Raw genomic sequence first — 53,503 nt, forward strand, 5'->3', positions numbered from 1 at the left:
GGTATAACAAACTGTTTAAGAGTGATTCGCAACGCGTGGCATTTTCTCTATGCGTTGTGTTTAGTGTTTAAGGTGGTGTGCGGAGGCTTTTGTATTGCGTTGCTCACACCTTAACAGGGCGTTATGTAGCCGCGAGAGGACGGTAAGTTAAAAGGATTTATATATGTTAAATATTCGGCAAGCTCGCATTGAAGATATCAGTGTTATCAAGAAACTACAGTTTCAGCTTAATGAGTATCATCAAGCAAATTTACCTGATGATTTTTTATCACCGGAAGAAATTGAACAAAAAATAGACCTACACAAGATAATCAAAAGTGAAAGCTCGATTTTTCTGGTAGCCGAAAGTAATGGGCAGTTAGTAGGTTTTGTTTTTGGTGAGCTATGGGTTCGTAAGTCTTGGACACTCAAACAGCGAAAGATCGCAAGCGTTGAACAGATTGTTGTGGATTCATGCTTTAGGAGTCAGGGTGTTGGACGGGCGCTAATAGAGGCATTTGAGGAAAGGGCTATTTCTAACGGCGGAGAAGAGCTGTGGTTAGAAGTATATTCTTTCAATGAATCTGCTCTAGCTTTGTATCGCAAAGCTGGTATTACGCCCAAAATCCAAATTGGACAGAAAGCACTACCCTGAAAGTCGGCTACATAACAAATTGTTCAAGAGTGATTCGGCACGCGTGGCATTTTTACTATGCGTTGGTTTTAGTGTTTAAGGTGGTATGCGGAAGCTTCGGTATTGCGTGCCTCACACCTTAACAAGGCGTTAAATTACAAGAGGAAAATAATGAACTTAACGGATAGTTGTTTTTCTAGTGGTACTGATGGGCAGAAAAATCTACGTGTTCATCTTATCAACCCTCCAATCAATGAACCTTGGCGTACCAAAAAAGACTATATCGAAGATCGAGATGCTTTTTCTGAGTTACAGAAACAAGCCCTCGAAGCGCATGAAAGAAGTGTTGAGGCTCATGAAATACTAAAGAAAAGTTATAGAAATCAAACAATTTCTCTGGCCGTCGTAACTCTCACTCTTGTGGCAACAATAATTGCGACTGCTATTGGAGTTATAGAATTTGTGGTATCACAGAAATAACTGTATTGAGTACGTGGTGGAATTGTAATTTAACAAACTGTTCAAGAGGGATTCGCAACGCGTGGCATTTTTACTTTGCGTTGGTTTAAGTGATTAAGGTGGTATGCAGCGGCTTCGGTATTGCGTTGCTCACCCCTTAACAGGGCGTTATGCCCCTACAAGTCTAGATTTTTACTATCATTTGTGGTGAATGTTAGTAATAGGAAACAAAAATGAAAAAAAGAATACTCTTGTTGTCTGCCGTTCTATCAGCAATCGTTGGCTGTGCTGATTCTCATTCATTGAATGTAATTAAAACGGATAGCAATGTTCAGTTGAACGCTAGTAATGCAGTCTATATCGCCTTATCGCAAGATGGGCAGTATGGAAGTCATTATTACCCAGGTTCTGGGCAAATGGTTAGCCAAACCATAAAAGGTGAGCTTGTAGCAACGCTAAATAACGTTGTTATTGCTAAAAAACCAGAAGACTACAACACTGCGTTAAACTTTGCGTCTTCACGAAAATTTGACTATTTGGTGTATCCAACAATTCTGCACTGGGAAGATCGAGCGACAGAATGGTCGGCAAAGTCTGACAAGGTAAAAGTAAAAATGGTTGTTGTGGATGTAAAAACTGGTTCTGTAGTTAAATCTGGAATTATCGAAGGTAAGAGTGGTTTAGCTACTTTTGGTGGGGATAAGCCGCAAGATTTACTACCTGAACCGACGAAAGAGTTCCTGTCCAGCATGCTTTAAGAGCACGGGCATAACAAAGCATTTAAGAGTGATTCGCAACGCTTGGCAGTTTCGCTTCGCTCAAGTTTAGCCAAGCGCCGCTCACACCTTAATGCGGCGTTATAAGCTGCTATCCAAGTCCAGCGAACTAGGTCGTTTATATGAAGCTGAACCAATACAAACTCTCTAATTTTTAGTATATTAAACACAGTTTAAATTTCTCAATAAATTTAGGAGCATGACTTGATTCCCGCTTTCGAACAGTCCGGTGTTCTACCCCCTTTTGTTGGCGATAGCCCTACTGTCCCAGCAAATCAAGCGCCGTATAAGGTGTCTTTGGCTGAGTTTGTCGATCATTTTTCTACCAGCCCTGAACGTATCGAGATCTTGATTGGTTTACTCAATTACCGTATTGAGCTTAAATCTAAAGGAATCGTGAGTGGTTTTCAGTGGGTAGATGGTAGTTTTGTTGAGGACGTAGAGACAATTAGAGGTCGTGCGCCCAATGATGTGGATCTCGTAACATTTGCAGAGCGACCTGCTGGCTTTAGCGAAATGGATTGGAGAGGTTTTGTTGCTCTAAATCAGGAACTATTTTCTACTCAACTTCTTAAATCCCAGTATAAATGTGATGCATACTACGTAGATCTAGCTATGCAACCTAAACTTCTAGTATCGAGAACTGCTTACTGGTTTGGATTGTTTTCGCATCAACGAGAAACGAGTTTATGGAAAGGTATGCTTCAAATTGACCTTTCATGTGACGAAGAACCATTATTGTCAGCGTTAATTCAAGGAGGTAACGATGCCTCGTAAGCTAAGATTAAATAGTTTAACTGCAGATAAATTTGCTGTTGAAAAGTTGCTACAAGAGTCTATCGAATATGGTGACTTCGTTGGAGAGCTTCAATACAAAGAGCGCTTAGACGAGTTAAATAAAGCAATCGAAGAGCTATCTACAGATGCGGCAACAAACGCTAGTGTAGCGTTATTCTTTGGTGGTGAGCCAGTTTTAGGTTCACATGGAATCTCTGCGAGCTTTGCAGGTAATGCATTAGAGAAATTTCAAAAACTTATAAATAAAACGTTCGCAAATAAAGAGAGTGGTTCTTTGGGTGAACGAGGTAAAGTTCCGTTGAAACGTAACTCTAATCTTATGGTTACTCAAGTTGTAAAAGGTTCCTTTGGTTTTGTACTTGATGAAGTTTCCGATCAAATCGAAATTACCGAGACAGCATTAAAAAGTACAGTTGAAGATGTGTTAGAAATGATTAATACGTCTGCTCAAAGCGATGAATCATTATTTGAAAGCATGATAGATAACCTTGATAAAAGAGTGCTTCAGTCTTTAAAAGAGTTCTTTGAGGTTTTAGATAAAGCAAAATCAACAATAAGAATAGTTGGTGATAGTAAAGAATATTGTTTGGATAAAAATCTAATTCATAGAGCTAGAAAAAGAGTTGAATCTACGGACATTACGGAACAAGATGAAGTTCTAACGATTATTTTATCTGGCTTTCTACCTGAGCATTGTAAGTTCGAAGCAAAATTAGAAGATGGCACTTTTATTTACGGAACAGTTTCTAAGTTTGCAGCCAAACAGTTCGTGCAAGATTATTACGGTGAAAAATTAGATGTATTAGTTCAACGAAAAACAATCAGACCTTTGAATGGGAGCGAAAGAGAACTACTTAAAATTAAGGAGTTTAAAGCAGCTCATAACAAAGCATTTAAGAGTGATTCGTAACGCGTGGCATTTTTGTTATGCGGTAGTTTTCGTGGTTAAGGCGCAATGCCGAAATGTCGGTATTGCGTTACTCACACCTTAATGCGGCGTTATACCACTACTGTTCAAAAAGCTTGCGTTCATACAAAATTTTATATATTCTTTACCTCAAAGTAAGAGAGGTAAAGAACATGACAAGCATTTCATTCGACACAATGATCGCCGAGAATTTCTCGCCTTTTGAAATTGTAGAAATGGACGTAAAAGGCAAACTTTTTACAATCATCAACTCCAAAATCCACCAGAAAGGCTGGAGCCAAAAAGAAGCCGCTGTGGCTCTTGAAATCACTCAGCCAAGGATTAGTAATCTTAAAAACCTTCATCACGATAAATTTTCAATCGAGGCTTTAATGAAGCTTGCAGATAAATTGGGTTGTGAAATTGAGGTTAGTACAAAGTCTGGGTTGACTATCGCAATTTCAGAATAAGTAAAAAAGAGGGAGCGTGCTCCCTCTTAAGATTAATGGATCCCTTGAGCCGATTTGAAATCTTTAAACCGTTGTTCAACGGTAGCTTTGATTTTGGGATCTTGACCATTTCTGGATTTAGTGGCAAAAGCCAAAACTTCGATGTGACCATCGACCAATGTTGTGTAGAACATACGACCCGCAGGACGACCTTTAACTTTGACCTCTACAACCGAAGTATGAACTGACTTGAACTTTTCGGTATCGAGGCTCGAATACTCACCTTTTTTAAGAGTTTCTTCAACATAAGTTCTGAAGGCTTTCTGGGCATCTTTTGGAAGCTTTGCGAACTCACGAGTCGCAGGTTTTGAAACATCAACATTAATTTTTGACATAAATTCTCCTTTATAGAATTAGTTTTTTGCCATAGGCACTCCTATGACGTGATTTGAAAGTTACAAAAAATTGCATAAGCTATTTCCTGTTTGTTAATGTGCAAAGTGCACGTTTAGGCATTAAGCCATCTGTTGCCTATATAGGCGCGGTGAATATAAACTATTTAAGTAAAGAATTCATCTACTTAATGAGTAAAAGTGGTATAACAATCTGTTTAAGAGTGATTCGCAACGCTTGGCATTTTTACCATGCGTTGGCTCTAGTGGTTAAGGTGGTATGCGGGAGCTTCGGTATTGCGTTGCTCACACCTTAACAGGGTGTTATATGTACGATGAGGATCGTCATTTGAAATTAGAAAAATATTTAGAAGATTTTGATAAATCTCATAAGCTTAGTGTTGATTGGGATATGGTACATCCGGATCTAATGACAATTAATCCTAATGGCAAACTTGAAAGCGAACAACTAGAAGATTTGGTGAATTCTGCATATTTGTATGCTGTTGATCATTTAGAAAAATCTGGAGTTACGCGTGAACGTATCCGCCTTTCATGTGCAACAATAAGCTATATTATTCATAAAAAACTAGAATTAGTGGGAATCAAATCAACTTTAACTACGGGCGACTATTATTTTGTAGACTCATATATGTATGAGACAACAGAAAAGTATTTAAGTGAAATGCTAAAAGACCCTTCTGGACATTGGCGTTTTCATGTTTGGCTCACATTAGAAAATGGTGTTTTGATAGATGCAACTAGAATGATCTATCACGAGAAAGAGCTATTTTTGCGTAAGCAAATAAATGGTGAGCCCTTAATTTGTCATTTATCTGAATTGCCCCCAGCTCTTTCGTATAAGCCAATGATTCTAGGGGATAAATATTTAAAAAAAGTAGAAGCTCTTACTATGAATAGAAACAGTTTTTGCTATTGTTTGTCCGAAAAGCGTTTCAAGCACTGTTGTGGTAGGGTTTAACTGTACATATAACAAACAATTTAAGAGTGATTCAGCACGCTTGGCATTTTTGGTTTGGATTGAGTTCAGTGTTTACGGTGGTCAAATTGAGTGTCGTGGTTGCGTGCTTCACACCTTAATTGGGCGTTAGGCTTATTCCGGAGGGATAGTGGAATATTCATTGAGACAAGCTGTAGATTCAGATGTCGACTTTCTTCTTAATCTGCGTGATATAACAATGGGTAAGTCCCTTAAAGATTGTGGTATGCCCAGAACGAAAGATGCGTATTTAAGTCGAATATTATACGAGTTTGAACATGCGAAAATTATTGAAGTTGAGGGCTCTTCGGCTGGTTTGTTCAAAGCAAAATTTAACGAAGGTTCCAACGAATGGTATCTTGTCCAAATTCAAATCCATCCAAACTACCAAAATCAAAAGATAGCAAGTTCTCTTATTTCAAGGTTAATCGATAAAGCCAACCTTACGGGCAGTACGGTTGGGCTTAGTGTATTAAAAACAAATCCCGCTAAACACTTGTATTCAAGGCTAGGTTTTGTAACGGTTGGTGAAAATGAGCTGGAGTATCTCATGCAGCATAAGCCTAACAAAGCGTTTAAGAGGGACTCCTAACGCTTGGCGGTTCTGGCTCAAAGTTCCGCTTAAGTGTATATGGCACAATGTTTAAGTTTAGGTGGTATCGCGTTATCGCCCCTTAACGCGGCGTTAAGCTGCTAATATTCAACAAATAAGTAAGGAATTAAATTGTTACTATATCACTTTACAGAAAAAAGGCTGATAGATCAGATTTTAAAAGACGGGATTAAAACTGGCGTAGTCCCGTACAACGATGGTACTGGCTTTAGCTTTGTATCCTTGACAGGGAGACTATCTCCTGAGGGGCATGGATTGCTCCAGGGTGAAAAGGTTACCGAATGTCATCCAGAGTTTAATTATGTGTCGAGTAAATTTCCTGATTTTGTTCAAAATGATGAAACTGTAAAATACATCCAACTTCCGGATAAAACGGAAGCAGTAATTGAGGTAAATATCCCTGATACGGACCCTAAGTTAATCACGCTTGAACAATTCATAGTTAATACCCTGAAGAAGCTTGGTTTAAACTCTAATATCGAAATCGTAACAAAGTTAAAAGCTGATTGTATCGTTACTGGTCGATTCCCTTTAGGGCAAGAGCACCTTACAAAAGAGGAAATTGCTGATTATACGCGGGAGGAGTTATCCAACCCCAGTGATGAAAGTCTTCAATGGTACTTCTACGAATCATGTATATCACCTAAGCAAATTAGTAGCGTTCGTTATAAAAATTCGTTGGGTCAATACGTATATACAGCTTAACAAAGCATTTAAGAGGGATTCTTAATCTTTATATAAGTTGTTGTTTTATAATGTGGTTTTTCTTTTTCTATTACTCTTGGGGGTACATTGAGGGGAACTGCAAAAAATAACTTTAAAACGAGACCTGAATCACGTGTTGTGTCAATAAGTTCGCAGTTGAATTCGGGTGTTATCTGAATACAGATCAATTTTCTGTATCATAGGTAATTTGTTAGCTCAGATAAATTACCTAATACAATTTGTTGGCCTTGAGGATTAGACTTCTGCGTGTGTATATCGATGCTATAAGCATCTAGCACATATCGTATTAATGATGCATTTGTAGCGATGCTAAGAACGCCGTCACTCATGGCATAGTCTTTTTCAATTACCTTTTTCTGTTTCTCGTTCAAACGCGGGTCAGGCACAATATCAACATTCACTTTAGTGATCCAAAGCTCGTCAGCGTGTTTGTCGTAAGTGGCTTGCTCGTTAATATCCGGTATCCCATGAATACGGCTTAACACAAAGTCGCGGAAGCCACCAGCATGTTCACAATAAGCGCGAACATGCCAGCGTAGTGGGGTACAAACTAAGGTATGAGGGGAAATTATGCGCCCCGAGCACTCACCATCTTTTAACGATGTGTAGCAAATATCGACACGTTTTTTCTCTCTGATGGCTTGAACTAACGGACGCAAAATTTCTGGTGATATGCTGCGTGTGACTGGGCGCACCATGGTTGTATTTTCAAAGCCCATATTGAGATCAGCAAATGTTACGGCCATATCTTCACTACGAGAAAGAATGTGCAGATACTCATCCGCATGACCGCTTGTTAACTTGGGAACAAAGCTATCGCTCGGCTTGTAGCCTTTAAGCCGTTTGTCGTAAATGAGGTTGCCAGGTGCGACATCAACTAAGTAAGTATTGATGTCTTTGGAGGCTTGCTGCCGACCAATGCCAAAGCTCTGTATTAAGTGGTTGGTATTTAATCTTCCTTCCCACAAAGCAATAATCTCAATCATTCTGTATCGAAACAGTAGATCCCAACGGATTGGCCACGCACTCATTCTAAGATTCCTGCCTAGTTACTCGACATGTTTATGTATTCAGTATTTACCTGTAGCTAATGACGTCATACTATGATCTGGTTAATAAAACATCAAGATCTGCGGGGGTAATAGTGTATGAACGTGTCGATAGAAGAGTTTACTCATTTTGATTTTCAGCTTGTTCCCGATCCTTCGCCCCTTGAGCTGGTAATTACAGAGTCGCTCAAAAGTCACATTGAAGTAAATGGCGTTAAATCTGGTGCTTTGCTCCCATTACCGTTTCAGACAGGAATCGGTAAAACTTACACGGCACTAAATTTCTTACTCCAGCAGATGTTAGAGCAAATACGAAGCGAGCTGAAAGAAGAAAATACCAGCAACAAATCCAAACGCTTACTGTATTACGTTACTGATTCAGTAGATAACGTGGTAAGCGCGAAAGCAGACTTGTTGAAGTTAATTGAAAAGCAGACTTGTTGAAGTTAATTGAAAAGCAGACAGTCAAGGGTGAGCCTCGCTTCACTTTAGAACAACAAGAGTACCTTAAAGCGCAAATAGTACACCTGCCCAACCAGTCAGAGCAGCTATTGCAATGTTCTGATACGGTATTGAATGAAGTGTTAACCGGATTTAACTTGGACGCTGAGCGTGATGTTCAAGCAGAGTGGAGTGCCATATCAGGTCTAAGACGCCATGCGAGTAATCCTGAAGTTAAAGTCTCTTTAAATAGGCAAGCTGGTTACTTCTACCGTAATTTAGTCGACCGCTTGCAAAAGAAACAAAAAGGGACCGATAGAGTATTGTTGAGCGGTTCGTTGCTAACATCCGTTGAAACACTATTACCGGGTGAAAAAATTCGTAATGGAAGTGCTCATGTTGTTTTCTTAACGACTAGCAAGTTTCTGAAAGGCTTCCACAATACTCGTTCGCGTTATAGCCCATTGCGCGATCTAAGTGGTGCTGTACTTATCATTGATGAAATTGACAAGCAGAATCAGGTCATCCTTTCTGAGTTGTGTAAGCAACAAGCGCAGGACTTAATTTGGGCGATCAGAACATTAAGAGCAAACTTTAGAGATCATCAACTTGAGAGCTCGCCTCGCTACGACAAAATTGAAAACTTATTTGAACCACTCCGTGAGCGACTTGAAGAGTTTGGCACCAAGTGGAATCTAGCGTTCGCGTTTAATACGGAAGGAGCTAACTTGAATGAGCGGCCTGTTAGCTTGTTTTCGGATAGAAGCTTCACGCATGTAAGTAGTGCCACTCATAAGCTGTCATTAAAATCAGATTTATTGAGACAGAAAAATCTCATATTCAGCGATGAGAAAGTAGAAGGCTCTCTCATTGAAAAAAACGGCCTTTTAACCCGCTTTGTCAATGAAGCCGATGTTATATATCAGTGGTTTCTTGGCACAATGCGTAAAGCCGTGTTTCAGTACTGGGAGAACGTTCGTGGCCTAGAAATCGAAGTACGCGAAAATAGAAGTCTAGAAGGAACGTTTCAAGAAGCTGTTCAATCCCTGCTTACTCACTTCAACTTACAAGAATTTGAGTCTGCAGTTTACGAGTCTTTCGATACGCGGGGGTTACGGCAATCTGCAGGTGGTAAAGCGAACAAGTTAAGTTCTAGCAAGAGTTACCATCATACCGGACTAAAACTTGTAGAGGTGGCTCATAATCAGGGGACTCGCGATACCGTAAATTGTAAAGCGTCATTCCTAAACACTTCACCATCGGGTGTCTTAGCGGATATGGTTGATGCAGGTGCCGTCATCCTCGGGATAAGTGCAACGGCGAGAGCAGACACCGTAATACATAACTTTGATTTTAAATACTTGAATGAGCGTTTGGGTAAAAAGCTTCTATCTTTGTCGAGAGAGCAAAAACAGCGGGTAAATGATTATTACCATAGTAGACGCAACTATAAAGATAACGGCGTGGTTTTAACGGTCAAATATCTCAATAGCCGAGATGCATTTCTTGATGCTTTGTTGGAAGAATATAAGCCGGAAGCTCGGTCAAGTCACTTTATCCTAAATCACTATCTGGGTATTGCTGGGTCAGAGCAGGCATTTGTTCGGAGCTGGCTGTCTAAGCTCTTAGCGAGTATTAAAGCGTTTATTTCAGTTCCTGATAATCGTTATATGCTGTCGCTGTTAAACCGTACTCTTGATACATCACGTCAGGATATTAATGATTTCATCCAGTTTTGCTGTGATAAATGGGCGATAGAATTTAATGTTCCAACCAAGACATTTTTTGGCGTGAACGCTGATTGGATGAGGTTAGTTGGCTATGATGAAATTTCCAATCACCTAAACACAGAAGCAGGGAAAGTCGTTGTATTCAGTACATATGCTTCAATGGGGGCTGGTAAAAACCCTGATTATGCAGTTAATTTAGCGTTGGAAGGTGGAAGCCTAATATCCGTTGCCGATGTCACTTATAGCACCCAGCAGCGAAGCGATATAGACAGTATATATCTTGAAAAACCTACTCAGCTAATGTTGTCAGATGATTATTCGCATACTGCTAACCAGCTTTGTCAGTTCCACCAAATCTTATCTTTGCAAGAGAACGGAGAGTTGTCGCCGAAAAGTGCTGAAAGCTGGTGTCGCCAGCAACTTATGGGCATGAGCAGAGAACGCTCTTTACAGCAATATTACCAAACAAGTGACTACCAAAGCGCGGTAAGGAAATACATTGAGCAAGCGGTAGGAAGAGCAGGGAGAACATCTCTGAAACGAAAACAAATTCTCTTGTTTGCTGATTCTGGTTTGAAAGAAATTCTGGCAGCAGAGAGTCGAGACCCAAGCTTGTTTTCGCACGAATATGTTGCTTTGGTTAATAAAGCGAAATCTACTGATAAGTCTATTGTTGATGATCGAGTTGTTCGTCGTTTATTTAATCTTGCGCAACGGAACAACAAAGACGGTATGCAATCAATCAAGGCTCTAGTTCGTCGTCTACATAATCAACCTGCATCTAAGAGTGATATCCAAGAGTGGCAAGACATTAGAACTCAGTTGCTTCGCTATCCGACGGTGGCCTATCAACCAGAGCGATTCAATCGATTGTACTTACAGTCGATGACCAAAGGGTATTACCGCTATCAAGGTAATTTAGATGGTGATCCGAATGCCTTCGAGTTCTTTAATAGAGTACCTTCTGGCGATATGGTCTCAGAGGAAGCGTGTAGCCTGGCTACGTTAGTACAGAACCAATACGTGAGGCCGTGGTTTGAACACAAAGGCTTTGCCTGTTCGTGGCAAAAAGAAGGTTACGTGATGACGCCAGTTATGTTCACCAACATTTATAAGGGAGCGTTGGGGGAACAAGCGGTAGAGGCAGTTTTAACAGCATTCAATTTTACCTTTGAAGAAGTTCCAAATTCTATTTACGAGCGATTTGACAACAGAGTCATATTTGCAGGGATTGAGCAACCGATCTGGCTAGACAGCAAATATTGGAAGCATGAAGGAAATGAAAGCAGCGAAGGCTACAGTTCGAAAATTTCATTGGTAGAAGAAGAGTTTGGACCTTCGAAGTTTATTTACGTGAATGCGTTGGGGGATGCCTCAAAGCCGATTAGATATTTGGACTCGTGCTTCGTAGAAACCTCACCACAGTTAGCTAAAGTTATTGAAATTCCGGCACTAATTGATGATAGCAATGCCGACACCAACCTAACCGCAGTACAGGAGTTGATAAAATGGTTACACAACAGCTAGAACCTTCCTCACACGGTCCTTTATCAACCTTAGTGGAACAAATATCCATTGACACTGATTGGGTTGATAGAAGCTTCGCGATTTACTGTGTCAGTTATAAAGGAATAGACTTCTCAGAACGACCTAAGCGTTTAGTAACATTAGCGTCTGAAATCTATAAGTCAGGAAGTGTTTATTGCTTAGTCAAAGGTGCCAATAAAGAAGCGTGTTATTGGGTGCTGTTACCACAGGACGCCAAATTAGACCTCAAAGACACGTCTTTGGCTATCAAACCAGTTAACGCTGCCGAGCTACCTACATGGCAATTGGCCCGTTTACTGATTAAAGCGATACCAAAAGTATTGAGTGGCACTACGCCAGAGATAAAGCGCTTTGAAAGTGAAGGTTTGTACTATCACGTTAAAAGTAAAAAGCTACCAAAAGGGCACTCTGGTTACGAATTAACGACTGTTGAAATCGACTTAGTGCCATGCGCAGCACTTGGATTCAAACAAGCACTGTCAATGAGTACCAAAACGTTTTCCCCTTTGTCTTGGTTTACGTTAGAGAACGGAGAGATACAAAAAAAGGCAAAGTTTGCTACACGTTATCAACTTGATGATGTGGGGATGTTGGTGAGCAAATCCATAAAAGGCGACTACATTAAGAAGCCTCTTTACTCTAATGCGAAGAATCGAGTTCAGGCGATTGATATTACCAAAGAGTCTTATAGCGGTTTTCAATTATCTAAGGTCGGTATTCTTGAACAGTTCATGCAAGACCTTAAGCAAGCTTATGGCGATTCAGTATCGATGAAGTTGCAGCGGATTCCCGGAGAAAAGCACAGATTTGTTTCAGATACAGTTGTCAAAAAACACTATGTAGGGTTGTTTGATGCGTTGAAAGAGCATCGTTTGGTGATTTGTGATTTAACAGAAAACCAAAACACTGATGCAGCATTGACATTGCTTCACGGTATCGAGCATTTGGACATAAATGCCGAGATAGCTGAAGTTCCGATTCGTGGTGCATTGAATATCCTAATTGTTGGTAATAAAGAGGCTTATAAGTCAGCAGAAGAAGACCCGTATCAGGTTTATCGCAAAAAATACCAAGACACGGTATTCCAAGCATGTTATCCCGAACGATTATGGGATCGCAGAGGACAACCAAATCGGCATGTGATGGAAGTATTGTTAAAAGAACTGCTTATCAAGTTAGAAGTCCATACAAGAAAGCATTTGATTGAATACCCAAGCAGCCCTGAAGGATGTGTATATTACATGCCTCAGCGACCGCAAGGCGAATTTTCAGAGGTTCGAGACGGGCCGTGGCCAGTGTATGCGTCTAAGTTAGTGGTTGATGAATGGCAATATACACAAGCGACTCAAGAGGAGCTTGAAGATATTGAACTCGATTTAGGTAATGATAAATGGCAAGTATTTCAAGGATTCCAACGTTACCCTTTTATTTATTGGCCGGAGACGGGGAACTATGCCATTTTTATTGACACTGGCATTCAAATGCTGCCGGAATTTGAAGCTGTTGCCGAGCGATTGCGTGAACTTAAAGAAGGCCGTTCACAAGATGTTCCTATTGCATTGTTGACTCAGTTCATTGAAGAAAACCCCGAGAGTAAAGTTGTAACCAAACTGAGAGTGATATTGTCAGAGTGGGATGATACGGCCCCTCTACCGTTTGATGAGTTTTCGACAATCGCATACAAAAGCAATGATGAAAAACAATTCTATGATTGGCTGCGCGAACAAGGATTCTTTTTTAAAACATCGATGAGAGGGCAAAGTGAGGGATTCTTTAATGCATCTTTAGGTTTCTTCTATAACCGAGAGCAGGGGATGTACTTTGCTGGTGGCAAAGGCAGCCCACAGAGCAAAATAGAAACTTTTAGCCATTTATACTTGATAAAGCATTCGTTTGATGAACTATCTGAAGAGGTAGAAAACTTGTTTGATGTTTATCACTTAAGGCATCGTCTACCAACCGTAACACCTTATCCATTTAAGCATCTACGTGAGTATGTTGAGATGCAGCGTTTTAAATCTTTATAGCAGATCAAACCAAGGAGCTAGTAGCGAGCAGAAACCAATGTTTTATTCGCTACTAGCGTCAAAAGCCAGTAAAATCTTGCCCAATTACCCCTATTGTTATTGTTTGAATTTCAAGCAACTATCGTTTTAAGAAGAATATTATGGACCACTCAGTACATAACAAACTCGTTTCATTTATTTGGTCGATTGCCGACGATTGTCTTCGTGATGTCTATGTTCGTGGTAAATACCGCGACGTTATCTTACCTATGGTGGTGCTGCGCCGTCTGGATACGCTTTTAGAACCATCAAAAGAAGCGGTATTGGAAGAGGTTCGATTCCAAAAAGAAGAGATGAATGAAACTGAGCTTGATGATGCCCCATTGTGCGCTGCATCAGGTTATGTGTTCTACAACACTTCCAAGTGGACTCTGCAAACGCTGTTTAACACTGCGACCAACAACCAACAGATTCTGCTGGCTAACTTCGAAGATTACTTAAACGGTTTTAGCGACAACGTAAAAGAGATTGTTGAGTGTTTTAACCTGAAAGCTCAAATCCGTCACATGGCGGGTAAAGACGTCCTGCTAGATGTAGTAGAGAAATTCGTATCGCCGTACATCAACCTAACACCAGAGGTTAAAGAAGATCCTGAGGGCAACAAACTGCCAGCGCTCAGCAACCTTGGTATGGGTTATGTATTTGAAGAATTGATCCGTAAATTTAACGAAGAGAACAACGAAGAGGCGGGTGAGCACTTTACTCCGCGTGAAGTAATCGAGCTGATGACACACCTAGTTTTCGATCCAATCAAAGATAACTTGCCACTTTCAATCACAGTCTACGACCCTGCTTGTGGTAGTGGCGGTATGCTGACAGAAACACAGAACTTTGTTGAAGAAAAATACCCTGCATCAAACCGTGATATCTACCTTTACGGTAAAGAAATCAACGATGAGACTTACGCTATCTGTAAGTCAGATATGATGATCAAAGGTAACAACCCAGAAAACATCCGTGTTGGCTCAACCCTCTCTACCGATGAGTTCTCATCTGAACGTTTCGATTTTATGCTATCTAACCCACCTTATGGTAAGAGTTGGGCGAGTGAACAAAAGCACATCAAAGACGGTAAAGAAGTCGTTGATAGTCGCTTTAAAGTGAAGCTAAAAGACTACTGGGGTGTTGAGTCAGAACAAGATGCGATTCCTCGTTCAAGTGACGGTCAGTTACTGTTCCTGATGGAAATGGTTACCAAAATGAAGTCGCCGCAAATTAGCCCATTAGGTTCACGCATTGCGTCTGTTCACAATGGATCAAGCTTGTTTACTGGTGATGCGGGTAGTGGTGAAAGCAACATTCGTCGCTTCATTATTGAAAATGACATGCTGGATGCGATAGTTCAGTTGCCAAATAACCTGTTCTACAACACGGGTATTACCACGTATATCTGGCTTCTAAATAACAACAAGCCTGAAACCCGCCAAGGTAAGGTTCAGTTGATTGATGCTAGCTTACTGTTCCGCAAACTGCGTAAGAACTTGGGTAATAAAAACTGCGAATTTTCGCCAGAGCACATTGCGGAAATTGTCTCGACTTATCTAGATAACCAATCTGTTGAACGTGCTATTGATGAGAAAGGCGATTCGGTGGGTATTGCTGCACAAGTCTTCAAGAACCAAGATTTTGGTTACTACAAAGTGAATATTGAGCGCCCAGATCGCCGCAGTGCTCAATTCCGCGCTGACCTGATTGAGCCATTACGTTTTGAAAAATCACTACGTGAAGTGATGGAGTACTTGTACGCCGAACATGGCGAAAATGTCTATGAAGCAGGTTTTGTTAAAGGGATTGAAAAAGAGATCACCAAGTGGTGTGAAGAAAACGATATCAGCCTAAACAAAGCAGCGAAAACCAAATTGCTGGATACGAAAAACTGGATTAAACAGCGCACACTGGTTAATGCAGCGAGTCAATTACATAGCAAGATTGGTGATGAAGTTTACAACGACTTTAATCAGTTCAAACAATTAGTAGATGCAGAGCTTAAATCACTAGGGCTTAAACTCGCGGCAACTGAGAAAAAAGCCATTGTTGATGCGGTAAGCTGGTATGACGAAAACGCAGAAAAAGTCATCAAGAAAATCGCCAAGTTTAAGCAAGACAAGTTAGATGACTTGCTAGAAAACTACGAATGCGAGCCGCAAGACCTGCCCGATTTTGGTTACTACCCAACGGGCAACCACAACGAGTTCGTGACTTATGAATCAAGCTCAGATCTGCGTGACAGCGAATCTGTGCCGCTTGAACAAAGTATTTATCAATACTTCCTTGATGAAGTAAAGCCACATGTCGATGAAGCTTGGGTAAACCTTGAATCCGTCAAGATTGGTTATGAGATCAGCTTTAACAAATACTTCTACCGCCACAAGCCACTGCGTTCAATGGATGAAGTGGCGAACGACATCATTGCGCTAGAGCAAAAAGCGGAAGGCTTAATTGCTGACATTTTGGGCATCTCTGTGGCTAAGGTTAATGGGTGAGCGAATGACCGATACTATGATCACCCAGATGCCAAAGTATGAGTCAATGCAGGACTCAGGTTTCGAGTGGATTGGAGACATTCCGTCTAGCTGGAATCTTCTTTCAGTAAAGCAAATTTACCGTTTGGTTATGGAAGAGTCGGGTAAGAACCATAATTTGGAATTACTATCTGTATATTCTGATATAGGTGTTCGGCCGAGGGCTGAACTGGAAGAGAAAGGGAACAAAGCATCAAGTACAGATGGATATTGGTTAGTTAGGAAAGGCGATTTCGTCGTTAATAAGCTTTTGGCTTGGATGGGGGGATTGGGTTTATCGGAATACGATGGTGTTACAAGCCCCGCTTATGACGTTTTAAGACCAAGAAAGGAAATATGTGGAAGTTACTTCAACTATTTGTTTCGTAGTCCAGCATGTACCTCTGAACTGAAAAAACATTCAAGAGGCATAATGGATATGCGACTTCGATTGTATTTTGATAAGTTCGGTGTGGTAAAAGTCCCTTTCCCGTCTCTGAAAGAGCAAAAGGCTATTTCTAACTTTCTTGATAAAAGAACATCGCAAATCGATGAAGCGATCGCTATCAAACAAAAGCAAATTGAGCTGCTAAAAGAACGTAAGCAAATCATCATCCAGCAAGCGGTGACGCAAGGCTTGAACCCTGATGCACCGATGAAAGACTCTGGGGTGGATTGGATTGGTGAAGTCCCTGAGCACTGGGAAGTTAAGAAGCTAAAAAATATATGTAGAACTTTCGGAAGAATTGGATTTAGAGGATATAGCACATCAGACTTGGTTGATAAAGATGAAGGGGCTATCACGATAAGCCCCTCCAACATTAACGAAGATACAATGAGCTTTCAAAAGTGCAGCTTCCTGTCATGGGAGAAATATCATGAATCTCCTGAAATAAAAGTTAACAATGAAGATATTCTTATAGTTAAAACGGGTTCAAGCTTTGGAAAAGTTGGTTATGTAGAAAGTTTGCCTAATGAAGCAACAATAAACCCACAGCTGTTGGTATTTAAGGATATATCAATAAACAATAAGTATTTATATTTTACGATGAAATCTTCATTAATTACTGTGCCAATCAATCAAGAAATTATCGGGAGTACAATTCCTACAATATCTGAAAGCAAAATCCTGAACTTTAAAATCTTACTTCCTGATGAAGCTGAGCAAAGGGAGATCGTATCGCATATTGAAAGCGAGCATGACAACCTAAACTCTCTTATACAAGCGCAAGTTCAACAGATTGAAACCCTAAAAGAATACAAAACGACCCTCATCAACAGCGCAGTAACCGGCAAAATCAAAGTGACGGAGCTGGCATAAATGGCGGTGGTTGTTGCCAGTTGCACACTGGATACGTTGTTCTCTGGTGTGCCGATTTTAGCTTCTGACGGTAAGGTTGAAAAAGACGTTCATGGGATGCTTGCCATCCCTGAATATCAGCGCCCTTATCGCTGGAATGAAGAGCAAATCACCCGCCTGTTGAAGGACTTTAAGCTTCATCAGCGAGATCTAGGTGGTAAGCCTGAAGCAGAACATTGCCCATTCTATTTGGGTAGTGTCATTTTGCATCAATACGGCGGCAAGCTGAATATTATCGATGGCCAGCAACGCCTGACCACAATGGCGTTGATTTCTCATTTAGCGGACAAACACTCCGACCTAAAGTTGGTTTATGAATCCCCAGAGAGCCAACAGCAAATCAAACACAACCTTGGTTGGTTGTATAAGCATGAAGCTTCTTTGGCTGATATCGATTTTGCGCAAATCAACATCACCTTGGTGGTAACAGACAGCGAAGATGAAGCCTATCGATTTTTTGAAACCCAAAACACCGGCGGGGTGCGTTTAGCTGGGCCAGATATTATTAAAGCGCACCATCTTCGAGCGGTTGATGAGAAAGACAAATCTGCGGTAAACACTTTTGCCACTCGTTGGGAAGCGCTGGGGGATTTAAACCCCGTGGTCGATATTTTGCTACGTGGTCGCTATTGGCAATATCTGAACTTCCGAGACTACCCGCTGCACAACCAAACTCAGCAAGTGCGAAATAGTATTGTCACCGAACTGGCAGAGCACACAGGCAAAGGCGACGATATTGCCTTTGGTAGAATTGCTCGTACTTATATGCCCAACGGTGGAGAGAGCTTGGCACAGCCTCAAGTTGGCTATGAGTTGCGCCAGCCGCTAAACAGTGGCGCTAATACCATTCACTATCTGAAATATTTTGAGCAACTGCGCCAAACCTATTTATTGCATAACACAACGCAAGGTGAGCTTGCAGGCTTTTACGAGTTCTATCAAAAGCTGGTGTGTAAACTTGATGGCTGCGGTTACCTTAAACAGCTCTACGACGCTTGCCTGTTGCTCTACATCAGTCAGCATGGGCAGCAAAGCCTAGAGATAGCAGCGAAAAAGCTATTCCGCGTGGTTTACTCTCGACGTGTAGAGAACCAGAAAGCAGTAAAGGAGAAATCGGTTCCTGCTTTCGTAAAAGAAACTCCAGTGCTGGATTGGATTGCGATGAGCTATACCCCAGAGCAGTGTTTCGCACAGCTAGATGGTTTTAAGCTGTCGGTCGACAAAAGTGGCTTTGATAAAAACAGCGTTAAAAAACGTTTCGTCGAAAAAGTATCTCAATACTTTGGCCTTGATATAGATAAGCAAGATTATGCCAATCAATTTGGTCCTGCATTTAGCCAACACATCTTCGCGTTAGGAGCAAAACATGGGTGATCATTTATCAGTGCAAACTGAGCTTCTGACGCTCGAGAAAATCTACACCGACAACTACCAGTTTTCTATTCCTAGCTATCAGCGTCCTTATGTCTGGTCAGATGATGATGTCTTGCTGCTGTTTAGAGATATTAAAGAAGCGTGTCGGCTAAACGAGCCAAACTACTTTATCGGCACCATTCTGTCGTCTCGCATTGAACAGGATGGAGAGCGGATCTATGAGTTGATCGATGGTCAGCAACGCACCACCACATTAATGCTAATGACCATTGCTTTCAAATACGCTGGCATTAAATCCGATCTTGCAGGGCTTGCTGTTTATACATCGAGTGATGGTGAAGATAAGCCACGTCTCCAATTTTCAATTCGTGAGCAAGTTCAGCAGCTTTTAGGTGGCCTAGCGGGGCTTAAGGACTATCAAGTGCCGTCTAAGGAAACGATCGCCGACAACGCTTATTTGAAACAGATGGGCGTGGCGTTAGATGTATTGACCAAAGAGGTAGAGAAGCTCAAATCAGACGATGTGGTGAGCGCTGAAGCCATGGGGGAATATCTCTATCGCCAAGTTCAATGGGTGAACAATATTGTCCCAACACAAATGGACTTAAACCGATTGTTCGCCACCATGAACACCGCCGGTATTCAGTTAGAACAAGCGGATATTTTAAAGGCGAAGCTGTTCAAGCATATTCATACTAACAAAGCACAGTATGATGCAATGTGGGTGGCGTGTGAGCATCTGGAAAACTATTTTGAACGCAATGTGCGCAAAGTGTTTCCTAATGCGGATTGGTACCATATTGAACCCGAACATTTGGCGTCTTTTGATGCTGAACGCTTCGCTGCAAAAGATGAAACGTCAGAGACGTTGTCTGGATTGTCGATTGCTCAGTTAGCGTCACAAGTTAACGTCAGTTCAATTCCTGATAACACCGAGCAAGAGAAGTTTGAAATCTACGATTTGGACGTTGAAACAGTTTACTGCCGCCCAATCATCAAGTTCCCGCTGTTGTTGATTCACGCTTACCGAGTCTACTTAGCGCTTAATGGTCATAATGATATTGAGCCACGTCTGCATAGCGATCGCTTGTTGGAGATATTCGACCCACTTATCAACGGTGATGAGCAATCGGTAAAGCTGTTTATTGAAACGCTATGGCAGGTTCGCTACCAGTTTGACCGTTGGGTTGTAAAATGGGTTGAACGTGATGATGCGACAGATGCGCAGCTCGGCTTAACGTATCAATCTCGCAGCAAGTCGAATGACACTTACTACATCAACCGAACGCAGAAAGAGCTGACGGATATTGTGCTTTTGCAAAGTGTTCGCAACTTTACCGGTGAGCGCAGCGCCCAGTATTGGTTAACACCATTTCTTTCAGGCTTGATCCGTTCGAGTATCAAGCAAGACTCTGACGCGCTAGAGCTACTAGAAAACATTGACAACAAAATGTCATTGTCTGTTGATATTCAAAAAGAGGCCAGCTTTGCACTCGCTGAAGGCATAGAGCCAAACTGCCAGAGTTGGCAATCTCAATCGACATATTTTGCAAAGTCGTTAGGAACGAGTTTCGAGCACTACTGGTTTCAGAAGCTTGAATACTTAATTTGGAAGCAAATGAAGGCTTCAGAATCTTCGTTGTCTTCTGAAGAATTGAATAAGTTCAAAAAGTACCGAATCACATCCAAAAATTCAGTAGAACATGTTCATCCTCAAAATGATGAGTATAAGAGTGAATTAGCATATGAAACTTTAAACTCATTTGGTAATTTAGTACTACTTAGTCCCGGTGAAAACTCTTCTTACAGCAATCAAGATGTTGACAAAAAGCGTATTGATTTCGATAGGAAGTCCCATTTCGACGCACTCAAATTGAGAGAGATGTTTGCTGTAAAAGGTCAGGGGCTGTGGGGCAAACAGCAGATAGATAACCATCTAGAAGACATGATGGCAGTATTTGCTCAGCACTATAAACATCAATAAAAACTTCGAGTAATCAAACCAAACAACGTGGTATTTATGGTTAGTAAAACAAATGAACAGGCGCTAGAGGCCGCAATTGAAAAAGGTTTAGTAGGTATTTGTAAAGAAGAGTTAGCGCTGGGTGAAGCGCCTCTTAATTACAATAATGATCTTTATCTTATTGGCTCTCCAAGTGACTTTGACAAACAGTACGCTTTAGATACCCGTTTGTTTTGGCAGTTCCTCGAAGATACTCAAGCGAGTGAGTTAGAAAAACTTAAGCGCACCAGCCCTCACGATTGGCAGAGAAAAATCCTTGAGCGTTTTGATCGTATGATCAAGCGTCATGGTGTCTTGCGTTTGTTGAAAAAGGGGCTAGACGTTGATGATGCGTTTCTAACGTTAATGTATCCAGCGCCACTTGCCAGTAGTTCTGAGAAGGTAAAAAAAGATTTTTCTGCCAACCTGTTCAGTGTGACTCGCCAAGTTTGTTATTCCAATGCAAATCCATTGGAAGAGATCGATATGGTGCTTTTCATCAATGGTATTCCGCTGATTACTCTTGAGTTGAAAAACCAATGGACGGGACAAAATGCAGCTTATCATGGTCAGAAACAGTACCGAGATGATAGAGATGCGAATCAACCTTTGTTGAACTTTGCACGTTGCTTGGTTCATATGGCGGTTGATACTGATGAAGTCTATATGACGACCAAACTGGCAGGTAAAAAGACATTCTTCTTACCGTTCAATAAAGGCTTCAATCTAGGTAAAGGAAACCCCACTAACCCGCACGGCCACAAGACGGCTTACTTGTGGCAAGAGGTGTTCCGCAAAGAAAGCATCGCTAATATTATTCAGCACTTTGTTCGTCTTGATGGCAGCAGTAAAAAGCAGTTGGATAAACGAACTTTGTTCTTCCCTCGATACCACCAAATGGATGTCGTACGTCGCTTGGTTGATCATTGCTCAGTTAATGGTGTTGGGCAAACGTATTTGATACAGCACTCAGCGGGTTCAGGTAAGTCTAACTCAATTACATGGGCTGCGTATCAGCTCATCGAAACTTATCCTATTAGCGATGATCTACCAGGAAGTAGAGGGAAAGAAGTGCCTCTATTCGATTCGGTTATCGTCGTTACCGACCGCCGATTGCTTGATAAGCAGCTACGCGACAATATTAAAGAGTTCTCCGAAGTGAAGAACATTGTTGCACCAGCGTTCAAATCGTCTGAGCTAAAGTCTGCATTAGAGAGTGGCAAGAAAATTATCATTACCACCATTCAGAAGTTTCCGTTCATTATTGATGGTATTGCAGATTTAAGTGACAAGCGCTTTGCCGTCATTATTGATGAGGCTCACAGCTCTCAGTCAGGCTCCGCTCATGACAATATGAACCGTGCAATGGGCAAGAAGGAAGTGGAAGAGCTGGAAGATGCTCAGGACAAAATCCTACAGGCAATGCGCTCTCGTAAGATGCGTGGAAATGCCTCTTATTTTGCGTTCACCGCAACGCCTAAAAACACCACTCTAGAAAAGTTTGGTCAGCGACAAGCGGACGGAACTTACGCTCCTTTCCATTTGTATTCGATGAAACAAGCGATCGAAGAAGGCTTCATTCTCGATGTTATTGCCAACTACACGACTTATAAGAGTTATTACGAGATTGAAAAATCAATCCAAGATAACCCTGAGTTCGATAGTAAAAAAGCGCAGAAGCGTTTGCGAGCGTATGTAGAGGCAAGCCAAGAAACGATAGATACCAAAGCCGAGATTATGCTTGAACATTTTATCAAACATGTGATTAACGGTAAGAAGCTTAAAGGTAAAGGCAAAGGCATGGTGGTTACTCAAAATATTGAGTCAGCTATCCGCTACTATCGAGCGTTAACAAGGCAACTCGATAAGATGGGTAACCCATTTAAAGTCGCGATTGCCTTCTCTGGCACCAAAGAAGTTGATGGTATTGAATACACTGAAGCAGATCTTAATGGGTTCCCAGAAGGTGATACCAAAGATTACTTTGATGTGAACTACAAGCGTAAGGAGTCGGACTCCCCAATTCCTAAGCATGTAGATCAGGATGCTTTTCGTTTGTTGGTCGTGGCGAATAAGTATTTGACAGGTTTTGATCAACCGAAGCTTTGTGCCATGTATGTGGACAAGAAACTGGCGAGTGTACTGTGTGTGCAAGCGCTGTCTCGCTTGAACCGTTCAGCGCCAAAGTACGGTAAGAAAACGGAAGATCTGTTTGTGTTGGATTTCTTCAACTCAGTGGATGATATCAAAACCGCATTCGACCCTTTCTATACATCGACAACGCTTTCTGAAGCCACTGATGTCAATGTTCTTCATGAGCTAAAAGATGATATGGATGACACTGGTGTTTATGAGTGGTTTGAAGTTGAGGAGTTCAACAAGCGTTTCTTTGAAGGAAGAGATGCTCAGGACCTAAGCCCAATCATTGACATAGCAGCTGCGCGTTTTAACCACGAGTTAGAACTTGAGAACGAATTTAAAATTGATTTCAAAGTGAAAGCCAAGCAGTTTGTGAAAATCTACGGCCAGATGGCATCTATCATGCCTTATGAGGTCGTTCAGTGGGAAAAACTGTTCTGGTTCTTGAAATTTTTGATTCCCAAACTATGCGTCGAAGACCCAGATAAAGAAGCACTAGACTCGTTACTAGATTCAGTTGATTTGAGCTCTTATGGATTACAAAGGGTTAAGCTTAACCATTCCATCGAGCTAGATGACTCTGAAACTGAGTTAGATCCCCAAAACCCGAACCCTCGCGGAGCTCATGGTCCTGAAAGTGAAAAAGACCCGTTAGATGAGATCATCCAAATCTTTAACGAACGTTGGTTTCAAGGTTGGAGCGCAACCCCAGAAGAGCAGCGCGTTAAGTTTGTGAATATTGCTGAGAGCATCCGAAATCACCCAGATTTCGAAGCGAAATACCAAAACAACGCAGACCCTCATACGCGAGAGCTAGCGTTTGAGAAGATGTTGAAAGAAATCATGCTTCAACGCCGTAAAGACGAATTAGAGCTGTACAAGCTGTTTGCACAAGACCCTGCTTTTAAAGCATCTTGGACGCAAAGCATGCAGCGTATGGTTGGGATGTAAAAGTCCCAACACTAAAGAACATTTTTATTAAACAACTAATCTTGGAAATAATTTGAATGACCAATAGCCTTAATCTCTCCAGTTTATGGCCAGAGTTGAGCAGTCTAAATGTAATGCCACCTCAAACTCCTGAGCAATTGAGTGCTTTGTTTGTGGTTATTTTATGGGGTGTGGCTCTATTTTTTTTGATTTGGACAGTATCTGCTTTTGCTCGTGCGTGGCAACGAGTTGCTTGGTTGCATAAATCTTTGGGCGAGGCTGAGAAGTCGAGCCCTTCAGGTGTTCGAAGCGATTTGATTTCTAGAGCTGAAAAAAAGAAAAATTCCGTAGGGCATTTATGGCTAGAGTTTGACGAAACACTGCTCGAAGTAAAAGGTGCTGATGACGTTGTTCGATTGCATAACACATTTGATGCCGACTACTTCTTTAATAGTTCTAGTTTAGCTGGTGGTAGCACTGAAAACCGAATGATTGCGGCGGTTCCAGGTTTTTTAACGGCTCTGGGTGTTATTGGCACCTTTGTCGGTTTACAGCTAGGACTTTCAGATCTAAATATTGCGGGCAACGTTGATGTCAATGAGATGAAAAACGGCGTTGCTGGAGTTATAAATGGTGCAAAAATCGCATTTATGACATCGGTTTGGGGCGTCTTACTCAGTGTTGCATTCAACTTCATTGAGAAAATTCTTGAGCAAGTAATTAGAAAGAGAATTAAGTCTTTGCAAAACCGTATTGACAGGATGTTCCCTCGATTAAGTGCGGAATATCAACTGCAATCTATTGCAAATAACAGCCAGCAATCTCGAGAAAGCCTACAAGGACTTGCTGAGAAAATTGGCGAGAAAATGCAGGAGTCATTAGTTCAAGCAACGCAGGGTATTCAACAAGGTCTCGAGAGTAGTCTGGAAAAAATCATGGCTCCAGCTATCAATAAGCTTGTTGATGAGACGTCAGATGGTAACCAAAAAGCGCTTGAAAGCGTTCTTCAATCTTTCATGGACGGTTTTGGTCAACAAGGCGAGCAACAACGTGTCGCGATGGACTCTGCGTCTCAAAACGTAAATAAGACGCTAGAATCAATGAGCACTTCGATGGCTGCTTTCGTCAATAAGTTGGAAGTTCAGCAAAACGCATCTTCAGAAAGAGAGAAAGAACTTATCTCAACTATTTCAGTTCAAGTTTCTGAGCTAGTTACTCAGGGTAATGAGCAGAAGCGTGTTCTAACAGGGTTTGTAGAAAAACAAGTCTCTGAGTTAGGTGAGCAGCTTACTAAAAGAGAATCAGCTGCTTCTGAACGTGAACAGAAATTGGCTTCCTCAATGGAAAGTACGATTAAAGATTTAGTAGAAAATGTTTCAGCACAAAGCCAAGTGTTGACCGATTTTGTTCAGAATCAAGTTGGCCAACTTACCCAAACGTTCTCTGAACGAGATGGGATGGCAAGTCAGATGGAAAAAGAGCGTAATGATATATTTGTGAATCAAACGCAGGCGATGAAAGCTGGAACGGATGAGCTTCTTGCTCAAGTGAAAGCGGCGACTGAATCACAACAAATCACATCTAATAATATTATTGAGCAAGGTAAACAATTACAAAATAGTATCGATTCATCTGTTTCGGCATCTGCTCGAGCTACTGAGAGTATGCAGCAGTCGGCGAGTGAGTTACGAGTTGCCGCTGATAGTATGAATGTGTTCGGTTCCAACATCAAAGAGGCGGGCAACAAACTATCTGGTGCTGTTACTGAAGCGGTTAACAGCACGAAGGATTTAGCGGAGCAAAACCAGCTAGGCGCAGTGAAAATTCAAGCGTTGAGGGAGCAGTTGCTGGAAGATACAAGTAAGTTTAGCGCGATTACAGATCAGATAAACAATATGCTGATTAGTGCAGAGCAGTCGTTTAGCACGCTTCGCACTACCCAAAATGAGTTCCTTGCAGAACAAAAAGGTAATCTAAACGAACTCACTTCAGAAATGAAGCGTAATGTAAAAGAGTTGACGGAGCAAATGGCTCAACTGCTTGAAGATTATGCAGAGCAAGCCAACGGACAAACCGCCGAGCACCTCAAAGTTTGGGCCAATAGTAGTACACAGTATGCAGAGAGCATGAATACAGCAGTTAGAGCTATTTCTAGTGTTGTCGATGAAATTCAAGATAAAGTGAGCCAACATGCGTAGAGGTATTCGTTCGCATACACAAAACTCAGTAGATGAAGAAAATCCCTACTGGGTTTCATTTTCCGATCTAATGTCTGCTTTGCTTGTTATATTTATACTTGCAGCTGTTGCTCTGATTATTGAATTAACTCAAAAGACCAATGATGTCGAAGCTGGTATCGAAGAGCTTAAGCAAGCTGAGTTAGCAAGAAAGAATATAATTTATGATGTTCGAGACGAACTGGCTAAAAGAAACGTAATTGTTGAAATTGCTGATAACGATACGGTAATTCGGATCCCAGAAAGCACACTTACGTTTGCATCAGGTAAATCATCAATTCCGAACGATGCAACCATACAGCAAGCAGTTAAGGACATAGGTGTTGTTCTTCATTCTGCAATTCAGAAGAAAGACCGTTTTCAATATCTCGATACCGTTTTTATTGAGGGGCATACCGATAGCGATAGTATCCATTACAGAGGAAAAGGGAACTGGGGGTTATCTACTGATCGAGCAATATCTGTATGGAATGTCTGGCAAAATGAACTGAGCTTAACGCCTAAACTCGGTGACTTAGAAAACGCTTATCATGCAAAGCTGTTCTCTGTTAGTGGTTATGCAGCGACAAGACGTGCCAATCTACAAGAGTCGAATCAGCAAGAAAAGAGCCAGAATAGGCGTATTGATATTCGATTTACAGTTAAGAAACCATCTATTGCTGAGCTCGAGAGGATTGTTGCACAGTGAGTTTAAATATAAAAAAGCTCAAAGTTAGTTTGCCAGCCAATCCTTTTGGTCAAGCCATCAAGGACTTTGCACATCTATCGAATCAGCTAGAGGTGCTTTCTAAGAGTGCCGGTATTGAAAACAATAAGTTCCGAACTGCGTATGGAGAAGTATGTAATGCGCTTGCCTCTAAGAAAAGAGTTGAGGACGTTATAGATAGCTCTGTACACGTTCGCGCCTTAGCTCTCTCGCTACATACGGATGCGAAGAAAAATGTCAGCTTTACGCGTAGATTGCTTAATAAAATTACAGAAATTGTAAAAAAACCAAGCTCTTTAGTCATAGAGTCGTTTTATCAGCATTTCTTATCAGAGTATGACCGACTGGCAGACTTGGAAGCTACAGCAGACTGGTTGTTGGAGGCTAAAAGGCTGCGAGGCAATGATGAGCAGTTTGATGAAAATATATTGTCAACCAATGGCCCCAAGTGGCTTGCGGAAAGGGCGATTCAAAATAATGTCGATTTTGATCATTTACTTGCGGAGATGAAGCTGAAACGTTATGCAAATGGCAGATATTTAACGGCGGCTAAAGGCATCTACTATATTGAGCAGTTAAACACTATACCATTAGGCCAAGATCATCCTCTCCTAGAGGAGGTTCAAAAAACGGCGGTTTTTGATTCTCGATATGACTCTGAAAGTTTGTTAGGGCATCAAATTCTTAGAATTTTGATTGGCCGATCGATAGGTTCTCACATCAGTGAGCCTTGGATGAATGTGATCTTAGCGATTGGCGGTGACCCACGAGTACCAAGTTCAAATCCAAGATACATTAAGTGGTGGAAGGGTTTAGAACCAATTCTGATTCAAGCTGTTCGCGGATGGTTATCAAAACTGGATTTGAAGTTGTTTCTGGAAGCGTTGGAAGATTATTCCTACTCTTCAGCTAATTACGAGCTACAGAGAATGTACCCATCTAGGAAATGTTTCTTAGAGGGGATGTTCGATGCGGGGGTTATTTCAAATACACGACTTTATTTGAGTCAGGATGCTGCAAGGTATTTGAAGAGAAATTATGACCCTAAGCACTTGCCCAATTTCTCGACTGTTAAAGATGGTGATAAATCCATAATTTATGTGCAAATGAATGGTGCGCACATGGTAGAGGGAAGCCACAGTTGTTACTTGTGGCTGTACAAGCATTTAGATTCGTCAGTATGCGTATTTAATTATGACATTGTTAGGCCAACGTATTCTCAGCTAACCAGTGGGATCAATAATCAGATGACACGACTATCATCGGGAGCCGTAGCAAAAATAACGCATTCACCAATTGGCTACTCATGGCAGCGAAAAGCACTTACAGCACTTAGAGGTCTGGGAATTAAATTGACGCCTAAAGATGTGCTTTCAAATGAAGATTATATTGACTTTAAACAACGTTATGGGGTGAGAGAGTGGAGTTAACCTCTTTAATCAGTAAGTTCTTTTCTGGTCTAGATAAGACGTCTCAATTTGAGTTAGTCTGTGATGATAGTCTTGATTTCACAACCTCCAAGAAAACCCTAGAGAAAATTAAAGCTGGTAAAGCTGATGAGTGGATAACGGCGCAGTATGTTGCACTTAGAATGCTTGAAGAACAGGGGGATGTAAGCTCATTTCCAGATGGCTTTATTATGCCTGCCGATACAGCGGTAAGGCTCGACTCTGATTTGAGAATCTTGTTTGGTTTTCCTTCGGTTTGGCAAGGAACTATTGATGCAGATATTCAAGGAAAAGCTAGCACACCTACCTTTAAAGTTGACCTTTCGGTAACAACCAAACAGGGTCGAACAACGCTAAATTACACTGTGGATGGACCTTTCATTCGGTTTAGTCAAAATGAGCAGTACCTGTTAACGCCCGAGCAGTTTATGGCCTTTAACGCACATAAAGCCCATGGAAATTCTGCTCGGTCTGAATACGATAACTTACTTTACCTACACTCTTTACAAGAGGCTCAAAAGAGTGGTTGTAAGTTGAATCTAAAGCACTTTGAAAAGCTAAGAATTCTGACACCAAATAAAATCACAGTAGAAGCAGAACTGAATTCTCAAGGCGAGCTGATATTGACGCCAAACATGGGGCAAAGTGCGAGCCATGAGTCGATTCAAAAGGTTTTGGGGCAGTTGCAAAGCGACAACGCAGTTACTCTGAAAGTGGGTGATGAAATAGTCTTGTTTTCTGAAGAAAAGCTAATGGCTGTAAAAGAAGTTATTAGCAACAGGGTAATTCCCCAACAGCAAGTTAAAGCGTTCTTGGAAAACCCTACAGCCTATATTGATGCGAGCTTAGTCGATCTTGATTTAGGTTTTTCTATCAGAGTTCATGGTGCGACAGTTTTTAAACACGCTTATTTTGGAGAAACGGACGAGTCAGGCATAGATTGGTTCGGAGCCTCCTCTTCATCTGATGTGATTAATCCAATATCTAAGCTGGCTGATAGAATTCGCGATAAAACAACTCTTGAGGACGTAACTAAGAAGATTGAAGATGCTCAACAAACCGGAGCAACGGTTTTAGATTATGAAGGAAAATCATACGATATCAGTGAGCCTGTAGCTGTCGAGAAAGTTCTAAAAGAAATAGGTCACAAGATATCTAACCCTGATACAGATCTTTCTAGCCACGGAGAGGAAGAAGACGCCGAGACTGAATCAGAAAGCGCAGAAATACATGTTGTCGATATTGATCTAAATGATGAAGAGTTGTCTGAAAATTCTCCTAAAGTTGAACAACTGATTTCTGATATTTCCTGGGATGGTGAGTTAAATTGGGAAAACCACAAGCGGACACCTTTTCCACATCAGGATATTGGTGTTCGTTGGATTTTAGGCGTTGAGCAAAAAACCTTATCAGACTCGAAAATTAGTGGAGCTTTGCTTGCTGATGACATGGGGTTAGGTAAGACTTTTATGGCCCTCTCTGCGATCGAACATATTTATCAACGACAGAAAATTAGTGGTGAAACGAAGAAACCTGCGCTGATAGTCGCTCCTTTGAGTTTATTGGAAAACTGGCAGGATGAGGTAGATAAAACCTTTAAACACTTACCATTCAAAGATGTGGTTATTTTGCAATCAGCCGCTGAGTTAAATGACTATCGCATGGGTGGCGTGGAGATTCGAAGCCAGAGCACATCTGATGATTGTTTAGAACCCAAGTATTCTTTGAAAGTAGGGAAACACTTTGGTCCAGGCCGTTTAGATCTACCAGAGCGATTGGTTATCACTACTTATCAAACCTTGCGCGATTACCAGTTCTCCATGTGTTTGATTGATTGGGGGATTGTGGTTTTCGATGAAGCCCAGAATGTTAAAAACCCAAATGCACTTCAAACTCGTGCAGCGAAGGGTCTAAAAGCTGATTTCAAACTAGTGGCTACGGGGACGCCTGTAGAAAACAGCTTAGCCGATTTTTGGTGTTTAATGGATACAGCTTGCCCAGGCCATCTGGGTAGCTATCAAGAGTTTCGTGCTCGGTATATCTCACCAATTCTTAAAGCTGCCGGTGATGAAGTTGAAGAAATAAGAGCTAGGCTTGGAAGAGAACTTCGCATAGCGGTCGGGGCATTGATGTTGAGACGCGTTAAAGAGGACAACCTTAAAGGGTTACCTATAAAACATATGTATGCTGGCGGAGATTTTGAAAACTGGAAGTACTTAGAAGAACTTAAGTCGATAATGGTTGGCTACCAGAGAGATGTTTACGAAGGGACTATTAGTAATCAACTCGAGAATAAAGAGAGCCACGCACTTACCACTTTGATGAGGCTAAGAGATAGTTCGTTACATCCTAGGTTAAGTGATGGAGGTCGCCTTGATATTCCAAAAAATGCAAAATCAGCTAGGGCTTTATACGGAGAATCAGGAAAACTAGTTTCCTTACTTGAGACTTTAGATCGAGTACGAAGTAAACATGAAAAGTGCATTATTTTTGCGGTTAACAAACGACTGCAAAGCTTCTTAAGCGTGACTTTGGGACAGATCTATAACTTAGGTCCGCTTTCAGTAATTAATGGTGATGCGAAAGCCGTAGCAAAGCGTAAATCTGCCCCAACTCGAAAATCAATGATTTCAGACTTTGAAGCAAAAGAAGGCTTTAATTTAATTGTAATGTCTCCAGTCGCGGCTGGTGTCGGTTTAACTGTGGTCGGTGCGAATCATGTGGTTCATTTAGAGCGGCACTGGAACCCGGCTAAAGAAGCTCAAGCGACGGATAGGGTTTATCGTATCGGGCAAGAAAAAGATGTACATATCTATATCCCGCTTTTACATCATCCCGAATTTGAATCGTTTGACGTAAATCTACATAGGCTACTTACCCAAAAAACGTTGCTGAAGGATGCTGTTGTTACACCAGAAGATGTGGTTCCACAGCCAGCAGGTGTTGGGGGAGTAGTTTCTGGTGATTTGATTGATAAACGTATTACAGCGGCAGAACTTGATAAGTTAAGTTGGCAGCAATTTGAAGCGTTATGTGTAGAATTGCTGGCAAAGATTACGGATAGTGAAAGTGCGTGGCTTACGAATAGTGGTGCTGATCATGGTGCTGACGGTGTGTTACTCAGTAATCGTGGCAACATTCTAGTGCAAGCTAAGTTTACGCAACGACAATATGATGGCTATAAAGGAATTCAGGAGATTCACTCTGCGAAACCTATTTATGAAGCAGCAATGAGAAGTTCTTTTGAGCGTTTGATTTTTGTTACCAATTCACCTTCGTTAGCTAAGCGAACTCATGAAATTGCTGCCACATGTGGTGTTGAAATTTTGGGCAGAACACAATTGTTGACTTACCTTGAAGAATATGAAATTACTCTGAAAGAAATATTATCGAGACTGGGCAAAGAAAGACTGAAAGTTTAGCCATTTTTGCCCATTGTCGTCTTTGGCGGATTTCTCTGTTTATAGACATCCAGTATGGTTGAAAGGATATCTATGGATCACACACTTAAATTGAGTTTAGCCCTGCTTAGCTGGGTGTTGTTACACGGTTAAAGTTGATTGAAGGTTTAACTCATTTTGTTTCTCGTGACTGTCCGCCATTTTCTGAATTATAGGCGTAACTGTCAGATTAGTGTCTTGATTAAATGCTTGTTCCAATATAGTGATTAAAAGGTGGTAGAATAGTGTGCTCATTGTCCCAGCAGCACTGTAAATCCCCCGTTCACACTCATAAATAGCTCTAACGATAGCTTTGTCACGAGTTGAACGAATACGCTTTGCATACTCAAACCAGTATTCCACTTCAGCTTCCATTGCCGCTTCTTGGCTTCGAGCAAATGAAAAGAGGAGGGAACGGTATTGCTGATGCTCGTATGCTTCAATGTCCACTTTGAGTTTGTCTGCGTGCTTAATCGCCATGCTACGAATTTCGTTAAAATGAGCCTTAGCTTGTGCAATCTTTGCTTGGTGCCTATTGTAATTCTCGATGAGTAGGGCATCGGCATACACCACACCATTTTTGATTAGCTTACCTAGTGTATATTTATTGCCACTGCGTAGAGACGAGCCTGTAAAACGATACTGATGGAATCGATAAGCGATGCCTTTGAATCGAGTATTTGTGTCGTCAGAAATTAGCTCAATTTCAATGCCTTGTTTGAGCAATACCATTTCAAACTGAGCCAACGAACAAGCAGAAGGGAGAGTACGAATCGCCGCATCCACTTTTCTTCTCATCATACGAATCACCGTTTTCTCTTTTTCGCCTTGTACATCAGAGTCGTAACTTGAGTGCAGCTTCCCTGAGCTTTGCACGGTTTGTAACCCTAGCGTAACTTCTTGCTCCCTCATAATTTCTTGCGCTTTGAGGTGTGATTGCCAGTTCGAAATGATTTTACCTGTCAGCAAATCGGTTGTTGAAACGATAATGTGAACATGCTCATTGTCTGTGTCTGAGTGTTTAAAAGCGATATAACGAGCATGCTCATACCCTAAATGATTCATCAGCTTTTTGATCGTGTTTCGCCATTGGGTTAGGGGTAACTGTTCCCCCTCTGCGAGGGAGACAACAAAATGGCGGAAGGGTTGTTTCGTATTAGGGTTAGCTAGGTGAGCGCTTTGCAGTTCAGCAATCGCACGGCTCCAATCAATGTCTCGGGCATCTTGGTTTCTTGCATTCAGGGGAACTGAAGCGATTTCATTGGCGCAGATAAACTGCGATGTTCCCCCGAGTTCGTCACCCTTGGAGTGACTTGATGAATACTCGATCAGCAGTGTGACATCGTCACTTTGCTTGGCACTATATCGAACTAATTGCGTGGCATCATGCACCGTCTGTTTATCATTCTTACATTGTAATTCCTCAAATATCATTACTGGCGTTCTCCACTTCTAGCTTGCTGCGGTAAAGCTCACGCAATGTACGGCTGTCTAAAAATTGCATGGCCAACAGCTCGGCGGTTTGAGAATTATGAGCGTCGATAGCTAGATTTCGGGTGAGTTGTAAATTCTGTTTTAGTTCATACAGAGCATCACCCAGTTGACAGGCTATTTCGTGGTCGTACGCAGGGTTACCTTCGTCAATGAGTGACTCCATCACTGTGGCGATGCGCTTTGTTTGCTTAAAGTACTCTGTGATTTCATCACTGCGTTGAGGTTTGACTGTGAGTTTTTTGGGTTATGACCTCTCTCAGGAACCGACTCACTGATTTATAATTATAGCTGTGCATGACCTCAAGTAACTGCTGGTATTCGCTTTCAGTGAGATTGGTTTTCACTGCTTTGCAATACAGCTCTTTGTCACTTTTTCGTCGTTTTTTAAAATTCGCCTGAACGATACGAATTAACTTGCGTGCATTCATCAGTTCATTTTTATCGGCGTCATTGGGATGTTGGTGGAGATATAAAGCGTGAGAAAGCTCTGAAATAAAGGTTTGGTGTGAAGCGATGGCTACCCCAGATTCAATCGGCGAGGGTAACAGTCCTGCGAGTAGTGTAGTCAACTCCTCTGCTGAGTAGCTGTGACTTTCAATGAATGCCGACAGTATTTGTTTATGTTTTCTAGATGTGCAGCGAATGACAGTTGCTGCGACTGTATTTATATTAATGTCCATTTTTTTAATTCTCTATTTATTATTTTAATTATTTAGAGTGTTTTGTGTTTTCAAGCGATAACGCCGAAGGCTGTTAGCGCAACCTCGCGCAGTGAGGCATGCTTTCGTTTGTTTTTATTTGGAACAAATAAGAACGTACGATATCAGCTTGTTACTGTTTTTGTTCTGAGTGTTTTTATTATAACGATATAATTAATGAGATTGAAAGTGTTTATTTTAATTTAAGTTAATTAGATATCATATGGCGGTTTGAATAACCTGTATTTACTGCGTAATATGACACGGAATTTGTTGAGTGCGACAGGGAAAGTGCGCGTTACGACATCGAAAATGCCGTTTTCGACAAAGAATTTGCGCCGCACTATCATTGTGTCTCTGGTGCTTTCAGTCGCTTTCAGGCCGTCTCACTGGAACTGAGTAAGTAGTTGTCGGGGCGGATATTACATAGATTAAGCTTAGTTTTATGGGGCGTAAAAATAAACGAGAGGGGTGATTATTGAATGAAATGAATTAATAGAGAGGTTGTGCTAATACTTATCTATTCTTGATTGCTATGGCAGGCTATATCGATATGATATTTAATATATGAGGTTTATATATTTTGCCTTCCGTGAAATATATAAGGCATGTATATTTACTTTTGGTTAAATAAATACGAAAAAATGATTGATTTTCACTTTAAAACTCGAATATTATATTTTTAACGGCTCCTTGAGCCATAATAATAAAAATAAACGGAGGCGTCTCATGGCGCTTATACACCCAATTAATCAACTGAAAATAGAAAAAAAAGCTGACGTATTAAAACGCGTTGGTTTATCTCAAGCTACCTTACATCGCCGAATTAATGATGGCACATTTCCGCCCGCAGTACAACTGGGTCCAAAGGCTGTGGGCTTCATGTCGCATGAAGTCGATGCGTTTCTTATTGCCTGTGCAATAGGAGAAGACAAAAAACGTGTGGTCGCTGAGCTGCTTGCTCAGCGTCAGACGCTCAAACAGGCGAATCCGCTCCTGCAATATATGAACTTTCAGTAAGAGGCCATCGAGCTCTGCGCTAAAGCGCAGAGCTTAATTCAGAAATTGAACGCCTATTCATTTCAAGACAGTAAAGGCGTTTCTACGACTCTCTAATGATAGGTGTCTTATCTATACCTGATTAAAAACAATAATAAAAATAGGAATTAATATATGACTTATCGAATTACCAGTGAATTGACCATAAGTGGCGATTCAGAGAAGTGCAAAGCACTGTACCTTAATATTGTTGACCACTTTGGTCAAATTGACTTCAACAACATTGTCCCGATGCCAGCGGCGATACGAAACGCCACGGATTACTTTATAAAAGAGCCGTGGATGATGCGCCATTGGGGGGCCTGCGATGTATTTGAATGCGGTGTGCCTTATCGATGCTTTAATCCATGGAAAGATGATTTTCCTGCAGATATGGGGGACTATATTAATTTGCTTCGGTTTCAGGAAGCATGCGAAGAAGGGACTCCGCATTTAGAACCAATCATATTCACCACCCTAAATACGTATCCTAAGGAGATAGTTTTTGCTTTGTCAGACCAAAACCCAGGGTTAACGTTTGACGTTCGTTTTTATGACGAGAGAGCAGTGTCAGTTTTGGGAAAACTATGCGCATCAGTTAGCGGGATTATTGCCATTTGAAGCGACGTTTTAAGCCATCGGTACACTATGTGATGTTGTTTGGCAGAGGTTTGAGAGCAACAAGTGCATCGTAGAGCGGTTTTTGGCATCGCTGTACACGCATCGACGAGAGAGTTTAAAAGCACAAATTGACAGCAAATCGAATGACGCTTTGGATCTAGGAATATTTGACGCATCTCAATTAATCTCTCCATCAAAACAAACGCTACTACAATTACCTCTAACCCCTAAAGGGGATAAAGTGCTAATATCCCCTATAGAGGATAACTTTTACATTGGAGGCAGATATGCTCATAACAAGTCCTATGCAACTGGGAATATACCTACGTGATGTACGCAGAACTCAAGGACGCAACCAGACTAAAGCCGGCGACATTGTTGGGTTAAAACAGACAACAGTATCAAAGCTTGAACGCGATCCGGCCTCTTCTAGCATCGAAAGTCTGATGCGCCTTCTGTCATCTCTCGACCTAGAGCTACATATTCAAGATAAAGCTGTAAGCCGACAAGAAGCAAAGCTTCGTGAGCCAGATGATTGGTAAAACGCTGTAAAACAAAGCCAACTTTATAATTAGGTTGTTCTCTCACAATCATCATCGAGTTAGCAAATCGATGAATGTGCGACCAGCTTATTTTTCCCCATTCCGAACGGGCAATTAGGAAGAAATCCTTCTAAGTTACGATACGACAGAATCGCTTGGTGATCACATGGCAGCACGATCTTCGCTAGCACGTCTTTGCCCCATTTCACGTTAAAGTATTTACTCAGTCCAGAGCAGGCTCGTAGTTTTTCCTTAGAATATGTAATGTGACCTGCCATAGATTCAGGCAATATCAATTTATAGGATCTCATCGTCATCCCAATCCCAGTCAATTTGGGAAATATCACGGGAGACTTTGTGTAAATACCACCAGATCAAACCGACAATAGAAAGGATTAAAACTATAAATAAAAGCATATCATACCCTTAGAACTTGCATGTGACGTAACTACAGGGCTTACCACGGCAATTGAGTGCCATCGTAGACAAAAAATGAACCTGAATGCTTAAGTTTTAAATTGTCGATAACATTAAGCATGCCTTTAACACTCTCTTCTACTGTTACCTTGCCATCCTTTCCGCCCATATCGGTTTGTACCCAACCAGGATGAATTGCCATAGTCTTCACTCCCACTTCGGATAGCTCACAAGCCAGAGATTTAATTATTTGGTTGAGGGCGGCTTTTGATGCGCGATAGCTGTATCGACCACCAGAGCGGTTGTCATCGATGCTAGCGAGTATTGAAGTCATCCCAATGATGGTTTTATCTTCACCCGCAAGAATGTTATTAAGCAAAGCCTGCGTGATTAACATGGGCGCAATGGTGTTGACGTTTAATACATTTATCCACTCCTTTTGCCCCATGTTGCCTAGGCTTTCACATTCATCTCCGCTCACTCCTGCGTTATGAATGAGTACATCAATGGCGATGTCCGCAAATTTTTCTGTCAAAGCGAGAATATGGGACTCGTTACTCACGTCGAGCGGATGAATACAAATGGTGGGATAAGTTTGTACCAAGAGACACAAAGCCTGAGCTGTATTGATGTCACGGCAGCATGCAATCACACGCCATCCACGCTGAGCGTATTGTTTAACAAGCTCTAGGCCCAAGCCTCGATTGGCGCCAGTGATAAAAACCGTTTTCATTGTGAGCTACCTAAGTTGATTATAAGTAAGAATTAGCTGGTCAATGCCGAGCCTTGACCAGCTTGTAACCATTGTCGTGATACTTACTTCACAAGTACGTTTGCTTCCGACAAATGAACTGCTGTACGTTTATCAAGACGTCCACTCATTCGAGTAAGAGCGAGCGCAACGATCACTATCACGGCTCCAATCCAAGGGGTATGCATTAAGCCCATTTCTGACACAATCATACCGCCGCCCCAAGAGCCAAGCGCAATACCCACGTTAAACGCCGCAATGTTTAGACCAGAAGCGACGTCTACCGCATCAGGAGTGTATTTTTCAGCCAGTTTAACCACATAGACTTGTAAGCCAGGAACATTACCGAATGCAAAGGCCCCCCAAACTAAAATGGTCGCTACTGCGGCGATAGGGTTAACGGCCGTAAAGTTAAATACAACTAATACGGTGGCGAGTCCCGCAAAAATAATTGTCAGCGCTTTAATTGGCCCCATCTTATCGGCCATTTTGCCGCCCCAAATATTACCAATCGCTACTGATACGCCGTATACCAACATAATTAGGCTGATTGCATTGGCGCTGAATCCTGTTTCCTGTTGCAAAATCGGCGCTAGGAAAGTGAAAGCGGTAAAGGTACCACCGTAGCCGAGTGCGGTAATTGCATACACCAGTAGTAACCTTGGTTGAGTGAGCACTTTTAGCTGCGATGACAGTTTCGCGGCAGCAGGCTGTTTTAGGTTGCTTGGCACTAAGAACGCACTACCAATCAGCGCAATCAGTCCCAATAGCGCTACAATCAAAAACGTCGATTGCCAACCAAAGGTTTGGCCGATGTAAGTACCGAGCGGCACGCCCGTTACTAATGCCACGGTTAATCCCGTGAACATAATCGCAATCGCGCTGGCTGCTTTTTCTTTGGGGACTAGGCTTGTTGCAATCGTAGAGCCGATAGAGAAAAAGACACCGTGAGCTAAACCAGTCAAAATGCGAGCAACGATAAGGGTGTTGTAACCAGGTGCTTGCCATGCCAATAAGTTGCCAATCACAAACAATGACATAACAGCAATGAGGACGTGCTTACGGTTCCACTTTCCCGTTAGTGCAGTTAAGACAGGTGCGCCAATCGCAACACCGAGTGCATAAAGGCTCACCAGCAGTCCTGCGGATGGCAGTGAGACGTTTAGGTCCGAAGCCATGGTCGGGAGCAACCCCACGATCACAAACTCCGTCGTTCCGATAGCAAAGGCGCTGAGCGTCAATGCAAGAAGTGCTAATGGCATATCATTTACTCTCTTTTATTAGGTTCTAGTAAACAGCAGCGAATGTACTTATCAACTTGTCGTGCTGCCGTGATTTGATGGAGGGATTTTGCGTGGAAATGTAGTTGCAAAAAATAGGTTATTTAACAAATGATATTTGCTATAAATGCAATAATTAAACGAAACTGTTGAGTAAATGGTAGGCAAGCATGCGCACGAAATCGGACGATTTAGAAATTCTACTTACTGTCGTTGATACTGGTGGATTTACTGCGGCGGCAGAAAGTCTCGATATACAGGTGGCACGCGTATCACGAGCGGTGAGTAAGGTAGAAAGCCAACTTGGCGTGACGATATTAAACCGAACCACAAGACGGATTGAATTAACGGATGAGGGGCGGCAATTCGTTGAGTCGGTAAGAATAGGGCTGATGCAGTTGCAGCAAGCGGAAGACGAGATCATATCCCGTGGGGAATTACCCAAAGGGCGGCTGCGTGTTGATGCCGCCAGTCCATTTGTGTTTCACCAGTTAGTTCCACTCGTTCAGCCATTTAATCAAGCCTATCCTGATATTGAGTTGGAGTTAACTTCTAATGAAGGTTTTGTTGATTTGCTAGAAAAGAAAACCGATATCGCTATTCGTATCGGTGCATTAAATGATTCAACTTTACATGCAAGGCCTCTTGGCCGAAGTTTACTTTACATTGTTGCTTCACCTGATTATTTATCAAAGCGCGGCTTTCCGAGTAAGAGCAGTGATTTGGAACATCACGATACCATCGGATTTTCAACACCAAAAACACTCAACGAATGGCCTCTGAAAGGATTTTCAGGGCTGACACCCACGCTGACCTCAAGTAACGGTGAAACGGTGAGACAGCTAGCATTGATGGGAAATGGAATCGCCTGCCTATCAGGCTTTATGGTGAAAAAAGATATTGCGGAAGGAAGATTAATTGCGTTGTTAGAAGGTGAAAAAACCGGCAACTCAGGCAGGGAGCAAATTAATGCCGTCTACTATAAGTCTTCTTCTGTTGCCAAGCGGATTTCTGCTTTTATCGATTTTATTCAGCCGAAACTGGATCTGTAAATCGTTCCAAGCGAGGCCGTTGCCGACCTCGCTTTTATATCGATTTTATTGTATCGGTTGACCAGTATGCAGCTCTAAGCCACCAGAAATAGGTAGGTTGATACCATTGCATGAGCTTGATGCATCAGAGGCCAAGAAGTACATTGCTTCAGCGACTTCCTCTGGCGTGCAGATCCTGCCTAGAGGGTTGGCCTGATTAAATGTGTCAATCACTTCTTTGGCGTTGGCAAGAAACATTGGAGTAGCGCAAGCGGCAGGACATACATTGTTTACTCTAATGTTATATTTTCCATAATCGAGTGCCATCGCTCGGACTAAGTTAACAACTGCTCCTTTTGCTGCATTGTAGGCTGCCATCTGATGATCCCCATTCAGCCCTGATACTGAAGCAGTATTTACAATAGTCCCTCCACCTTGTGCAATCATGTATGGCACAAAGTACTTACTCATCAAAAATATCGATTTCACATCAACATCAAACAATAAGTCCCAATCTGTCTCTGTTGTTTGATGTAGTTCACCACCACGCCAAACTCCAGCATTGTTGATCACGCTGTCAACTTGTCCAAAGTTGTCAATTGCAAACTCGGCGACCTGCGAGACCTGTGATGCTTGAGTGATATCACAACGTTGAAAATAAACCTCAGTAAAACCTTGGCTTTGAAGTTTCAAACATTGCTGTTGCCCGTGCTCCTCGTTGGTGTCTATCATCAGAACGCGCCAATGTTTTTCTAGAAACAACTTACTAGCCGCTAACCCCATGCCAGAAGCTGAGCCAGTAATCACTACCGTTTTCATCTGGATCTCCTTATTGACGAGCTGCAACTTGTGCAATGGCTTCATCGGCTTCAACGGTCGCTCCTGCAACCCCTATAGCGCCAATAACATTACCTTGTTCGTTACGGAGGATCACACCACCAAAGGAAATAAGTCCTCCATTCGTGGCTTCAAGTGTATAAATCGCACCTCCAGGTTGTGCGATCGCACCAAGTTCAGCACTATTGGTTTGGAAAAGCGCTGCTGTTCTGGCCTTTTTTATCGCCACATCAATCGCGCCGAGCAATGCATTATCCATGCGTTCAAAATGGACTAATAATCCAGCTTGATCAACAACACTGACACAGATGTTAAATTCTTGTTGTTTCGCTTGTTGTATAGCTATCGCAGTGATCTGTTTTGCTAAGTTGAGAGAAATCACAGGCGTCTCCTAATTATGATCGTGAATGACGCGATCAGTTTAATTAGATAAATCCTGGGGGGCATTCGAACCGTGTGAAAAGTAAGTAAGATTCGATAATGTCGAATCACCTCAGAAATACTTGAGCAAAATGACGCAATTTTGCCTCAGTGAGTTCATCAGCAGCACCACTTAAACCCGCAGCAGCGACAAGATCACCATTCATATAAAGAGGAATAGCCAAACAGTGCAGCCCAGGCTCTGCTTGCTCTAGATCCAATGAAAATCCTTGTTGGGAAATCTGCTCAATTTCCATCTCCAACCATGGTGTTAACTCACCTTGCATTCTTAGTATTCTTTTTAGTTGAGGGTTAAAAGAAACAAATATTTTCCCAATGGCAGAGTCAATTAAACTTTCTCGGCGTCCTCTTGGGCTGCGTATCGTCAAGGGATTATCTTTTTCTATTGCGTCGATATAAAGGTACTCATCAGCCCCACTTTGGATTGCGAGATAAGCTGTGTTATTGGAAAGCAGTGCCATTTTCTTTAAAAGTGGGTAAAAATGGCGACGAACAAGTTCGTCCCGTTGTTCGAGTGGCTTAGATAGCTCTCTCAGTCTTAAACCGAGTTGGTATGTTTGTTTGGTACGTTCTACATACCCTAGTATGACTAACGTTGCGAGCAGCCCATATACGGTTGTTTTCGCTAATTTTACTGATTGGGTAATGTCTTGCAGAGACAGTGGCGATTCTGCGAAAGAGAGTGTTTCTAAAATCATGAAACCGCGCTCCAACGACTGAATGGTTTTGCCCTTAGTATCCATATTTCTCCTTAACAACAGTGATAAGTGAAGGTGCCTATAACTCGTTTTAGACAAACATATTCGCCAATGTCCCATAACACAAGGCAATGGAAGCATGCTTTATAGTGAAGCTATATTCAGTTATCTCTTTTTCATTGATCCAAATTATTGCAATTTTAACAACTATCATTTGTCTTTGTTGCTATCAATGTAATGCGTTGAGTTTGTTAGTATCCCTCTCAAGAAATAAGAGGGCTTATTATGTCTAAATCACTTTTTCAACCTATCCAATTGGGGGCCTTGACACTCAAAAACCGCATCGTCATGCCACCGATGACACGCTCCAGAGCAACTCAACCTGGGGATGTCGCTAATGACATGATGGCGACGTATTACGCTCAGAGAGCCAGTGCAGGTTTAATTGTCTCCGAAGGAACACAAATTTCCCCAAATGCAAAAGGCTATGCGTGGACGCCAGGTATATACACACCTGAGCAGATTGAAGGCTGGCGTAAAGTAACTCAAGCAGTGCATGCAGAAAATGGCGCAATTTTTGCTCAGCTGTGGCATGTAGGTAGAGTCACTCACCCAGATAACATTGGTGGTGATCAACCGATTTCTTCATCAGCGTTAAAAGCGGAAAACGTAAAAGTATTCGTTGATAATGGCAGTGATGAACCTGGTTTTGTTGACGTCGTCCAGCCTAGAGCAATGACAAAAGCGGATATTCAACAAGTCATCGCAGATTATCGTCAAGCGGCATTGAATGCTGTTGAGGCAGGCTTTGATGGTATTGAACTGCATGCGGCGAATGGTTATTTGATCAACCAATTCATAGACTCCGAAGCTAACAGCCGTACCGATGAATACGGTGGTAGCCTGGAAAATCGTCTTCGTTTTCTTGATGAAGTTGTTGCAGCATTAGTTGAAGCGATTGGCGCTGACCGTGTTGGGGGGCGTCTGGCTCCTTTGACTACCTTAAATGGTACGGTAGATTCGAACCCTATCGAAACTTATACCGCTGCCGCTGCGGTACTAAATAAGCACGGTATCGTTTATCTGCATATCGCTGAAGTCGATTGGGATGACGCCCCTGATACGCCAGTTTCTTTCAAACGTGCCTTACGTGAGGCTTATCAAGGCATTTTGATTTACGCAGGTCGTTATAATGCGGAAAAAGCGGAGCAAGCCATTGATGACGGACTGGCTGATATGATCGGCTTTGGTCGCCCTTTTGTTGCGAATCCTGATCTTCCTGAACGTCTACTTCATGGTTACCCGTTCGCAGAGCACGATCCAAACACCTTGTTTGGTGGCGGTGAAAAAGGGCTTATTGATTACCCAACGTATAAAGCTTAAGGGGGAAGTATGTTTAAGGTATTTAAAGGTCACGGACTCGAGACTAGCAACCGTATCGCTATGGCGCCGATGACTCGTTCACGCACGTCTCAACCTGGTGATGTACCAAACGAGATGATGGCAACCTACTACCGTCAACGTGCTAGTGCTGGCTTGATTGTCACAGAAGGCGCACCTGTCTCAGCCGTTGGTCGGGGCTACTCTATGACGCCAGGCATTTACACAGAAGAACACATTGAAGGCTGGAAGAAAGTGACTCAGGCTGTTCATGAGGAAGGGGGGAAGATATTTATCCAACTCTGGCATGTTGGCCGTCGTAGTCATTCCGATATTTCAGGTTCACAACCCCTGGCACCATCAGCGATAAAGATTCCAGATCAGGTCTTCGGCCCATTACCTGAAGGCGGGTTTGGCATGGTGGAGACCCAGCAGCCAAAAACAATGAGTGCAGATGAAATCCAAGCAACCATTGCCGACTTTGTTCAAGCTGCAAGAAATGCTGTTGAAGCAGGGTTTGATGGTGTTGAAGTACATGCTGCGCATGGTTACTTGTTTGATACCTTTTTACGCTTAGAAAGCAACCAAAGAAGTGATCAATATGGTGGCAGCCAAGAGAATCGTATGCGCTTTCTGGTTGATACGTTACAAGCACTTACCGAGGAAATTGGTGGGGAAAGAGTAGCGGTTCGTCTGTCTCCTCATATCGGAGAGGGTTTTGCTGGGGATGATGTTGAAATTGTTCCACTAACGTTAGCATTGCTGGAAAAACTACAACTGATGAACCTTGCGTATGTGCATTTTTCAGAAAACATATCACGCTATGTAGAGGTGCTTGAAGAGTTTCGCCAGCAAGTACGCCGAATATACTCTAATCCAATCATGGTTGCAGGAAAGTTGACCAAGCAATCTGCCCAACAGTTGCTAGATAAGCAGTATGCTGATTTCGTTGCCTTTGGTACTCCTTTTGTAACGAATCCAGATTTAGTCGCCCGATTTGCTCATGATTTACCATTGGCCGAGTTTGATGCCGATGCTAGGTTAACCTTGTATGGAGGCGGAGCCGAAGGCTACACCGATTATCCAACTTATCAGGCCTAATACACTAGGTACCAAGGACGATAACTCTTTGGTGCCTAACCTTTTCATTAAGCGAGTGGAAGTGATATGGAACCCTATCGAATTTGGCAATATCAAACTGAGACACACAGTCTTGTTTTAGGTAAGGCTGAAATACCAGCTTTAGATGACAGCGAGATCTTAGTACAAAACAAAGCGATTGGTATTAACCCTGTCGATTGGAAATTTATTAAAGCCAACCCTTTAAATTGGCCGAATGGTCATGTTCCAGGTGTTGATGGTGCAGGCGTCGTCGTACAAGTAGGGTCTAAAGTTGACACAAGTTTGATTGGCCGTCGAGTGGCATATCATGGTTCACTAAATCGCCATGGTAGCTTCGCTGAATATACGGTTTTGAACGTTGAGCGAGTGATGGCACTGCCTGAGGGCCTATCTTTTGAACTTGCTGCGGCACTGCCTTGTCCGATGCTGACTGCATGGCAGGCATTTGAAAAAATTCCATTAACCCGACAAAGAGAAGTGCTTGTCGTTGGTTTTGGCGCGGTGAATAATTTGTTATCCCAGTTCCTTGTCAATGCTGGTTATGTGGTTGATGTTGTCTCAACTAGTCTGGGCGAAGAGCGAGCCAAAAGGTTAGGTATTCGCCAAGTTTATCGAGAGCAATCTCAAATCGACATGAAATACTTAGCCATTTTTGATGCGGTGAGTGGGGAAAATGCCGCCCATTTAGTGCCACTGTTAAGAGCGAATGGACATATTGTCTGCATTCAAGATCGTATTGCTAAACCCATTGACCCTCCATTTACACGCACTATTTCTTACCACGAAATAGCCCTTGGAGCGTTACATAATTTTGGTGATAAAGATGATTGGCATGCATTAATGCAAAATGGTGAAGCGCTGCTTGAGCGTATTTCAAAAGGCAGTTTTGACGTTAGTTTACCCGTATATTTTAAATTCGAACAGATGGCCGAAGCGTTGGAGCACAGCGAACTTATGAAAACAAAAACGGTCATCGCCTAGTCGTATTTTATATCCAAATAGCTTCACATTAAATGAAGCTATTTGACTAAAACTCATTCTCAATCGCTTAAAATCATGATTTCATAATCGGACTTTGAAAAATGAGCATTTTGATAAGCTCTAACAGCCGTTCTGTTGTCTTTGTGAACATATAGGCGCAGCTCTAAGCCATTTTGTTCTTTCATTTCATGTTTTACTGCATCCAAAAGCAATGACATATGACCCTTGCCTCGCTGTGATTTGGATAAGAACATGCTTTGAATCCACCAGTAATAACCAGCGTTCCAGTCGCTCCACTCGCGAACCGCAGAGACACTGCCTACGGGAGTGTTGCTCTCATCAGCTAAAACCCAATAGGTTGCAATTGTAGGGTCACGAAGCGCGACCAGAATGCCCTTTTCAAGTGTTTCTGGGATCTTAATGCTCCCCTCAGCCTCTCTTGCCTCTTCTGCAGTGAAGTTAATAAGGTAGGGTAAGTCATCTAAAACGGCTTTTCTTACTTTCATCATAGCCCTCAAATTTATCAGTGGTTTCTTTAGGTTATCAAAGAATAATTGCTTAGAACATACACGGTATGTTCGTTGTGACTAGGTGAGCATAGTAAGAGTACCGCTTAGAAAATAGTGTTTAAGCATAGATACCGAAATTCAGAAACGAAGGAATTTTCACGCCAATTAACTACCAATAATATGGATTGTCGATAGCGGGTAAGCATGTTGGTTTTCCCTCGATGTTAGGGACTGCTTTACTGACTAAAGATTGTGCAATCCAACCTTCAGGGTAGGACAAGTCTAGCGGTGCTTGAATTACGCCCTGACTGATTGGAGCGAATCCTATTTTTGAGTAAAAGTTGATATCCCCGTATGTAATGGCAACGGTGACGCCTTTTTCTTTCAGTGTCGCTAACCCAAATTTGATCAGTCCTTGACCTACACCTTGCCCATGACGATCTGTTGCAACTGCCACGGGGGCTAAAAGGAATATGTTTTCACCATTTGGAAACGATAGGCGAGAGAAAATGATGCTGCCAACAATGCGTTCACTTTCATCTTGAGCAATAAACACATAAAGATCCTCATCTTTGGTTGGTAAAGTGAGAAAGTCTTCTACGAGTTTCGCAATCAATGTACCTTCTTCTTTGCCTTCTGAATCCGAAAATGTGTCATTGAACAGTGTAATGATTTCTTGAGTTTGTTCTTGTTTGTACGAAGCGTATTTCATATCTATATCTCTAGTTTGCAAGTTTTAAAATAAAGTACTGATAGGTAAAATCTTTTGCAGCACTGCGCTCGTAAACTGAAATCTCTTTCTTAATGTCTAGTAACGCTTGCGACACGGGCATAACAGCTTGTAATTCCTCAACTCGGTCTTGAAGCGGTTGCCAGTAGTTTTGCCATGCATCGACGCCTAATGAGAAGTGTTCGATCACGTCGTAGCCATGCTTTTGGAACAGAGCGAGTCGTTTAGGTATCGATTGAATGTCTGGGTAGTCTGCCAGCCAATACTGTTTTGTCTCTTCGTCGGGAGAGTCAGTCAGCCACACCAAGTCACTCACCATCAAAACGCCATTATCTTTTAACAGCGGCTTCCATTGTTTTAGTGCGTTCTCCATTCCCATAATGTACACACAGCCTTCCGCCCAAATGGCATCAAAGCTCTTTGCCTGAAATGGCAGTTCCGTCATGGAGGCACAAACAGGAGAAATGCGCTCATGCAACTGTGCGTTTTGTATTTTTTTATCGAGCTGCTTAATGGCAACAGGCTCATTATCCACTGCTATTATGTGTGCGTTACTGTTGTCAGCTAGTAGTAACGTTGAGATGCCAGTGCCACAACCAATGTCTAAAATATCGGTCATTGTCTGAGGTGACATTAATGAAATCGCTTTTAAAGAGTCCTTGTGACTCCCTGGCCCCCATCTTTCTAATGTTGCATAGACCGTCATAAAGTCTTTCATGTAACTCTCGTGTTCGTTCATATCTTTTGATAGCCACTTCAATCTGAGCGCTTCTTTTTCACTGTAACCCTGCGTACATAACCAGTTGAAGTAAGCGCGAGGCGCACTTTGACTAAGAGAGTGGTGTAACTCTCTTTGTGGACGTTCCCCAAGTAATGCCAGTAGCAACTCGCGAGCCTGGACTTTTTTATCAATTTCATGGTTGAGTTGCGTCAGCCGATTTTCTAATAAGCTTCTACTTAACTTCGCGTCCAAGCATTGTTCGCACTCTTTCAATGAGAGTCCTGCGCTTTGAAGTTGCTGAATCAAAAACAGTCGTTGCAAATCGTTTTCGTTGTAATAGCGATATCCATTGTCAAGACGCTGACCGTTAATCAGCCCTAACTTCTCGTAATAGAGTAAGGTGGTGCGAGAGATGCCAGCCTTTGCTGCCAATTCCGAAATCAAGTACATGTGAGATTTGACCCAAGTGTTCTTAGTATTTGGATAGTATGAACTGTAGAGTATTAGACAGGTCAAGTAGACTTGTTCGAATTTTTCACCCACAGTGGCAGAAGTGAGATGATGGTGGTGAGGACTGCGGATGATTTTGAGATATTAGTCGGTAGCTAGTAGCCAGTTTTCAATACCAGAACTTATTTATGAATAGCTAAATTAGCAAACTCCCTAAAACAGAATTGTCCAAAAGAGAGTAAAACAGCTTTCTTAAAAGAAAGCTGTATATCTAGTTCTAATGTCATGTTTGAGATGTTCAAGGTGTCTAAGTTGGTATTCTGGTGTTACGCGTGTTTCTCTCAATCAGGGTTTTAAAATCAAGAATCTTCTTCTGATTTCTGAGCTTAGTTATGGCTTGAGCGTCATCGACGACACAAATCCCTGCTGCCGTGTTTTGACAAAATTTCGAAGCGAGGCAACGCACCTCTATGACGGCAGTTTTATCTCGGCGATGCGCTTGTAAAGTCAGGAGCGATTTCGGTTCGTCATACTCAATGAATTCGTAGTCTCGAAACAGTAAAGCAAAACTCACCGCCGCTGCTTCGGCGTCTGTAGCGGGAACGGTGGCGTAATGGCTTCGGGTGATAGGAACGGAGTGAATTGAGTAATCATCATTGAGTAACACCGATAAGTTTGGATGCATGTCAGCAATATGGCCTTGAATGTAGTCTCTGCGTATATCTTGATAAAATTTCTGGTATTGGAAGTACGAGAGCGTAATGCCGTGGCTAATATCCCAATTGTTATCTCGTAGTAAATCGCTAAAACAATAATCATCAATCTTCAGCAGTTGCTTGAAGTTGTCAAAACCACCCAACGTCCGTTGGATTTGTTTTTGGCTCACACCACGCTCGAGCAGGTCGGTTTCATTGAGATAAGGTTCACTGCGCAGAATCGTGGTGACCAGTTCAATTAGACCGATGTCCACGGCACTGATACCTTGCATCAGAAGCGGCGCAAAGTAGTCTGAATGGGAGTAAGCTAGGCCTTCATCGAGTGCAGAAATGACGCTGAGGCGTATAGGGTTAGTCATCATCATGGTTAAACTCCTAATTAAGAGAAAAGAGGACTTGTCAGTCTTGGAGTAGTGTCATAGCCTCGATAGGTCAGCCAGCGGAAGTAAAAACGAATGGCGTCAATACGCTGTTTTTGCTCTTTGTGGCATACGTTAGATTGTCGGAGTGACTCACGATATTGGCGAATGTCTCGCGTCTGTATGTATAGCCTTTCATTGCTGCTGGAGTGGTTGTCGTCAACGAAGCGTAAAAACTGATGAAGGTAATCTGCAATCTGATTGAGTCTGAATCGAGGTATTCCTGAATGCTCGCGCTCTTCCATCAATTCACTTAACCAGTTGAGGTATGGATAACGAATGTCCTCTTCTGCGTTGCACAAATCTAAAGAGGGCAAGGTTGGGAAATCGTCTGTTGACGGTTTGTGTTTGTAAGCACGAACCACAGGAAAATTTTTAGCCATTAAATGGATTTGCACTAATAATTGCTGACTCAATGACGGAGAGTCGGGAAGGTCATGGGGGTTGTTTTTGAAAAAGCACTTAGCTTGTAAGCGCACTGCTTTCGCTCTGCTTATTGCATGTTGTAGTTCATCTGTTTTCAGTGCCACAAAATAATGAGACCTAGTGTGGCCTGAGATTCTTAATGATAATGGCGGTGTGATTTTGACTTGATAAATGCCATGCTGATTGGTGGAAATATGATGGGCGCGAAGCTGACGGTGTTGTTTTACTCCGATGTTTCCGTTTTGACGGGGCAGGGCAAGACATCCTTTTCGACGTAAGCGGCGCAGTGCTTGCATTTCACTAAAGCGAGGATGTTCGCTGATGGGTTTTACCTCAAATTGGCTTAAGTGAGTTTGATGTAAGTTCGAATTTGGCATAGGCGTGATTCCTTCTTGGCTGAATTTAGGGTGCAAAAATCCGCACCCTTAAATCGTTAAGGCTGTAAAAATTGAGGGTTTTAGTTGAGTGTTAAGCTGTAAGTAGGGAAATGATTAGCTTAACGTTAAGTGACAAATGAATTATGCGATGAGCTTTTTTGGTTGACCATATTGCCCAGCAATTGAATAGTGCTTGCCCGTTGATTTAACAATGTACTCGCTCCAGCATTTGTGGATCTCATACCGTTCTTCGAGGTATTTTGCGCTATTGTACGAGGCACGAGTGGTATTGCTGTCCAGGTGAGCTAAGCACATCTCAATCGCATCCACTTTGAAATCCGTATTCTCATTCAGATAGGTACTCGCTATTCCTCTAAATCCATGACTCACTAATCGGCCTTTGAGTGTAGTCAGATTGAGTGATGAATTGACCGCATAAGGACTGATGTGCGGATGTTTGGTATTGGGTTTGTCTGATGGGAACACATGCACCTCATCACCAGATATCGGCTTCATTAATTCTAAAATGCCAAGGGTGTACTCGTTTAACGGAACAAGGTGCTCACGTACACATTTAGTATAGAAATTGGGTACTATCCAAAGCTTGTTCTCAAAATCAATGTCACACCAGCGCATAGATGCTAGTTCAAATGCACGTGTCATGGTGTGGAGTTGCATTTCAAAAGCGCATCGCGTCACGAGTTTCATGTTGTGGTTCGACATGATGCGCATGACGTCTTCTAGTTCATCTGGCGCAACAGACGGCATGTGAACCACCTTCGATTTCTCAAACTCGTCCTTTATGTCTGCTAAGCAATTGCTTGCAATGTAACGTCGATTGACAGCAAAACGCATCACTTGGTTGGCTAACGAACAAGCTCGTTTAACATTTTCAAGTTGCCCTTTGGCTTGAAGAGGGCTTATAACCTCGATCACCCCAGTTGTTGTAATGAAGCTGAGAGGCAAGTTACCTAGTCTAGGATACAAGTGTCGCTTGAAAAATAGCCGCTTACGATGAGAGGTTCTTACGTGTTCTTTTATGCGTTTTATCTCTTCTTCCCCAAAGTTTGTACCGTTTTTTTTGGCCTCTTTGCGAGCCTCTTCAAGAAGCACGTTACGCCTAGTTGTCTCTTTAGCTTCGTCTCGTTCAAGCATACGCTCTGCTACCACTTTAAACGTCAATCCGTTTTCGAGATCACGGTCCAGCTTTTGCTTTTCTCGATATACTTTAGGGTCGATGTTATTGGCCATTTGTATACGAAGCTCTTGGGCTGTTTTACGCACTTCTGCAAGTGTTACGTTTGGGTAAGATCCCAGCCCCATTTTTTTTCGCTTTTTCGTGATAAGGTCAGTGTAAATAAATTGCCAATTTTTTGAGCCGTTTTTTCGGACTCGAAGATAAAGATTGCCACCATCGGAAAGCGAGTATTCTTTATCACTTGATGCTGCATTTTTTACTTGTGTGTTACTTAATCTATTGATACCAGCCATGCTGTTATCCTCCATTTATTTGAGTGTTCCCCTTCAAGTTAACAACGGTTTTAGGGGGACGCAAGGGGGGGGGGCGGAGCTGTGAGATGTAGTGAGATGATGTGATGTTGAAAGAGATTTAAATTATTTTAAATCAATGACTTATAGTTAAATTTGGCGCTTGGTGAGATGGTGTGAAACGTAATTGGTAATTCTTAAGAGTGATTCCCAACGCTTGGCATTTTTCATTCCATCGTTGGGTTTTGTGTTTACGGTGGTATGGTTAGGTTCAGTGGTAGCGTTGCTCACACCTTAATGCGGCGTTATAGCTTAAGAAGAAAATGAGAAGTGAGGTTTGTATGAATAGCACCGATATAGAACAACTAAAAAGAAGAATGGAGATATTTTCAACACTATTAGATGTCGAGAAGTATATTGCCGATGGGATTATGAGCCGTTATAAAAATACTAAAACTCAGTTTGTTATTCATTGCTCTAAAGATGAACTACCGGAAGAGATTAATGCTCGGGCTAACAAGCTACAAGTTATATCAAACAAAGATAGGTCGACTACCTTGGTTTTGGGACTGAATTTAAAAGTCAGAAAATAGCGTGCGTTGGAAAAAAGCTATAACAAACTGTTTAAGAGTGATTCGCAACGCGTGGCATTTTTACTATGCGTTGCGGTTGGTGTTTAAGGTGGTATGCGGGAGCCTCGGCATTGCGTTGCTCACACCTTAACAGGGCGTTAGCCCACAGGCGTCAGAACTAGCGAAGGATTATGATGAAAGGTCAAATAGTAGAATGGAATGATGCTAAAGGTTATGGGTTTATTTCGTCTGTTGATGGAAATCTGAAGGTATTTTTCCATATTTCATCTATCACAAATCGCGGTTATCGCCCTAAAGTAAAAGATAGCGTTACTTTTGATATCGCAGAAGATAAAAAGGGACGCTTCAATGCTGAAAATGTGGTAGTGCAAGGCGTCAACGGGTTCCCTTATACAGTGCTATTTGGCTTTAGCTTCTTGGTTGCTGCAACAGCATCGATAGTAGTTTTTAACGGTGAAATACTACTAGTTCCTTTGTACTTGTGTTTGAGCATATTTACATACTTTATGTTTGCTTGGGATAAGCAAGCAGCACAGAATGGTAGTTGGAGAACGTCAGAAAGTACATTGCACATGCTGTCGTTGGTCGGTGGTTGGCCAGGAGCACTATTAGCTCAGTTTCAATTGCGACACAAATCAAGGAAGCAACCTTTTAAGTTTATCCTTTGGATTACGATTTTCATCAACATTGGTGGTTTTGTTTGGTTGTTTAGTGAATCAGGACAACATTTAACCCAGAGTATTTTAGGGGCGTTTTAATCAATAAAAACTCGTGAATTAATGTGGGCTAACAAAGCGTTTAAGGCAGATTCCCAACGCTTGGCGATTTCAGTTCAAAGTTTGGATTAAGTGTTTATGGCACAATAGGTTAGGTTCAGTGGTAGCGTTGCTCACTACTTAACGCGGCGTTAGCAGACAAAAGTAAATCAAGGAAGAGGGTACGTTATGTCTGATAAAGTAATTAAGTCTTCAACAGCTACAATTCAAGTCGGTGCGACTAAAGCTGATGGGAAATTAGAACTTACTAAGTCGGATTTAATTTTTATTCCGTACAACGAAAAGTTGGGTTTTGGTCCATATCAATTAAAGCGCCAAGACATTGCTGCCGTAGCTAAGTGCTTGGGCAAAGGTGGTGGTGTAATTCCAATCACTACGGATGCATTTCGTATAAAACTAGCCAACAATACGTGTTACGAGTTTATCGTAGCGAAGCCAGATCAATGGATAGAAGCACTCGGTGAAATTGTCAGCTAACAAACTGTTCAAGAGTGATTCGCAACGCGTGGCATTTTCACCATGCGTTGGTTTTAGTGTTTAAGGTGGTATGCGGTAACTTCGGTATTGCGTTGCTCACCCCTTAACAGGGCGTTAGGCTTTTGGAGAAATATTCAACATGGTTAAAAAGGGTATGCTTCTTCAGCTATTGGATGAACTCCGAAAGCTAGAGGAAAAAGGTTGTGAGTTTACCGCTAAAGAAGTGGCGGAATCAGTCGGGTACAGTGTTAGCTCTGTAAACAAGTACTTTAACGAAAAGCTCAAGGGCGAGTACATTGTTAAAGTGAGTCGTTCACTCTGGAAATGCAGCGGTATTAACAAACTCTCCAATGACGAGTTTTTCAGGCTCATGTCCCAGAGTTTGAATACACAGTCCAAATCACCTGATGAAATTCTCTCGGATCAACTAATAAAAAGAAGTCATGATGCTTTTACATTAGCGCTTGAAGTTTATAACCGTCCAACATTGGGGAATCGGGTTGAAGCATTTACCATTATGATGGTAAATTGTTCTGCTCCAGTCAGACTGGACACTTCATTAAGCGACATTTTGCTGTTCAAAGTTAACTGGGCTTAGATACCCAAGAGTACTGTGCCTTCTCGTCTTATTATAATCAACCTCTATGTACTCGAAGACCGTTTGGCGCATCTCATCTCTGGTCATTATTGGTTCGTATTGAATCGCTTCCACTTTCATCGAATGGAAGAAGCTCTCAACACAGGCATTGTCCCAGCAGTTTCCTTTCCTGCTCATACTTTGTTTTA

General features: G+C 42.1%; 47 protein-coding genes and 1 pseudogene. 31 read left to right on the forward strand and 17 right to left on the reverse strand.

The features are described from left to right. The first annotated feature begins 163 nt into the window (after window positions 1-163). From UF05_RS10880 to UF05_RS10905, 6 genes are all read left to right on the forward strand, one after another. A complete protein-coding gene (locus UF05_RS10880) occupies window positions 164-634 on the forward strand; it encodes a GNAT family N-acetyltransferase (protein ID WP_045545226.1) in 471 nt (156 codons plus the stop codon). A gap of 150 nt (window positions 635-784) precedes the next feature. Beyond that, window positions 785-1,093 carry a hypothetical protein gene (locus UF05_RS10885; protein ID WP_045545227.1) on the forward strand — a complete coding sequence of 103 codons (309 nt, stop codon included), beginning with the start codon at window positions 785-787 and terminating at the stop codon, window positions 1,091-1,093. 212 nt (window positions 1,094-1,305) lie between these two features. Then, window positions 1,306-1,830 carry a DUF4823 domain-containing protein gene (locus tag UF05_RS10890; protein WP_045545228.1) on the forward strand — a complete coding sequence of 175 codons (525 nt, stop codon included), beginning with the start codon at window positions 1,306-1,308 and terminating at the stop codon, window positions 1,828-1,830. Between the two features lie 222 nt (window positions 1,831-2,052). After that, window positions 2,053-2,625: a DUF6932 family protein gene (locus tag UF05_RS10895; protein ID WP_045545229.1), complete on the forward strand. Its 573-nt coding sequence runs from the start codon at window positions 2,053-2,055 to the stop codon at window positions 2,623-2,625. Beyond that, on the forward strand, window positions 2,615-3,556 hold the full coding sequence (locus UF05_RS10900) for a hypothetical protein (protein ID WP_045545230.1): 942 nt from the start codon (window positions 2,615-2,617) through the stop codon (window positions 3,554-3,556). Before UF05_RS10895 ends, UF05_RS10900 begins: the two co-directional genes overlap by 11 nt. A 170-nt stretch (window positions 3,557-3,726) precedes the next feature. Continuing rightward, on the forward strand, window positions 3,727-4,023 hold the full coding sequence (locus tag UF05_RS10905; protein ID WP_000200838.1) for a helix-turn-helix domain-containing protein: 297 nt from the start codon (window positions 3,727-3,729) through the stop codon (window positions 4,021-4,023). Between the two features lie 32 nt (window positions 4,024-4,055). On the opposite strand, the gene UF05_RS10910 is transcribed toward UF05_RS10905, so the two are convergent. Beyond that, the gene (locus tag UF05_RS10910) at window positions 4,056-4,397 is read right to left on the reverse strand and encodes a type II toxin-antitoxin system RelE/ParE family toxin (protein WP_045545231.1); all 342 of its coding nucleotides are present in this window, start codon (window positions 4,395-4,397) and stop codon (window positions 4,056-4,058) included. A gap of 346 nt (window positions 4,398-4,743) precedes the next feature. Here UF05_RS10910 and UF05_RS10915 point away from each other — a divergent pair, with 346 nt between their 5' ends. The 3 genes from UF05_RS10915 (at window position 4,744) to UF05_RS10925 (ending at window position 6,712) form a co-directional block, all read left to right on the forward strand. Then, window positions 4,744-5,376, forward strand: coding sequence for a hypothetical protein (locus UF05_RS10915; RefSeq protein ID WP_139150448.1), 633 nt, complete (start codon window positions 4,744-4,746; stop codon window positions 5,374-5,376). Between the two features lie 148 nt (window positions 5,377-5,524). Continuing rightward, window positions 5,525-5,986, forward strand: a complete 462-nt coding sequence (locus UF05_RS10920) for a GNAT family N-acetyltransferase (RefSeq protein ID WP_045545233.1) — start codon at window positions 5,525-5,527, stop codon at window positions 5,984-5,986. A 132-nt stretch (window positions 5,987-6,118) separates the two neighbouring features. Next, the gene (locus UF05_RS10925) at window positions 6,119-6,712 is read left to right on the forward strand and encodes a hypothetical protein (RefSeq protein WP_045545234.1); all 594 of its coding nucleotides are present in this window, start codon (window positions 6,119-6,121) and stop codon (window positions 6,710-6,712) included. A 197-nt stretch (window positions 6,713-6,909) separates the two neighbouring features. On the opposite strand, the gene UF05_RS10930 is transcribed toward UF05_RS10925, so the two are convergent. Next, complete coding sequence (locus tag UF05_RS10930) at window positions 6,910-7,764, reverse strand: helix-turn-helix transcriptional regulator (RefSeq protein ID WP_006741462.1); 855 nt, start codon at window positions 7,762-7,764, stop codon at window positions 6,910-6,912. Window positions 7,765-7,881: 117 nt separating this feature from the next. On the opposite strand from UF05_RS10930, the pseudogene UF05_RS10935 reads away from it, so the two are divergent. The 11 genes and pseudogenes from UF05_RS10935 to UF05_RS10985 all read left to right on the forward strand — a co-directional run bounded on the left by UF05_RS10935 (window position 7,882) and on the right by UF05_RS10985 (window position 31,686). Then, window positions 7,882-11,480 (forward strand): annotated as a pseudogene (locus tag UF05_RS10935) (hypothetical protein). Continuing rightward, window positions 11,462-13,528 carry a hypothetical protein gene (locus UF05_RS10940; RefSeq protein WP_045545235.1) on the forward strand — a complete coding sequence of 689 codons (2,067 nt, stop codon included), beginning with the start codon at window positions 11,462-11,464 and terminating at the stop codon, window positions 13,526-13,528. The pseudogene UF05_RS10935 and the gene UF05_RS10940 overlap by 19 nt, the downstream one beginning before the upstream one ends. Before the next feature lie 140 nt (window positions 13,529-13,668). Then, window positions 13,669-16,050 (forward strand): type I restriction-modification system subunit M, encoded by a 2,382-nt coding sequence (locus UF05_RS10945; RefSeq protein WP_045545236.1) that lies wholly within the window; start codon window positions 13,669-13,671, stop codon window positions 16,048-16,050. After that, window positions 16,007-17,389: a restriction endonuclease subunit S gene (locus tag UF05_RS10950; protein ID WP_443083226.1), complete on the forward strand. Its 1,383-nt coding sequence runs from the start codon at window positions 16,007-16,009 to the stop codon at window positions 17,387-17,389. Before UF05_RS10945 ends, UF05_RS10950 begins: the two co-directional genes overlap by 44 nt. Further along, window positions 17,390-18,802 carry a DUF262 domain-containing protein gene (locus UF05_RS10955; RefSeq protein WP_045545237.1) on the forward strand — a complete coding sequence of 471 codons (1,413 nt, stop codon included), beginning with the start codon at window positions 17,390-17,392 and terminating at the stop codon, window positions 18,800-18,802. It begins immediately after the preceding gene. Beyond that, window positions 18,795-20,786 (forward strand): DUF262 domain-containing protein, encoded by a 1,992-nt coding sequence (locus UF05_RS10960; protein WP_045545238.1) that lies wholly within the window; start codon window positions 18,795-18,797, stop codon window positions 20,784-20,786. Before UF05_RS10955 ends, UF05_RS10960 begins: the two co-directional genes overlap by 8 nt. 36 nt (window positions 20,787-20,822) lie before the next feature. After that, window positions 20,823-23,894, forward strand: a complete 3,072-nt coding sequence (locus UF05_RS10965; protein WP_045545239.1) for a type I restriction endonuclease subunit R — start codon at window positions 20,823-20,825, stop codon at window positions 23,892-23,894. Between the two features lie 56 nt (window positions 23,895-23,950). Then, entirely contained in the window at window positions 23,951-26,071 is a 2,121-nt protein-coding gene (zorA, locus tag UF05_RS10970; protein WP_045545240.1) for an anti-phage ZorAB system protein ZorA, read from the forward strand. Next, on the forward strand, window positions 26,064-26,798 hold the full coding sequence (locus UF05_RS10975) for an OmpA/MotB family protein (protein ID WP_006741471.1): 735 nt from the start codon (window positions 26,064-26,066) through the stop codon (window positions 26,796-26,798). The genes zorA and UF05_RS10975 overlap by 8 nt, the downstream gene beginning before the upstream one ends. Beyond that, window positions 26,795-28,246, forward strand: a complete 1,452-nt coding sequence (locus tag UF05_RS10980; protein WP_045545241.1) for an EH signature domain-containing protein — start codon at window positions 26,795-26,797, stop codon at window positions 28,244-28,246. The genes UF05_RS10975 and UF05_RS10980 overlap by 4 nt, the downstream gene beginning before the upstream one ends. Beyond that, a complete protein-coding gene (locus UF05_RS10985; RefSeq protein WP_045545242.1) occupies window positions 28,237-31,686 on the forward strand; it encodes an SNF2-related protein in 3,450 nt (1,149 codons plus the stop codon). The genes UF05_RS10980 and UF05_RS10985 overlap by 10 nt, the downstream gene beginning before the upstream one ends. Before the next feature lie 120 nt (window positions 31,687-31,806). Here UF05_RS10985 and UF05_RS10990 read toward each other — a convergent pair whose 3' ends face one another. The 3 genes from UF05_RS10990 to UF05_RS26545 are packed head-to-tail and all read right to left on the reverse strand — an operon-like array spanning window position 31,807 to window position 33,878. After that, window positions 31,807-33,138 carry a relaxase/mobilization nuclease domain-containing protein gene (locus UF05_RS10990; RefSeq protein WP_045545243.1) on the reverse strand — a complete coding sequence of 444 codons (1,332 nt, stop codon included), beginning with the start codon at window positions 33,136-33,138 and terminating at the stop codon, window positions 31,807-31,809. Continuing rightward, window positions 33,128-33,364: a hypothetical protein gene (locus UF05_RS26540; protein WP_231583857.1), complete on the reverse strand. Its 237-nt coding sequence runs from the start codon at window positions 33,362-33,364 to the stop codon at window positions 33,128-33,130. Before UF05_RS26540 ends, UF05_RS10990 begins: the two co-directional genes overlap by 11 nt. A gap of 43 nt (window positions 33,365-33,407) precedes the next feature. Continuing rightward, entirely contained in the window at window positions 33,408-33,878 is a 471-nt protein-coding gene (locus UF05_RS26545) for a hypothetical protein (RefSeq protein ID WP_231583860.1), read from the reverse strand. Between the two features lie 747 nt (window positions 33,879-34,625). Between UF05_RS26545 and UF05_RS11000 the strand changes: the two genes are divergently transcribed. The 3 genes from UF05_RS11000 (at window position 34,626) to UF05_RS11010 (ending at window position 36,097) form a co-directional block, all read left to right on the forward strand. Beyond that, complete coding sequence (locus UF05_RS11000; protein WP_045545244.1) at window positions 34,626-34,916, forward strand: helix-turn-helix transcriptional regulator; 291 nt, start codon at window positions 34,626-34,628, stop codon at window positions 34,914-34,916. Between the two features lie 153 nt (window positions 34,917-35,069). Beyond that, a complete protein-coding gene (locus UF05_RS11005) occupies window positions 35,070-35,555 on the forward strand; it encodes a hypothetical protein (RefSeq protein ID WP_017634308.1) in 486 nt (161 codons plus the stop codon). A 287-nt stretch (window positions 35,556-35,842) separates the two neighbouring features. Next, entirely contained in the window at window positions 35,843-36,097 is a 255-nt protein-coding gene (locus UF05_RS11010; protein ID WP_045545245.1) for a helix-turn-helix domain-containing protein, read from the forward strand. Between the two features lie 457 nt (window positions 36,098-36,554). Here the strand turns inward: UF05_RS11010 and UF05_RS11015 are convergent, their stop codons facing one another. Both UF05_RS11015 and UF05_RS11020 read right to left on the reverse strand, forming a co-directional pair. Continuing rightward, window positions 36,555-37,247, reverse strand: a complete 693-nt coding sequence (locus UF05_RS11015) for an SDR family oxidoreductase (RefSeq protein ID WP_045545246.1) — start codon at window positions 37,245-37,247, stop codon at window positions 36,555-36,557. Between the two features lie 83 nt (window positions 37,248-37,330). After that, window positions 37,331-38,527: an MFS transporter gene (locus UF05_RS11020; RefSeq protein ID WP_045545247.1), complete on the reverse strand. Its 1,197-nt coding sequence runs from the start codon at window positions 38,525-38,527 to the stop codon at window positions 37,331-37,333. A gap of 188 nt (window positions 38,528-38,715) precedes the next feature. Here UF05_RS11020 and UF05_RS11025 point away from each other — a divergent pair, with 188 nt between their 5' ends. Beyond that, window positions 38,716-39,597 carry a LysR family transcriptional regulator gene (locus tag UF05_RS11025; protein ID WP_045545248.1) on the forward strand — a complete coding sequence of 294 codons (882 nt, stop codon included), beginning with the start codon at window positions 38,716-38,718 and terminating at the stop codon, window positions 39,595-39,597. 45 nt (window positions 39,598-39,642) lie between these two features. Here the strand turns inward: UF05_RS11025 and UF05_RS11030 are convergent, their stop codons facing one another. From UF05_RS11030 to UF05_RS11040, 3 genes are all read right to left on the reverse strand, one after another. Then, the gene (locus UF05_RS11030; RefSeq protein WP_045545249.1) at window positions 39,643-40,395 is read right to left on the reverse strand and encodes an SDR family NAD(P)-dependent oxidoreductase; all 753 of its coding nucleotides are present in this window, start codon (window positions 40,393-40,395) and stop codon (window positions 39,643-39,645) included. Window positions 40,396-40,405: 10 nt separating this feature from the next. Beyond that, the gene (locus tag UF05_RS11035) at window positions 40,406-40,795 is read right to left on the reverse strand and encodes a GlcG/HbpS family heme-binding protein (RefSeq protein ID WP_197065581.1); all 390 of its coding nucleotides are present in this window, start codon (window positions 40,793-40,795) and stop codon (window positions 40,406-40,408) included. Between the two features lie 106 nt (window positions 40,796-40,901). Next, entirely contained in the window at window positions 40,902-41,597 is a 696-nt protein-coding gene (locus UF05_RS11040) for an IclR family transcriptional regulator (protein WP_045545250.1), read from the reverse strand. A gap of 240 nt (window positions 41,598-41,837) precedes the next feature. Here UF05_RS11040 and UF05_RS11045 point away from each other — a divergent pair, with 240 nt between their 5' ends. From UF05_RS11045 to UF05_RS11055, 3 genes are all read left to right on the forward strand, one after another. Beyond that, on the forward strand, window positions 41,838-42,935 hold the full coding sequence (locus UF05_RS11045; RefSeq protein WP_045545251.1) for an alkene reductase: 1,098 nt from the start codon (window positions 41,838-41,840) through the stop codon (window positions 42,933-42,935). A gap of 9 nt (window positions 42,936-42,944) precedes the next feature. Further along, window positions 42,945-44,033, forward strand: a complete 1,089-nt coding sequence (locus tag UF05_RS11050) for an alkene reductase (protein ID WP_045545252.1) — start codon at window positions 42,945-42,947, stop codon at window positions 44,031-44,033. Window positions 44,034-44,099: 66 nt separating this feature from the next. Further along, window positions 44,100-45,035, forward strand: coding sequence for a zinc-binding dehydrogenase (locus UF05_RS11055; protein ID WP_045545253.1), 936 nt, complete (start codon window positions 44,100-44,102; stop codon window positions 45,033-45,035). Between the two features lie 59 nt (window positions 45,036-45,094). On the opposite strand, the gene UF05_RS11060 is transcribed toward UF05_RS11055, so the two are convergent. The 6 genes from UF05_RS11060 to UF05_RS11085 all read right to left on the reverse strand — a co-directional run bounded on the left by UF05_RS11060 (window position 45,095) and on the right by UF05_RS11085 (window position 50,874). Continuing rightward, window positions 45,095-45,544, reverse strand: coding sequence for a GNAT family N-acetyltransferase (locus UF05_RS11060; protein WP_045545254.1), 450 nt, complete (start codon window positions 45,542-45,544; stop codon window positions 45,095-45,097). Between the two features lie 169 nt (window positions 45,545-45,713). Continuing rightward, entirely contained in the window at window positions 45,714-46,256 is a 543-nt protein-coding gene (locus UF05_RS11065; protein ID WP_045545255.1) for a GNAT family N-acetyltransferase, read from the reverse strand. 10 nt (window positions 46,257-46,266) lie between these two features. Further along, entirely contained in the window at window positions 46,267-47,445 is a 1,179-nt protein-coding gene (locus UF05_RS11070) for a methyltransferase domain-containing protein (protein ID WP_045545256.1), read from the reverse strand. A gap of 307 nt (window positions 47,446-47,752) precedes the next feature. Then, entirely contained in the window at window positions 47,753-48,526 is a 774-nt protein-coding gene (locus UF05_RS11075) for a hypothetical protein (RefSeq protein WP_045545257.1), read from the reverse strand. Between the two features lie 14 nt (window positions 48,527-48,540). Further along, entirely contained in the window at window positions 48,541-49,383 is an 843-nt protein-coding gene (locus UF05_RS11080) for a hypothetical protein (protein WP_045545258.1), read from the reverse strand. Between the two features lie 141 nt (window positions 49,384-49,524). Further along, a complete protein-coding gene (locus tag UF05_RS11085) occupies window positions 49,525-50,874 on the reverse strand; it encodes a tyrosine-type recombinase/integrase (RefSeq protein WP_045545259.1) in 1,350 nt (449 codons plus the stop codon). A gap of 338 nt (window positions 50,875-51,212) precedes the next feature. On the opposite strand from UF05_RS11085, the gene UF05_RS11090 reads away from it, so the two are divergent. The 4 genes from UF05_RS11090 (at window position 51,213) to UF05_RS11105 (ending at window position 53,315) form a co-directional block, all read left to right on the forward strand. Further along, window positions 51,213-51,464, forward strand: coding sequence for a hypothetical protein (locus UF05_RS11090; protein WP_045545260.1), 252 nt, complete (start codon window positions 51,213-51,215; stop codon window positions 51,462-51,464). Window positions 51,465-51,637: 173 nt separating this feature from the next. Next, window positions 51,638-52,222, forward strand: coding sequence for a DUF1294 domain-containing protein (locus UF05_RS11095; RefSeq protein WP_045545261.1), 585 nt, complete (start codon window positions 51,638-51,640; stop codon window positions 52,220-52,222). Window positions 52,223-52,408: 186 nt separating this feature from the next. Further along, the gene (locus tag UF05_RS11100; protein ID WP_045545262.1) at window positions 52,409-52,717 is read left to right on the forward strand and encodes a hypothetical protein; all 309 of its coding nucleotides are present in this window, start codon (window positions 52,409-52,411) and stop codon (window positions 52,715-52,717) included. A gap of 139 nt (window positions 52,718-52,856) precedes the next feature. Beyond that, window positions 52,857-53,315 carry a DUF3644 domain-containing protein gene (locus UF05_RS11105; protein ID WP_045545263.1) on the forward strand — a complete coding sequence of 153 codons (459 nt, stop codon included), beginning with the start codon at window positions 52,857-52,859 and terminating at the stop codon, window positions 53,313-53,315. Here UF05_RS11105 and UF05_RS24585 read toward each other — a convergent pair. Next, the coding region (locus UF05_RS24585) for an IS3 family transposase (RefSeq protein ID WP_045545802.1) at window positions 53,277-53,503 on the reverse strand (227 nt) is incomplete at its 5' end. The two genes, UF05_RS11105 and UF05_RS24585, sit on opposite strands and share 39 nt — an antisense overlap.

Source organism: Vibrio sp. S457-15 (assembly GCF_000960545.1).
Taxonomy (GTDB): Bacteria; Pseudomonadota; Gammaproteobacteria; order Enterobacterales; family Vibrionaceae; genus Vibrio; species Vibrio parahaemolyticus.

Coding starts and splice junctions, on each gene's coding strand:
- UF05_RS10880 (WP_045545226.1), top strand. CDS start 164: ATGTTAAATATTCGGCAAGCTCGCATTGAAGATATCAGTGTTATCAAG.
- UF05_RS10885 (WP_045545227.1), top strand. CDS start 785: ATGAACTTAACGGATAGTTGTTTTTCTAGTGGTACTGATGGGCAGAAA.
- UF05_RS10890 (WP_045545228.1), top strand. CDS start 1,306: ATGAAAAAAAGAATACTCTTGTTGTCTGCCGTTCTATCAGCAATCGTT.
- UF05_RS10900 (WP_045545230.1), top strand. CDS start 2,615: ATGCCTCGTAAGCTAAGATTAAATAGTTTAACTGCAGATAAATTTGCT.
- UF05_RS10905 (WP_000200838.1), top strand. CDS start 3,727: ATGACAAGCATTTCATTCGACACAATGATCGCCGAGAATTTCTCGCCT.
- UF05_RS10910 (WP_045545231.1), bottom strand. CDS start 4,397: ATGTCAAAAATTAATGTTGATGTTTCAAAACCTGCGACTCGTGAGTTC.
- UF05_RS10930 (WP_006741462.1), bottom strand. CDS start 7,764: ATGAGTGCGTGGCCAATCCGTTGGGATCTACTGTTTCGATACAGAATG.
- UF05_RS10940 (WP_045545235.1), top strand. CDS start 11,462: ATGGTTACACAACAGCTAGAACCTTCCTCACACGGTCCTTTATCAACC.
- UF05_RS10945 (WP_045545236.1), top strand. CDS start 13,669: ATGGACCACTCAGTACATAACAAACTCGTTTCATTTATTTGGTCGATT.
- UF05_RS10955 (WP_045545237.1), top strand. CDS start 17,390: ATGGCGGTGGTTGTTGCCAGTTGCACACTGGATACGTTGTTCTCTGGT.
- UF05_RS10960 (WP_045545238.1), top strand. CDS start 18,795: ATGGGTGATCATTTATCAGTGCAAACTGAGCTTCTGACGCTCGAGAAA.
- UF05_RS10965 (WP_045545239.1), top strand. CDS start 20,823: ATGGTTAGTAAAACAAATGAACAGGCGCTAGAGGCCGCAATTGAAAAA.
- zorA (WP_045545240.1), top strand. CDS start 23,951: ATGACCAATAGCCTTAATCTCTCCAGTTTATGGCCAGAGTTGAGCAGT.
- UF05_RS10975 (WP_006741471.1), top strand. CDS start 26,064: ATGCGTAGAGGTATTCGTTCGCATACACAAAACTCAGTAGATGAAGAA.
- UF05_RS10990 (WP_045545243.1), bottom strand. CDS start 33,138: ATGATATTTGAGGAATTACAATGTAAGAATGATAAACAGACGGTGCAT.
- UF05_RS26545 (WP_231583860.1), bottom strand. CDS start 33,878: ATGGACATTAATATAAATACAGTCGCAGCAACTGTCATTCGCTGCACA.
- UF05_RS11000 (WP_045545244.1), top strand. CDS start 34,626: ATGGCGCTTATACACCCAATTAATCAACTGAAAATAGAAAAAAAAGCT.
- UF05_RS11005 (WP_017634308.1), top strand. CDS start 35,070: ATGACTTATCGAATTACCAGTGAATTGACCATAAGTGGCGATTCAGAG.
- UF05_RS11010 (WP_045545245.1), top strand. CDS start 35,843: ATGCTCATAACAAGTCCTATGCAACTGGGAATATACCTACGTGATGTA.
- UF05_RS11015 (WP_045545246.1), bottom strand. CDS start 37,247: ATGAAAACGGTTTTTATCACTGGCGCCAATCGAGGCTTGGGCCTAGAG.
- UF05_RS11020 (WP_045545247.1), bottom strand. CDS start 38,527: ATGCCATTAGCACTTCTTGCATTGACGCTCAGCGCCTTTGCTATCGGA.
- UF05_RS11025 (WP_045545248.1), top strand. CDS start 38,716: ATGCGCACGAAATCGGACGATTTAGAAATTCTACTTACTGTCGTTGAT.
- UF05_RS11030 (WP_045545249.1), bottom strand. CDS start 40,395: ATGAAAACGGTAGTGATTACTGGCTCAGCTTCTGGCATGGGGTTAGCG.
- UF05_RS11040 (WP_045545250.1), bottom strand. CDS start 41,597: ATGGATACTAAGGGCAAAACCATTCAGTCGTTGGAGCGCGGTTTCATG.
- UF05_RS11045 (WP_045545251.1), top strand. CDS start 41,838: ATGTCTAAATCACTTTTTCAACCTATCCAATTGGGGGCCTTGACACTC.
- UF05_RS11050 (WP_045545252.1), top strand. CDS start 42,945: ATGTTTAAGGTATTTAAAGGTCACGGACTCGAGACTAGCAACCGTATC.
- UF05_RS11055 (WP_045545253.1), top strand. CDS start 44,100: ATGGAACCCTATCGAATTTGGCAATATCAAACTGAGACACACAGTCTT.
- UF05_RS11060 (WP_045545254.1), bottom strand. CDS start 45,544: ATGATGAAAGTAAGAAAAGCCGTTTTAGATGACTTACCCTACCTTATT.
- UF05_RS11065 (WP_045545255.1), bottom strand. CDS start 46,256: ATGAAATACGCTTCGTACAAACAAGAACAAACTCAAGAAATCATTACA.
- UF05_RS11070 (WP_045545256.1), bottom strand. CDS start 47,445: ATGTACTTGATTTCGGAATTGGCAGCAAAGGCTGGCATCTCTCGCACC.
- UF05_RS11075 (WP_045545257.1), bottom strand. CDS start 48,526: ATGATGATGACTAACCCTATACGCCTCAGCGTCATTTCTGCACTCGAT.
- UF05_RS11080 (WP_045545258.1), bottom strand. CDS start 49,383: ATGCCAAATTCGAACTTACATCAAACTCACTTAAGCCAATTTGAGGTA.
- UF05_RS11085 (WP_045545259.1), bottom strand. CDS start 50,874: ATGGCTGGTATCAATAGATTAAGTAACACACAAGTAAAAAATGCAGCA.
- UF05_RS11090 (WP_045545260.1), top strand. CDS start 51,213: ATGAATAGCACCGATATAGAACAACTAAAAAGAAGAATGGAGATATTT.
- UF05_RS11095 (WP_045545261.1), top strand. CDS start 51,638: ATGAAAGGTCAAATAGTAGAATGGAATGATGCTAAAGGTTATGGGTTT.
- UF05_RS11100 (WP_045545262.1), top strand. CDS start 52,409: ATGTCTGATAAAGTAATTAAGTCTTCAACAGCTACAATTCAAGTCGGT.
- UF05_RS11105 (WP_045545263.1), top strand. CDS start 52,857: ATGGTTAAAAAGGGTATGCTTCTTCAGCTATTGGATGAACTCCGAAAG.